The following is a 54,614-nucleotide window of genomic DNA, read 5'->3' as shown; positions in this document are numbered from 1 at the left end:
ACCGTGATCATTTGTGATTTTCAGACGTTTCATGCCATTTCCGCTCCTTTTATACGTGGGTATTTAGGAGCAGTATAACCATAGAAAAAGGTGTTCATACAGAAGTCATTATCTTAAAGTGCATGTATATAAGAATGGATATATTAGTTAAATAATCCAAATGTAAAAAAATAAGCCTTGAAGACTAGTATCCTCAAAGCTTTATTTTGATCGTTCTTCTTCAACGATTTTCTCCATAAATTTTAATAGCTCATCTCTAATCTCTTCATTTTGCAAGCCGAACTCAATCGTTGTTTGAATAAACCCTAGCTTCTCTCCAACGTCATACCGCTTACCTTCGAACTCATATGCGAAAACACGCTGAATTTCGTTTAACTGTTGAATCGCATCAGTCAGCTGAATTTCTCCGCCTGCGCCTGCTTCTTGCTTGTCGAGAAACATAAAAATTTCTGGTGTTAAAATATACCGTCCCATAATTGCCAAGTTCGATGGAGCAGTTCCCGGTGCTGGTTTTTCAACGAATTGTTTCACTTGATAGCGACGGCCTTTTTTGTCGAGTGGGTCGATGATGCCGTAACGATGCGTTTCGTCATCTCTGACTTGTTTCACTCCGATGATGGAGCTATGTGTTCGTTCGAATTCGTCCATCAGCTGTTTTAAACAAGGTGTTTCTGCTTGGACGATGTCGTCACCTAATAGGACAGCGAATGGTTCGTCTCCGATGAATTTGCGTGCGCACCAAACCGCATGGCCAAGTCCTTTCGGCTCTTTTTGACGAATGTAGTGAATGTCGACTTTGGACGGTTCTTTTACTTTTTCTAGCAAGTCATGCTTATTGCTTTTTAATAATGCTTGTTCTAGCTCGAACGCATGATCGAAATGATCCTCGATGGCGCGTTTTCCTTTTCCAGTGACAATAATAATATCTTCAATGCCGGATTCGATCGCTTCTTCGACGATGTATTGAATTGTCGGTTTGTCGACGATTGGAAGCATTTCCTTTGGCATTGCTTTTGTCGCAGGTAAAAATCTTGTTCCAAGCCCGGCAGCTGGGATGATTGCCTTTCGCACCTTTTTCACATAGTTCCCTCGCTTTCTAAACTATACACCCACGTACATGTTATATATGCACAACATATACGTCGATGTACAAAAAAATAGCTCCCATTGAGAATTAGCTAGGTAGATGTTAAGTTTAACATTTCTTTTTCATGTCCTATGATCCAATCGAGCAACACATCATGTTTTTACCTTTAAATGCAACATGATTAAATGGGTGGATTCTCTCATAAGCTGCAAATCGTTTCGTAGCCATTTATCCTTATAACACGCTCAAAAAGAGACAGAAATAAAAACAAGGTTGGCATTCCCCGTCCTCACACCGCACCATTGAAGACAAGCGTCTGAGGTGCTCGGCACATCGTTGTCCCCACCACAGCACGATCGAGTGACTCCATTGATAACAGTAAGATGCTATCATACACATATTTCCGACAAAACCATTCACTAGATTCATTATAACAACAAAAAATTCTTTTATATAGTATATTTATTAATTTTTAACAAAAAGAAAACCGACAGTTCCATATTCTGCCGGTTAATGAATTACTTCCTCATTATGTTCTTCTTCTCCAATGATTTTTTTCGCTTGTGCAATGATTTCGTTCATTTCAGCCACGGTATATTCTCGATCTGGGAGCGGACGGTCATATGCTTGATAATATAAAATTTCTGCTAGTTTTCGTTGCTTTTCGCTCGCTTGTTTCGTTAGCTTTTCTTTTTTTTTAATTCTTGTTGTAGACGTTCGATGTGGTACTTTGCTTCTAACTTACAGCCGTATGGAAAATCATCGATGCCAAGGCGTTCGGTGAGACGGTTAATTTCTGCGATTTGTTCGTCAGTCGGAGGCTCGTTAACGAGTTGATCAATAATTTCGTTAATCCGAACAGCTAATTGTTCATGAAATTGTGGATTCATTTTTGTTTGATCATCCAACTCCGCAAACCATGTCGCTTCATTGTATAAATAATGACGCCATTGCTCCATGAATTTCACTACGTCATATTGCTTTTCATCCCAGCCGATGCTAGCCATATATTGTTCAAATACCTTTTTTATTGACAGCGTCATGTTCATCTTGATGCGATGAGAAAGCTGTTTTAACATGCATCAAACCCTCCAAATTATTATTTGTCAACCGTTAATGTATCACAAAAGCAAGGTATTTGACAAAGTTTTTTTATAACTTTACTACTTGTTATAGGAAGGAAGGGAATAAAAAAACGCAAGAGGAAATCTCTTGCGCTTATTCGTCCGTATTATCTGCATCGTTCATATCTTCAGCGTCTTCAACAGCGTCTTCTTCATCTGGGACCGCATCGTTTTCATCGTCGCCGACACCTTCATTTGTGTCTTCGCCTGGCTGCATTTCTTCTTGATTGTTCATGTCGTTATCTGTATCGTCATTGTTACAACCGGTCACGACCATGATGGCGATGAGCGCGCTAAGTAGTTTGAATAGCCATTTTGCTTTCATCGTTGTTCTCCTTTCTGTCATGTATGTAATCACTTATAACATGTCCAGAAAGGAGATGATTATACATTATTTTTCTCCAAGTGCAAACATGATTTCTGTTTCGCAAACGAGTTCCCCATCGACTGTGGCGATGCCCTTTCCTTTGCCGATGGCGCCTTTAAAGCGAATCATTTCGACTTCTAAACGAAGTTGATCGCCCGGTTTCACTTGTTTTTTAAATCGGCAGTTGTCGATGCCTGTGAAAAAGGCGAGACGGCCGCGGTTTTCTTCCTTCATTAACATCGCGACAGCCCCAACTTGTGCGAGCGCTTCAACAATTAATACGCCCGGCATCACAGCATATTCAGGAAAATGACCGACAAAAAAATGCTCGTTTGCACTGACGTTTTTGATGCCGACGGCTCGTTTTCCTTCTTCCACTTCAACGATGCGATCGACGAGTAAAAATGGATAGCGATGTGGGATAATTTGTTGAATTTGTTGCATATCAAGCATATGTGATTCCTCCTTTATAAAAAAACGGAAGGATCTCCCTTCCGTCGTTTGTTTTCAATGTATCATGTTTTTCAGTGGTCTGTCCACTACTGTTTTTCGATTAAGTCGATAATATGTTGCCAAGTTGTTGGTTTTAGTGCATCAAATGGCTTGCCGCCGCCGAGCACACCGTAACCGATCATCGCTCCGATCGCCCCGCTTAGCACCACGAGAGCAACCACAATGATGAGGCGAAGCCAAATTGGAATGAGGCGACGGCGCGGACGGCGAAGTGAACGTTTTTGTTTTTCCTCCATCTTCTTCCCTCTCTATGAACGAATACCGTTAATGAGCCCCATCATTTGATCCGATAATGTAATCGCCCGAGCATTGAGCTGGTATGACCGTTGCGTAATCATCAGTTCGCTCATTTCTGTCGCTAGTTCCACATTCGATTGTTCAAGGGCGTATTGTTGCATCGAAATCGCGTTGCGGTTGTTAGCGAAATTGACGACCGCATTTGGCGCATTTACATCAGGCGGGAAAGCAAAGCGGTTGTCGCCGAGCGCTTGCATGAGCTGCGGGCGCGTCACGTATGACACACCGATGTTTACCGTCTGCATGATGTTTCCGTTTGGCGCAATAAATTGCATCGTGCCGTTTTGAGTAACTTGAATATCTTTAAACCCTTCGCGTACGGTAATCGGTTCATCGTTTTCATCAAGCACCGCATAACCATCCGCTGTGACAAGCATCAGTTCATCTGGATTGTTCGCGGACGGACTAAGGTAAAATGCACCATCGCGCGTATATTGAATCTCACCATCGACAAAAATGCGAAAAAACTGCCCTTCTTTTGTGAAGGCGAGATCGAGCGGACGATCGGTTTTCACAACGGGTCCTTGTTTCATTTGCATATGTGTCGATGCCACTTTCGCTCCGACACCAAGGCGAAGACCGTCAGGCGTGAAGCGTGGGGCTTCGTCTGTTTTTGGCAAGTTTTGAAATTGTTGAGCGAGCAGTTCACCAAATACAGCATCGCGCTTTTTAAATCCGGTCGTATTGACGTTTGCGATATTATGGCTAATGACGTCAAGCTGTTGTTGTAGTTGGTTCATTGTATTGGCGGCAGTAATCATTGAGCGCAACATACGTATCCTCCTACTTTAAGCGACCAATTTCGTTGGCTGCTTTGTCCATGCTTTTATCGTACGCTTGTAAAATTTTTTGGTTCGCCTCAAACGCTCGGTAAGCTGAAAGCATATCTGTCATCGCGCGAGATAAATCGACGTTCGAGCGCTCAATATATTGTTGGCGAATCGTATACGTCTCAGCAAGCGGAAGCTCGCCTTCTGCGCGAAATAAACCGTTTCCTTCTTTTGCAAGCGATTGAACGTTTGCCGCATAAGCGATGCCAAGGCGCGCGATCGTTTCTTCACCTTTTGTAATCGTGCCGTCTTCACGCACTGTAAACTGCTCATCGCCTACTTGAATGCGGTTACCGCGTTCATCAAGCACGTAAAAACCGTCCGTCGTCGTTAAAAACCCGTCTGCATCTATGGTGAAATGACCGTTTCGCGTATAACGAACATCGCCTGCTTCATTTTGTACGATAAAAAACGATGTGCCTGTCCCATCAACAATTGCGATATCGGTGTTATTGCCTGTTTCGCGTATATCCCCTTGAGCAAAGTTTGGCACAAGCTCTTGCACGTACACACCTGTCGATAGCGGACCGATATATGTACGATCACGCCACGTCGGTTTTTTTTCAGTCGGAATCGTCGTTTGTTGAATGCGATGCATCAGCATATCCGGAAAAGCCCGTAATGACGCTTGATCGGCTTTGTAGCCTGGCGTATTGGCGTTTGCGATATTGTTCGTCATCATTTCAATGCGCCGCTGTTGAGAAAGCATGCCTGAAGCAGCTGTATATAGTCCGCGAAACATAAAACGTCCTCCCCAATCGTTTTTACACTACTTCCATTATAAAAGAAAAGGGGGAAAAAAGCGAATAGGTACCATTTCCCAATGGCACCTACACGGGTTGACGATATGGAGCTTTGTCAATGTTATCAAGCATTAAACCTGTGCCGATCGCCACGCAATCCATCGGATTTTCCGCGATAAAGACAGGCACTTTCAGCTCTTGCGCAAGCAGTTGATCGATGCCGTGAAGCAACGCCCCGCCGCCTGTCAAGAAAATGCCGCGGTCGATAATGTCGGCTGATAATTCTGGCGGTGTGCGCTCAAGGACGCTTTTTGCCGTTTGGACGATCGTATATACCGTTTCGCGTAGCGCTTTTTCAATCTCGCCGGAACGAATCGTAATGGTTCGTGGCAACCCTGTCACTAAATCGCGACCGCGAATGTCCATCGCTTCATCGCGAGCGTTCGGGAATACCGTAGCGATGTTTATTTTAATTTCTTCCGCTGTTCGCTCACCGATTAATAGTTTATATTCTCGTTTAATATAACTTAAAATTTCTTGATCAAATTTATCGCCCGCTACTTTAATCGATGCAGATGTGACGATATCACCCATCGATAAAACGGCCACGTCCGTCGTGCCGCCACCGATGTCGATGACCATATTTCCAGAAGGTTGAAAAATATCCATCCCTGCACCGATCGCGGCCACTTTCGGCTCTTCTTCTAAGTACACTTTTTTACCGCCGCTTTTCTCTGCTGCTTCTTTAATCGCTTTCCGTTCTACTGATGTAATGTTTGTTGGGCAACAAATTAAAATGCGCGGTTTCGCAAACCATCCTTTTAAGTTGAGTTTGCTTAAAAAATGTTTTAGCATCGCTTCCGTAATTTCGAAATCTGCAATGACACCATCTTTTAACGGACGGATGGCAACAATATGCCCTGGCGTACGTCCGACCATGCGCCGCGCTTCTTCCCCTACCGCTAACACCCGCTTCGTATGTTGGTCAATCGCTACCACAGAAGGTTCGTTTAATACAATGCCTTTTCCTTTCACATAAATCAACACGTTCGCCGTGCCGAGATCGATGCCGATATCTCTTGCTAAAAACATGTATGTTCCTCCTTGCCATTTTTCCTAATAAAATATTCTACCACAACGATGACGAAAAAAAGAGAATATTTTTGACAAGGGGAACAACAAATTTACGTCGCTTGCTCCGTTTCTTTTTTATACTTTTTCTTCGTCGCTTCTCCTCCACGTAAATGGCGAATGGATTTATGGTAATCTAAAATTTCTTTTACTTCATTCGCTAATTCGGGGTTAATTTCCGGGAGCCGTTCCGTTAAGTCTTTATGCACGGTGCTTTTGGACACACCGAACTCTTTCGCGATGACGCGAACGGTTTTTCTCGTCTCCACGATATACTTGCCAATCTTGATTGTACGCTCTTTGATGTAATCGTGCACACTGCTCGCCCTCCCTAAGTTGGATGTGAGAAGTGTGAAATGAGACGTATAAGGCGTTTAGCGCAGTGGCGTTTACTCGTTCATAACGAAATCGTCAATCTCATCTATTAATCGTTCATCTCACCTCAAACACCCTCGTTGTTCAAGTTTGTAATAGTGTATTAGGGAAAGAGAAAATATATTCCATAAAAAAGCGAACAGATGAGCATTTTGCCCATCTGTTCATGTTCTTGCCATTCCGATCGAAGCATCTGGAACAGTGCTTGACGGATCGCTTTCTTGTTCATCTGTTTTGTTTTGATTTGTTTCTTGTTGTTCCGTTTGTTGTTCTTTCGCTTCTAATGCGCTAAGCGGTTGATCGAAGTAAGCGACCGGATTGACAGCTTGCCCATCTTTCCGAATTTCAAAATGGACGTGGACGCCTGCTTCTTTATTAAACTCGTTTGTTCCTGCCTTTGCGATGACTTGTCCTTGTTTTACTGTATCGCCTGCTTTCACTTGTACGTCTTTTAATGATTGATATACCGTTACAACGCCGCGATCGTGTTGAATATGAACGACGTAACCAAAGAGTGGGTCTTTTTCTGCTTTAACGACCGTTCCGCTTAACGATGCAGTCACATCAAAGCTTTCGCCGTTTTTCATCGCGATGTCGACACCTTTGTTCGGATAATATTCATCATTATAAGAGACGAGAGCAGCTTCTTGTTCTTCGGCTGATGCATTAAAGTCGTAAAACGGTTTTGCGATTTCGACAGCGTTTGGATCAAGGACAGGCATCGCGATTTGTTCAACGGCTTGTTGGACAGGAACAGATTCTTGTTCGTTGACAGCTGTGCCCGATTTTGTTTCATCAACAGGCGGTTGCACGATATCGTTTGTTTTGCTTTGGAACCAAAGCACACCTGTTAAAATGAGCGCTGCGCTTAACAAATAAATCGAAGGAACAACCCAACGTTTACGGAACAACTTTGAAACTTTTTTGTTTTCTTCTTTCATGTTCATCACCTCAGCAACCATTGTGAACAGAAAGAAGAACATTTATACACAAGAAAATAAAAAAATTTGCCGCTTCAAAATTTGGAAGCGACAAGTGACACATCGTGAATTTGTACCCCGCGATAATAATATTGAACGATCTCTTTATACGTTTTTCCTTGCTTCGCTAAAAAGTTTGCCCCGTATTGACTCATCCCAACGCCGTGGCCGTATCCTTTCGTCGTGACGATAATGTCGTTTCCTTGCCTTGTCCATGTAAAATCCGTTGATTTTAATTGCAGCTTTTCGCGAACTTCCCGTCCGGTTAGCTGTTTTCCATTAATATCGACAAGAGCGACCCGTTTTCCCGGCGTGCGTGCGAGCACTTTGCCGACTGATCCGTCTTTTGGCAATTTTACACCGAGCCGCTGTTCAAATTCGCGAACAGATAACGTCACTTGTTCGTAAAATTTTGGCGACTGTGCATCCCAAGGGCTCTCCACGCTCGTTAAATAAGGGAAGGCGTTTTGCCAATACGCTTCTGAATTTTCCGTATAGCCGTTGCTTGTGGAGAAAAACGCGGCTTCAATCGGCTCATTATTGTACGTTAAAATTTGTCCGCGCGTCGCCTCGACCGCTTCTTTAATTTTCTTTATTTTCCATTCGTAACTGATTCCCCACATTTCTTTTAATTGCTCGTCGTTATAATACACTTGATGCATAACCGTATCGGTCACGTTCGCTCCTTCAGGAAGTTGAATGGGTTGATTATGCATGAGCTGTTTCACGATATACGTTCTTGCGGTAAGCGCTTGAGCTTTTAACGCTTCCATTTCAAATTCCGCTGGCATTTCCGCCGCTACAACGCCAACGACATATTGCTCAAGCGGAAGCCGTTCGACCTTTCTCTCTTTACTTCTGTACACTGCCACTTCCACGATCGGTTCGTCGCGCGCTTGAACGAGCTGCGGTTCGGCAGGAAGGGGTGTGTTTTCCTTTTCCCCAAATGCTAAAACGACTAATGCAGGAATAAGTAAAATAAGTGTAAATAACGCAACGGTTGCGATCATCCATTGTCGCAAATGCCATCCCCCCTTTATCATTACTAAACTGTATGCAGGAGGACAAGCATATATGCAAAAACGACCATTAGCTTTTCGCAAACGGTCGTTTTCCTACAGTTATCCAATATCTGTCGCTTGTTTTTCTACCGTGTCGACATGTTCGCGTACACGTTCAATATCCGCCCCTAAAGTAGCTAACTTCTCATGGAAGCGAACGTAACCGCGATCTAAATGTTTCAGCTCAGTTACACGCGTATATCCTTCTGCCACTAATCCAGCTAAAATAAGCGCTGCGGCAGCACGCAAGTCCGTTGCCGCCACTTCTGCCCCTTGCAAGTTGCACGGACCGTTAATAATAACCGAACGGCCTTCAATTTTGACATCCGCGTTCATGCGACGAAATTCCTCGACGTGCATAAAGCGGTTTTCAAATACCGTTTCTGTCACCATGCTTGTGCCTTCCGCTTTCATCAGCAGCGCCATCATTTGCGACTGCATATCCGTTGGAAAACCGGGATGTGGCATCGTTTTTACATCGACCGCTTTTAGCTTGTCAGGAGCAATGACGCGCAAACCGCTGTCTTCTTCAATAATGGTGACACCCATTTCCTCAAGTTTGGCGATCAACGACGTTAAATGTTCTGGCACCGCGCCTTGTACGAGGACGTTTCCTCCTGTAATCGCAGCGGCAATCATAAATGTTCCTGCTTCAATGCGATCAGGAATAACGGTGTGCTCTGCACCATATAATGTAGTAACACCTTCAATGCGAATCGTGCCTGTTCCTGCACCGCGCACTTTTGCGCCCATCGCATTTAAAAAGTTCGCTAAGTCAACAATTTCTGGTTCTTTTGCGCAGTTTTCAATAATTGTTGTTCCTTCTGCCAAAACGGCAGCCATCATAATGTTTTCTGTCGCACCGACACTTGGGAAATCTAAATAAATTTTTGCCCCGCGCAATTTTCCGTTCACTTCAGCGTCGATGAAACCGTTCCCGATTTTCACCGTCGCACCCATCGCTTCAAATCCTTTTAAATGTTGGTCAATTGGTCTTGACCCGATCGCACAACCACCCGGTAGTGCAACGCGTGCCCGGCCTTTGCGAGCAAGCAATGGACCCATCACTAATACAGACGCTCTCATTTTTCGTACATATTCAAATGGAGCTTCAATACTTAGCTCTCCAGATGCATCAACGACGATGTTGTTTTTGCCAACCGTCACGTCTGCTTGTAAGTGACGTAACACTTCACTAATCGTATATACATCGGAGAGTTCAGGTACATCGTAAATGACGCTTTTTCCTTCACTCGCTAATAATGTTGCGGCGATGACAGGCAACACAGCGTTTTTCGCACCTTCCACTTTCACTGTGCCGCTCAACCGCTTCCCGCCGCGGACGATGATTTTTTCCAAGGCATTCCCCTCCGCGTCCAAAGTCTCTATATTAATATTCAGCTGTTATGATTGGGGTGCCAATGACAACGGTCGTTCGCGCGCCCAATCCGTTTTGTCGTAATGCCAGTTGAAGATTCATTTGTTGTTGTCCGACAGAAAGTGATGTCTTCCACTGCTCAGTATATGCTGAGACGGAGACAAATGTCTCTTCACGTAATGATTCAATCGGTTGCGCTTGAAAGGAAGCAAGCAAGCGAACCGCCTTGTCAAACAAAACACCTTTCATCTTACCATCGAATTCCCCTGTAATACAAGTGAAAAATGTAGGTTTTACGAATAATTTTGTCGTTTGTCGGACGAGCGTGCGTTCGAGTTGTTTATTCCACGTTGAACCGGTTGCTTCGTATAAAATAATGACTGCTGGATGATGAGCGACCGTGATGAGTTGAATCGTTTCAACGTAAGCGGAGGTTTCACGTTTGCCAATCATCTTGTGCGGTTCAACTGTCCAATGGAAAGAGGACCATGTTCTCACGTATTGTTGGATCCAGTTGTGAGGGTCTTTTGTAAGCACTTGCTCTTTGGCGTAGACGTTCCATCGTTTGGGGTGAATATGATGGGCTTCAAATACGCCGAGCATGTCGTTTATTTTCGTTATTTCTCTTTCGACACGTTCATCATCATACATTCGATAACCACTTAATAACAAACAAAAAATAACGAGTGCCAACCATCTTTTTCTCATCTCTTTTCCCTTCCTCTCCTTAGCTTTTATTGTTGCCAGATCGGAAGGGAACATACGTGAAAAAAATCGACAACGCTCGCGCTTAAAGTAAAAATGGCAATTGGCGTGACCAACGTAAATAATCTAAAAAGAAATTGCTCACTAACGAGCCAATCGCAATCGTAATCAAAATGTAAAAGACGCGCGCTTGAACGATGCGATTCGGTTTAAAAATCACTTCCAGTCGAACAGCTTGCAACGTCCACCACGTCACCGTAATAAAAAATACATGCGATAATAAACTAATTAACGCTTCTTGTCCGAATGTTTCCATCTTTATCTCTCCTCACATAAAAAAATGGAAGGGTACACCCCTTCCATTATACGTCTTACTGAAGAAAATCGCTAAAATGTTCAAATGGCGCAATCCAATCGTAAGCGATGTTTGGAAACACCCCTAACAACACCGTGCCGATGATACAAATGACAACCACAGCAATGACGCCAGGCGGCCATTGTAATCGATGCGCATGTTCGACAGGTCGGAAAAACATTTGGACGAAAATGCCAAAGTAATATACGTACGAGATGACGGTTGTCACTACCATGATTGACGCAAGCACGTAATGAGCGGGTTCAACGACAAATGCGCCGAGGAAAATGTTCATTTTTCCGATAAATCCCGCTGTCCCTGGAATACCTGCAAGCGATAATAAAAAGATCGTCATCGCCACGGCCATAAATGGCGAGCGTCGATATAAGCCAGCAAATATGCTAATGTCTTCGTCATCATGATGTTGAGAAACGACTTGCAAAATGGCAAACGCCCCGATCGTCATGAATACGTACGCGAACAAGTAAAACCAAATCGCTTCAAACATAAACATCGATAAGCTTGTGAAAGCAACTAACACGTATCCGGCATGTGCGATGCTCGAATATGCTAGCATGCGCTTAACGTTTCGTTGCCGAAGCGCAATCGTATTGCCGATGATCATCGTTGCTCCTGCTAAAAAGGCGATATATGGCGCAAGCGTCATGAGCATCGAAGCCGAGCTTCCTGTTGGCGTTTGCGCAAAGACGGAAACGATGACACGCAAGACGATGACAAATCCAGCTGTTTTAGAGACGACGCTTAAAAAAGAAACAACAGGCGTCGCCGCACCTTGATATACGTCAGGTGCCCACATATGAAACGGAGCCGATGCCAATTTAAACGATAACCCGACGAACGTAAGCAAAAAGGCGAGCGATAAAATGTATTGATGGTTTTCATCGTACGTGCTCGCAAGCTGCCCGGCAATTTCTTTTATATTTGTCGATCCGGTGAAGCCGAATATGTAGCTCATCCCGAACAACGTAATCGCCGTTGCAATGCCTCCGGTAATGACGTATTTTAACGCCGCTTCGTTTGCGAGTGTATGTTTTTTCCGAATCGCGACGAGAATATAAGAAGAAATCGACAATAGCTCAAGCCCGACAAACAATGTAATGAGATCGCCGCTTGATGCCATCATCATTGCGCCGAGAAGCGCTGTTAAAAATAAGTAATAAAATTCGCCACGATATGCGATGCGCTCTTTTGGTTCATAATGAATCGAAAGCAACAATACGAGCGCACTACCAATCAGCAATAACGCTTTAAACGATTTGGCAAACGAATCGAGGCGGAACGTATCGCCTAAAATGGATGTGACATCACTCGTCCATAAACCGAGCAATGAAACGAATGAAACGGCGACGCCAACAAAAGCGAATAAACCAAGCAGTTGCCGATTTCGGTTTTCCGGCATAAATAGGTCGATGAGCGAGAGCGCAACGGCTACGCCGAGAATAATAAATTCCGGCATCATGACGCCCCATTCATAGCTAAGTAATGTTTCGAAATCCATCTCATCAACCCCCTAACCCGTTCATCATCGTTTCAATCGTCGTTTGTAGTGGCATCGCCAAGACGTTCGGATATACCCCGATGATGACAATAAGCAACAGTAAACTAATCGCTGGTACCCATTCTATGCCACGCAAATCGGAAACGTTTGTCACCTTTGTTTGCCCGAATGTCATGCCGAGAACAGCACGTAATAAATACACAGCTGTCATAATAATGCCGAGCGTACCGATCGCAGCGAGCAAAGGTTCTGCTTGAAATGCGCCAACGAACGCCATAAATTCGCTAATAAACCCAGACGTTCCTGGCAAACCGAGCGAAGCCATCGCCCCAGCAAGAATAAATCCTGATACGTAAGGCATTGTTTTCGCCAACCCACCTAAACGAGCGAGCGTCGTCGTGCGCGTTCTTTCATACATGACACCGACGAAGAAGAATAAAAACGCAGCGATAAATCCGTGTGATACCGCTTGGAAAATCGCTCCTTGTATTCCTGCCTCAGTGAGCGAACCGAGCCCGATTAATACAATGCCCATATGCGACACGCTCGAATAAGCAAGCACCATTTTAAAATCGGTTTGTCTCAGTGCTAAAAACGCACCGTACAACAAGTTGACGACACCTAAAACGATGAGCCATGTCGAAAATTGTTGGAATTGCCCGGGAAATAATCCGAACGCAAAGCGAACAAGACCAAAAGCACCAATTTTTAACAAAACCCCTGCATGCAGCATAACGACAGATGGTGGCGCTTGTACGTGCACGTGCAACATCCAGCGATGAAGCGGCACGATCGGTAGCTTCACCCCAAAGGCGATGAGCAGCGCAAGAAACAACCCGTAGCGAAGCGCGTCGGAAATTGGCGAAATCGTTTGTGCCATTGGATCCGTTAATATGTGGTGCAGCTCAGCGATATTCGATGTGCCCGTGCGCGCAAACAAGACAGCAATGACGATCAATAAAACGGCTGAACCGAGCCCGTTATAAATTAAATAGCTATATGCTGCTTTTTCTTTTTCGAAATATCCCCATTTTCCGATGAGGAAAAACATCGGAATGAGCGTCAGCTCGAAAAAGATGAAAAAGAGCACAAGGTTGCTTGCGGCAAACACGCCGAGCATACCAATTTCAAGCAATAAAAATAATTGAAAATATCCTTTCCATTCTTTTTGAATGGACATCGAAGCAATCGCAGCGAGCGTCGCTAAAACGGTCGTTAAAACGATCATAACAAGTGCAAAACCGTCAACATGAAGTTCATATGCGACAGTAAAATCTGTTTCCTTTAAAAATGGAAACTCGCCAAATTGAATCCATGACCGCTTTTCCGCTAATTTGCTTATATCATAACCGTTTTGATATTGCCAAAACGCAAATAACGATAAACATAACGATGGCAACGTCGCTAAAACGCCAAGCCATTTAATCGCTTTTTCTTGTTCTTTCGAAAGGAGCGAAAGAACGAGTATGCCTAAAAGCGGGGAGAAAATTAAGAGCGATAAAAAGTATGGCTGCATTATAAATACCCCCCTGTCACCGCAAAAATGACGACGAGAATCGCTAAAGCAACAATCGTCACCGTACCGTACATTTGTACTTGACCGTTTTGTAAACGTGAGCCGATGCGTCCAATGCCGCGTGCCGTTGCGGCAAATAGTTGAGCCACTCCTTCGATGAGGAAACGGTCGATATACTCAAACAATAAACTAATGAATGACGTTGCACGGATGACTGTCAATCCGTAAAACTCATCGATGTAATATTTGTTCATGAGCACATTGTACGTCATTGGAAAACGTGACGATAGCCAGTCGCGAGCAATAGCACGTTTGCCATATATGAGCCACGCAAGAGCAATTCCGCATAAAGAAACAACGGTCGCTACAATCATAATCCAACTCGGACCTTCCATATGTGCATGCCAGTTCGTTCCTTCTGTCAACCACTCGCCTAAAAACGCTCCCCACGGTGTTTGAACGTAACCCGAAACGACGGCCAACGCACCGAGGACGATCATCGGAAACACCATGACCATCGGTGATTCGTGTACACCATCATTTGCCGTCCGCGCTTCTCCCGCAAACACGAGGAAAAATAAACGAAACATATAAAACGCTGTGAAAAAGGCAGCGATAACAGCGACAACAAATAAACCGACATGCCCGTGCGTCCACGCCGCAATTAAAATTTCATCTTTGCTGAAAAAGCCTGAGAAAAATGGAAATCCGCTAATAGCTAACGTTCCGATTAAAAAGAGCGGAGCGGTCCATTTCATTTTTTTCCATAACCCGCCCATTTGTTCAATGTTTTGCGTATGCACCGCATGAATGACACTACCTGCCGCTAAGAAAAGGAGCGCTTTAAAAAAGGCGTGTGTCATTAAGTGAAAGACGCCTGCCACGTACCCAGCAGAGCCGAGCGCTAACATCATGTAACCGAGCTGGCTAACAGTCGAATAGGCAAGCACGCGTTTAATATCCGTTTGCACTAAGCCGATGGACGCTGCAAAAATGGCGGTAAATCCTCCGACGTAAGCAACGGTCGTCATCGCAACTTCACTTGCTTCGTAAAGCGGAAACAACGTCGCAACTAAATATACCCCGGCAGCGACCATCGTTGCCGCATGAATTAATGCTGAGACAGGCGTCGGACCTTCCATCGCATCTGGAAGCCACGTATGAAGCGGAAATTGACCGGATTTCCCGATCGCACCGATAAAAATGAGAATGGCGCTTAACGTCATGATTGTCGTTGAAACATCCCCTTGTTGTAACGCAGCAAAAATAGCTTCATATTCAAAACTTTTTACTTCAAGGAACAATAAAATCATGCCGATCAATAAGCCAACATCCCCGATGCGCGTCATAATAAACGCTTTTTTCGCCGCAGCTTTCGCTTCTTCTTTGTAAAAATAAAATCCGATGAGTAAGAACGAGCCGAGACCGACAAGTTCCCAAAAAATATACGTTTGCAGTAAATTTGGTGATACGACGAGCCCGAGCATCGCGAATGTAAACAAACCTAAGTAGGCGTAAAATACCGGGAAGCGCTCATCACCGTGCATATATCCTTTCGCATACGTATGTACGAGAAAGCTAACAAGCGATACAACAACGAGCATGAGCGCATTGAGTGCGTTCACTTCAAAGCCGACAGTCAAATGCACATCCCCAATTGTCAACCATGTGTATGCTTGTTTATATGTTGGCTCCGTCCAGCGCTCGTACAACGTCCCGAGGGCGAAGACGAGCGAAAGAAGCGTCAACAACATTCCGACATACGCGCTTCGTTCTTTTAACTGCTTGCCAACAACAAGCAGCACAACAAACGAGACGAACGGAAAAAGCGGTATGAGCCATGCGTTTTCCATCATCGTTCAATCATCCCCTTTTTCAGGTGCATTTATATGTAACCCCTTTGTTTCCCATCCTTTATCGTTTCATCGAATCGACTTCATCAATATGAATCGTTTTGCGATTGCGGTATAACGCAATTAAAATAGCTAAACCGACTGCTGCTTCCGCTGCGGCAACAGTAATGGTAAAGAGCGAAAATACTTGACCTGTAATGCCTGGATTTACCCCGTATTTGCTAAATGCAACTAAGTTGACGTTTACGGCATTTAACATGAGCTCGATACAAATAAGCACAATGACTGTATTGCGTTTCGTTAACGCTCCGTACAATCCGATGCAAAACAATAAAAGCGCAAATACGAGATAGGCGGATAACGGTACATTCATTCTCCCGCCTCCTTATCATCTTTTTTCGCTAAAATGACCGCGCCAATGAGTGCGACGAGCAATAAAACGGACGCAAGTTCAAACGGAATGACGTACTTCGAATAGAGCGCGATTCCGATTTGTTCCGTATTTTTATCATGAAGCCCAACCGCTTCGCTGCCAAAGTCAAGCGTGCGAATGCCGATGTACATCACCGCACCAAAAGCAACCGTACCAAGTAGGGCGAACGCTTTTCGAAGCGGGCTGCCTGTCGATTGGCCGTCATCTTGATGACGCGTAAGCATAATCCCGAACAACATAATAATTGTAATCGCACCAGAGTAAATCAGTACTTGGACGGCCGCTACAAATTCAGCCGATAAAAGAACGTAAATGCCGGCGATGCTGACGAACGTAAAAACGAGCGCGACGACCATATGAACAACTTTGTTTAAATTTAACATAAACACGCCGCCGCCAAGCGCAATGAGCGCAAGAACGAAAAATGCGAGATATTGTCCACTCATGGCTTATTCACCTTCCGCACGTTCGTATCGTTTTCATCAAGCCACGTTAAATCTTTAAATAATTCATCGCGGCTATATTCCGCCAATTCAAAGTTGTTCGTCATCACAATCGCCTCAGTCGGACATACTTCCGTACATAAATCGCATAAAATACAAATTTCAAAGTTAATGTCATACGTATCAATAATTTTTCCTTTTTTCGTCGGATCCGGATGTTTTTTGCCCGTCAGCTGAATACAGTCGGTCGGGCAAATGTTTGCGCACTGATTGCAAACGATACATTTTTCCGGATAAAACTTTTGAATGCCGCGAAAGCGATCCGGAAGCGGAAGCGGTTCATTCGGATAATCGTACGTCACTTTTTCTTTTGTTAAGTTTTTCAGCGTATACGCTAATCCTTTCATTAAACCGAGCATTTCTGCCCACCCACCTTTTTATTTAAAAAAATAGTTGTTTCACAAGAGCTGTGACAAAAATATTGACGAGCGCAACAGGCAATAACACTTTCCAACCAAACTCCATCAATTGATCGGCACGCACACGCGGAAACGTAATGCGAAACCAAATAAATAAGAAGACGACAAGACTAAACTTTAACGCAAACCAAACGGCCCCTGGAATAAAGTCGAGAAACGGAAGCGGATGCCATCCTCCTAAAAAGAGCACCGTCGTTAATGCTGCCATCGCAAAAAAATACACGTACTCTGCGAGCATAAAAAACGCCCAGCGGAATCCAGAATATTCAACATGGAATCCTGCAACAAGTTCTGATTCTGCTTCCGGCAAGTCAAACGGCGTCCGGTTTAACTCCGCCACAGCGGCAATAAGAAAAACGAGAAAGCCGATCGGCTGGACAACGATAAACCATACATCTTTTTGCGCTTCGACAATGTCGTTTAAGTTTAAGCTTCCCGACAACAAAATGACACCAATGACAGACATGACAAGCGGCACTTCGTATGAAATCATTTGCGCAGCTGCGCGCATGCCGCCAAGCAGGGCATATTTGTTGTTCGATGCCCATGCGCCTGTCACCACTCCGATTGTCGTTAATCCGGAAACGGCGATGTAATACAATAGCCCGACGCCAATATCAGCAAATTGCAACGCATCGGTAAACGGCAGTGCGGCAAGCACCATAAACGCAGGGGCAAACGCGATGACCGGTGCTAAAATAAACAACGGGCGATCGGCTGCTTTTGGAATCGTATCTTCTTTTAACAATAGCTTTAACACGTCAGCCACCGTTTGCAGCAACCCCCAGCGTCCTCCAACTTGGTTCGGACCGATGCGGCCTTGCATAAATCCCATCACTTTTCGTTCCGCTAAAATGCCATACGTGACAAATCCTAATACAACGAGCAATAGTCCAACGCCAATCGCAAAGAAAATGGCGACATTCGTCCAGCTTGGCGTCGACTGCAAAAGTTGTTCCATCATCATCCATCGACCTCCCCAAGCACGATATCAATCGCGCCAAGTATCGCAATTAAATTCGCGATATTTTCCCCTTTTAATAGTTTCGGAAGGATTTGTAAATTATAAAATGACGGTCGACGGAATTTTAAGCGATACGGCTCTTTTTTCCCGTCGCTCGCAATATAACAACCGATTTCCCCACGCGGTGACTCGATGCGCACATACGCTTCTCCCGGTGGCGCTTTAATAATTTTCGGCACTTTCGCCATAATCTCACCGTCATCTGGAAACTGCTCGCACGCCTGCTCGATAATACGAAGCGATTGCTCAATTTCAGCAAGTCGGCACTCATAACGTGCAAAACAATCTCCTTCTGTACGTACAGGAACATCGAAATCAAATCGATCATAAATAGAATATGGTTCGTCTTTTCGTAAATCCCATTTCACACCGGTACAACGCAAATTGACGCCGCTTAGCGAATATGCTAACGCCTCTTCTTTCGTGTACTTGCCAACTCCGATGACACGGTTGCGGAAAATTTCATTTCCCGTGACAAGTTCATGGTAGCCTTCTAGCTGTTTGCGCATATATGGAACGAACTGTTTTACTTTATCAATCCATCCGTCTGGCGCATCCCATTTCACGCCGCCCACACGCATGTAGTTAAACGTTAAGCGCGCACCTGATAGTTCATTTAATAGATTAATAATCATTTCCCGCTCACGAAACGCATATAAAAACGGACTGACTGCACCAATATCAAGCAAATACGTTCCCCACCAAACGAGGTGGCTCGCAATGCGACCGAGCTCCATCGCAAGCACGCGTAAATACTCGGCACGCTCCGGCACTTCAATGCCCATCATCGTCTCTACTGCGTGACAAATGACGTAGTTGTTCGTCATCGCTGATAAATAGTCCATACGATCAGTGTATGGGATGATTTGTGTATACTGCAAATTTTCTGCGATTTTTTCTGTCCCGCGATGAAGATAACCGATGACAGGAGTCGCTTCCTTAATGATTTCCCCATCGATTTTTAACACGAGACGAAACACGCCGTGTGTGCTCGGATGTTGCGGTCCGACGTTTAAAAGCATCTCCTCTGTTCTCAGCACGCCTTAACCCTCCATATCGTACGGCTCGTAATCTTTCCGAAGCGGATAGCCGACCCAGTTTTCCCCTAAGAAAATGCGAATGAGTTGCGGATGACCTTCAAAACGAATGCCAAGCAAATCATACGCCTCACACTCCGGCCAATTTGCCCCTGGCCAAAGCGGAACGAGCGAGTCAATGACCGGTTGATCGCGATCAATTTTTACTTTCAACGCAACTGATTGGCGATTTTTATACGAATATAAGTGCACATACACTTCCATATGCGTTTGAAAGTCTGTTCCGTGCAATTCTGATAAATAATCAAAACTTAGCTGCTCATTATATTTTAAAAATTCAGCCACTTTAAAATATGTATCTTTTTTTACAACGAGCGTCGGCACGTCTTTCGACAAACGATTGATGTAAGCGTTTTCTAATACGTCTTTTCCGAGATGCTCTTCAATGACTTTGACGTATTTGTCGAGATATGGCTGATTTGGTGACGGTTTTTCCTCTTTTTCTTCAGCGACATCTGCACTTTTTGCTTTTGCAGCCGCTGCCGCTTTCGCTTTCGCTGCTGCCACTGCTTTTTTCTTCGCTAATTCTTCTTCGCTTAATTCTCCAGACTCTGCCGCTTTTTGTTTTGCTAACGCTGCGGCTTTTGCTTTCGCTGCTGCCGCTGCTTTTTTCTTCGCCAATTCTTCTTCGCTTAATTCCCCTGACTCTGCCGCTTTTTGTTTCGCTAACGCTGCGGCTTTTGCTTTCGCCGCTGCCGCTGCTTTTTTCTTCGCTAGCGCAAGGTCTTCTTCACCTTCGAGCGGAGGCTCAGTTTGTTCCGCTGCTTGCTTCGCCGCAAGACGCTCTTTCGCTAATTGTTTCGCCCGTTCCGCCGCCTCTTTTTTTAGTTGCTGTAAATCTTTTTCATCCATAACTTACAGCACCTTCTTTCCTGTTTTCGCTTCGTAGCGAATTTTTTCTTTCAGTTTGTTAATGCCATAAATTAATGCAGCTGGATTTGGCGGACAGCCTGGAATATATACGTCAACCGGTACAATTTGATCGACACCTTTTACGACGCAATACGATTTTACATACGGACCACCTGCTGTCGCACAAGAGCCCATCGCAATCACCCATTTCGGTTCAGGCATTTGATCATATAAACGGCGAACGATTGGCGCCATTTTTTTCGTCACCGTTCCTGAGACGATCATGACGTCGGATTGGCGAGGCGACGTACGGAAAAAAGAACCAAAACGATCTAAATCGTAATGCGAAGAGCCAACCCCCATCATTTCAATCGCACAACAGGCAAGACCGAACGTGAGCGGCCATAATGAGTTGCTGCGCGCCCATGCTTTGAGCTGTTCTAACGTCGTTAAAAAAACGTTGCGACGCATTTCTTCCATTTCTTGATCTGATACGTTCAACAATTTTACATCCATTTTAACACCTTCTTCTTCCAAGCATACACAAGTCCAATCAACAACATGACGACGAAAATGAGCATTTCAATGAGCGCAAATGCACCGAGCTTTTCAAACGCCACCGCCCACGGATATAAAAATACAGTCTCTACGTCAAAAATGACGAACAATAACGCAAAAATGTAATACCGTATGTTAAACTGCACGCGTGAATCGTGGAACGGATCTAATCCGCTTTCGTACGTTGTTTGTTTCGCTACATTTGGCGCATGTGGACGAAGAAAACGCCCCGCCGTGAGCGCAACGATTGGAAGTAAAATGCCTAAACAAAGAAACACAAAGACGACTACATAACTGTTTACATAAACGTTCAACGATGTCCCACCCCTTTGTGACTTTATACACATTTTTCGAAAACGTCATACTATTACGACTGTAACCGATAACATTATATCACTTCTTCACATATGTGTCGATAAAACTTGTTCCAAAAATAAACAAAAAAACCCTAAGAGACGATGCTCCTAGGGTTAAAAATTGCGATTCGCCACATTTAAACGGTTAATCGCACGGCGTAAAGCTAATTCCGCTCGTTTATGATCAATATCATCTTGTTTCGCTTGCAAGCGGCGTTCAGCCCGCTCTTTCGCCGCTTTTGCGCGCGCAACGTCAATATTTTCTGCGCGTTCTGCTGCTTGCGCTAAAATCGTCACACGATCAGGGCGAACTTCTAAAAAGCCACCGCTCACCGCCACAAGCTCAGTCGCGTTTCCTTTTTTTAAACGAACCGCGCCAATTTCTAGCGGTGCGACCATCGGAATGTGCCCTGGCAACACGCCGAGTTCGCCGCTTTGTGCTTTAGCGCTTACCATTTCCACATCCGCTTCATACACTGGGCCGTCCGGAGTTACGACACTGACTTTAATCGTCTTCATGAAAAAATCCTCCTCGGTCCCTTATTAAACTTCTACGCCCATTTTTCTCGCTTTTTCAATTACTTCTTCAATGCGACCAACTAAGCGGAACGCATCTTCTGGAAGATGGTCATATTTTCCTTCCAAAATTTCTTTAAAGCCACGAACTGTCTCTTTTACAGGTACGTATGAACCTGGCTGCCCTGTAAACTGTTCAGCGACGTGGAAGTTTTGTGATAAGAAGAACTGAATGCGACGAGCGCGATGAACGACAAGTTTATCTTCTTCTGAAAGCTCATCCATACCAAGAATGGCGATAATGTCTTGTAATTCTTTATAGCGTTGCAACGTTTGTTGCACTTTGCGCGCCACTTGGTAATGCTCTTCTCCAACAATTTCTGGTGAAAGCGCACGAGATGTCGATGCAAGCGGGTCTACCGCTGGGTAAATACCCATCTCTGATAATTTACGCTCTAAGTTTGTTGTCGCATCTAAGTGCGCGAACGTTGTCGCTGGCGCTGGGTCAGTGTAGTCGTCCGCTGGAACGTAAATCGCTTGGATCGACGTAACCGAACCGACAGCTGTCGATGTAATACGCTCTTGTAATTGACCCATTTCTGTCGCAAGCGTTGGTTGATAACCTACCGCTGAAGGCATGCGTCCTAATAGGGCAGAAACTTCTGAACCTGCTTGCGTGAAACGGAAAATGTTATCGATGAAGAACAATACGTCTTGTCCTTGCTCATCACGGAAATATTCCGCCATTGTTAATCCTGTTAACGCAACGCGCATACGTGCTCCAGGCGGCTCGTTCATCTGACCGAATACCATCGCTGTTTTGTTAATAACGCCAGAGTCTTTCATTTCATGGTACAAGTCGTTTCCTTCGCGCGTACGCTCACCAACGCCGGCGAATACGGAAATACCACCGTGCTCTTGCGCGATGTTGTTAATTAACTCTTGGATTAAAACCGTTTTTCCTACTCCTGCACCACCGAACAAACCGATTTTTCCACCTTTAATATAAGGGGCAAGAAGGTCTACAACTTTAATTCCTGTTTCAAGAATTTCAACTTGTGTTGAAAGTTGTTCGAATTTCGGTGCTGGACGGTGAATTGCATCGCGACGAGCGTCTGCTGGAATATCCTCTCCTAAGTCAATCGGCTCTCCTAATACGTTAAATACGCGTCCGAGCGTGACTTCACCGACAGGAACAGAAATCGGTGCTCCCGTATCGATGACTTCCATTCCACGCACTAATCCGTCAGTCGTTGACATCGCAATTGTGCGCACTGTGTCGTCCCCAAGGTGAAGGGCTACTTCTAACGTTAAGTCGATATCGACTTCTTTTTCGTTACGCGCTTTATGTTTAATTTTTAGGGCGTTGTAAATCGCAGGTAAGTGTCCGTCTTCGAACTTTACGTCTACAACAGGACCCATAACTTGAATAACGCGTCCTTTTGCCATCGTTTTCCCTCCTAACTAACTGCTTAAGCTATTGCAAGGCGTTCGCTCCGGCCACAATCTCTGTAATTTCTTGCGTAATCGCTGCTTGACGAGCGCGGTTGTAAGAAAGCGTAAGTGTCCGAATCAATTCTTTTGCGTTGTCTGTTGCGTTTTTCATCGCTGTCATCCGCGCAGCATGCTCGCTCGCTTTCGCATCGAGCAACGCGCCATAAATTAAGCTTTCAGCGTATTGCGGCAACAACACTTCTAAAATTTCTTCTTGTGACGGTTCAAATTCGTAAGTGGTCAACTTTTTCTCCGACGCTAAATCGGTTAATGGTAATAACTTTTTCTCCGTCACATCTTGTTGGATGGCGCTTACGAAATGATTGTAAAACATATACAATTCATCAAACGTACCATCTGCAAACATGTTCACCGTTTTGTTCGCAATTTCTTTAATGTCCGCAAACGTTGGTTGATCTGGCAAACCGGTAATATGTAAAGCTACCGGAATATTGCGGCGTTTAAAGAAGTTTAAGCCGACGCGACCGATCGCAATAATCGCATATTCTTCTGTCGAACGGTGACGCTCTTGAATCGTTTGAAAAACGGTACGAAGCACGTTGCTGTTGTAGGCGCCAGCTAAGCCACGGTCAGATGTAATGACTAAATATCCCGTCTTTTTTACTGGGCGCTTCACAAGCATCGGATGAGAAGCGTCGTTGCTTCCGAGCGCGACGCTCGCGACGACCTCTTGAATTTTTTCCATATACGGCGTAAACGATCTTGCATTATGTTCCGCACGGTTTAATTTTGATGCCGAGACCATTTCCATCGCTTTTGTAATTTGGCTCGTCTTTTTTGTCGTGTTAATGCGCGCTTTTATATCGCGTAACGATGCTCCCAAAGGTTTCACCACCTTTTTCGCTCAATTGTTGAAAGGGGACGGAACAGCTAAGCTGTTCCGCTCACTTTTCTTACTCCGATACAACAAACGTCTTTTTGAACGCTTCAATCGCTTTGTTGAAGTCTTCTTCGTTTGGAAGATCGCCTGTTGTGCGAATATGTTCCATCAGTTTTTGACCGTTTTCGTCTTTGTCTAACCATGCATGGAACTCTTTTTCAAAGCGGCGAATGTCTTCTACTGGAATGTCATCTAAAAAGCCGCGTGTTAATGCGTAAATAATCGCTACTTGCTTTTCAACTGGTAGCGGCTCATGTAAACCTTGTTTTAACACTTCAACTGTGCGCGCACCGCGAGCAAGTTTCGCTTGTGTTGCTTTATCAAGGTCAGAACCGAACTGCGCAAACGCCTCTAACTCGCGATATGCCGCTAAGTCAAGACGCAACGTACCAGATACTTTTTTCATCGCTTTAATTTGTGCTGCCCCACCGACGCGCGATACAGAAAGCCCGGCGTTAATCGCTGGACGCACGCCTGAGAAGAACAAGTCAGACTGCAAGAAAATTTGCCCGTCTGTGATGGAAATGACGTTCGTTGGAATGTATGCTGAAATGTCGCCCGCTTGTGTTTCAACGAACGGCAACGCTGTTAATGAACCTGCACCTTTCGCATCGCTTAATTTTGCTGCGCGCTCAAGCAAGCGAGAATGCAAGTAGAATACGTCACCCGGATACGCTTCACGACCTGGCGGACGGCGTAATAATAACGAAAGCTCACGGTAAGCTGCCGCTTGTTTTGATAAGTCATCGTATACAACAAGAACGTGTTGTCCTTTGTACATGAAGTATTCGCCCATCGTTACGCCCGCATATGGTGCTAAGAATAAAAGCGGAGCTGGCTGTGACGCAGACGCTGTAACGACGATTGTGTAATCTAATGCACCGTATTTACGCAACGTTTCAACGACGTTACGAACGGTTGATTCTTTTTGTCCGATCGCCACATAAATACAAATCATGTTTTTCCCTTTTTGGTTAATGATTGTATCTACTGCAACGGACGTTTTTCCTGTTTGACGGTCTCCGATAATTAACTCACGTTGACCGCGACCGATTGGCACAAGCGCGTCAATCGCCTTAATTCCCGTTTGAAGTGGCTCATGGACAGATTTACGATCCATAACGCCAGGCGCTGGGCTTTCAATCGGGCGAGTTTCTGTCGTTTCGATTGGACCAAGTCCGTCAACTGGTTGACCTAATGGATTGACGACACGACCGATTAACGCTTCACCTACTGGCACTTCCATAATGCGACCTGTACGACGTACTTCATCGCCTTCTTTAATGCCTGTGTACGGTCCTAAAATAACGATACCGACGTTGTTTTCTTCTAAGTTTAGCGCCAATCCCATGACGCCGTTGGCAAACTCAACAAGCTCTCCTGACATAACGTTGTCGAGGCCATGAGCACGAGCGATTCCGTCACCAACTTGAATGACTGTACCGACATCGCTCACTTCGATTTCAGACTGATAGTTTTCAATTTGCTTTTTTATCAGCGCGCTAATTTCTTCCGCTTTGATGCTCATGCATTTCACCCCTATCTATAAATGTTAGCGAGTTAACTGTCGCTGTAATCTTGCTAATTTTCCGCTGACGCTTCCGTCGAAAATGCGGTTTCCGATGCGCACTTTGACGCCGCCGATCACATCTTTATCAATGACGTTTGTGATGCGAAGCGCGTCGACGCCAACTTTTTTCGCAAACACGTCTGCAAGCGCATTCGTTTCGTCTTCCGTTAACGGACGAGCCGAATAAACGATCGCCTCAGCTACACCGCGTGCTTCATTTGCTAGCGCAATAAACGCATCTGCTAAATCGTTCACGATGTCGATGCGATGGCGATCTAAAAGCAACATGAGCGTATGTTGCAATACCGTCGAAATGTTCGCAAACGCTTCTTGGACGAGCGCTTTCTTTTTCGTTAGCGCAATTTTTGGATGGTTTAGCACAGAAAGAAGCGCTTCATTTTGTGCAAACACTTGTTTGACGACGCGAAGTTCTTGTTCGAGCTGATCAAGAAGCTGCTGTTCTTTCGCAATTTCAAAAAGTGCCGACGCATATCGTTTCGCTACGACTTGTTTGTTCATCGGCTTTCTCCTACCTCTTGAATGTACTCGCTAATCAGCTTCGCTTGATCTTGTTCGCTCAACTCTTTTTCAATGACTTTTGATGCAATAAGTACAGATAAAGAAGCAACTTGTTGACGCAACGCTGCCATCGCCTGTTCTTTTTCTTGTGCGATTTCTTTTTTCGCTGCCTCTTTTAAGCGCTCTGCTTCTTGACGAGCGGCTTGAATGATTTGCTCTTTTTGCTCTTCGCCAAGCTTGCGAGCTTCTTCGATCAGCGCTTGCGCTTCTTGGCGTGACTTTTTCATTAATTCACGTTGCTCTTCTGCAAGCTTTTTCGCTTCTTGATGATGCTTTTCTGCTTGCTCAATTTCGTTCGCAATATGCTCTTCGCGCTGTTTCATGACGCCCATTAATGGACCGAACGCATATTTGCGAAGCAAAAACATGAGCAATAAGAACATGACTAATTGGAATGCGATATCGCCGCCGTTGAACCCATGTCCACCAGCGCCTAATACAAACATGTTTACCACCGCGCGTTTCACTCCCTTCAAAAATCGCCCGAATACTAGTCGGAACGTGTGCGTACGAACATAAAGGAATGGCGAAGGTTCTCATGGAATGATCTTCGCCATTGTTGAACGAGTTTCGTTTCCGTATGCAGTTACCGCTCGTTTCGAACGAGCGCTCAGTTTTAACGACCTTGAACCATGAACGCGATAACGACCGCGATGATCGGAATCGCTTCGACTAACGCTACCCCGATAAACATTGTTGTTTGTAACATACCGCGCGCCTCTGGTTGACGTGCAATTCCCTCTACTGTACGAGATACGATTAAACCGTTACCAATACCAGCACCAAGTGCCGCTAAACCAATTGCAATTGCAGCTGCTAATACACCCATTTGAAAAGTCCTCCTTCAATTTTTTATGTTGAAATGAATGTGTATTGAAAATTAATGGTCATGACTCACTTTGTGCGCCATATAAACCATTGTTAACATCGTGAAAATAAACGCTTGGATCGCGCCGACGAAAATACTAAATCCTTGCCATGCGATCGTTGGAATGATCGCCGCAATCGTTCCGCCGACTCCTGTCGCTAAACTTCCCGCTAAGAGCGCTAACAAAATTTCACCCGCAAAAATGTTCCCGTATAGACGGAGACCGAGCGTTAATGTATTCGCAAATTCTTCAATAATTTTTAATGGGAACAAAATTGGCATTGGGCTAACGAATCCTTTTGCATATTCTTTAAACCCGTTAAGCTTAATGCCATAGTAATGCGATAACGCGACAACCATCGTCGCCAACGTCAACGTCACGACTGGATCAGCTGTCGGTGATTTCCACCATAGCTTATTGTCGATGACGACTGAAAACGGCAGACCGAGCATGTTCGCTACAAAAATGTACATGATGAGCGTCATGCCGAGCATATGAAAGCGTCCACCTGTTTTCCAATCCATGTTGCTTTTAATAATTCCTTTGACAAAATCCATAACCCATTCAAGAAAGTTTTGCATTCCCGTTGGCTTCATCGCTAAGTTGCGCGTGGCTAATACGGCAATGACAAAGACGATGACGGATGTAACCGTAATCATTAATACGTTGGCTAAGTTAAATGTTAAGCCAAACAGCGTGTATAAAGGAGCTTCGTGATGCATCTGTACTCACCTCTCTTCCCCTTTTGTTTTTTGGAAAAAGAAATCTATTATAATGACAATATAAGATGTCATTAATCCCAATACGATCCAGCCGACAGAAAACTGTTCAGGCCAACGAAAAGCAATAAATACAGCGAACGCAGCAGCAGCCATGCGCGACATCATGCCAAGCGAGCGCGCTTTTTGTCCAGACGCAACCGCTTGTCCAAACCGCTCCACTTTCCGCACCATCGTCCAACCGTTATATAGGCTGATAACCGTCCCGAGAAGCAAACTTGAAAACGCTTGCTGATAAGGCGTAAATGCCCAACCTAACACGTAAATCGACAGCAAGTATAGTATGTATGATTTGTGACGGCGCCAATGTTGCTGTAACTCGTTCATTTTTCCTCTCCTGAAAAAAATGAGCGAATGAGGCGAATCATCGCATAAACACCAGCCGCTAATCCGAGAAGCAAACCGACAATTAAAAAAAGCGGTTCGGTACCAAAACGCTCGTCGACAAAACGCCCTCCAAAAACCCCAACTAAAACGGAACCGACAAGTTGAGAGGAGATGGCCGTCATCAAACCGATCGCTCGAAACGGATGGCGCTCATGTTGTCGCATACGGAAGCCTCACTTTTCATTTTCAGAATTTACTGTATTTTTAAAAAGGTTATCCTTATCCCTTTGTAAGCATACAATAGTGAAAACACGATGTCAATGTGTTCGGTCACAAAAATAGGGAAAATTTTTGGTAAGAAAAAGGGATGCGTCGTCACATCCCTTTTTCTTATTGAAATGGCGTTGGCGGAACATCGCTTTGTTTAAAATAGTAACGAATCGCTTCGACAATCCGCTTCGATGCCCAACCGTCACCGTACGGATTGGACGCTTTCGCCATTTGCTCGTACGCTTTTTCATCTGTTAATAGCTCGCTTGCTAGCGCGTAAATCGTTTGTTCATCTGTTCCCGCAAGCTTGAGCGTTCCGGCTTCGATGCCCTCCGGTCGTTCAGTTGTGTCGCGCAAGACGAGTACAGGCACGCCAAGTGAAGGGGCTTCTTCTTGAACACCGCCTGAATCTGTTAAAATGATGTGCGCTCTCGCCGCAAAGTTATGAAAGTCGATGACGTCTAACGGGTCAATTAAATGAATGCGTTCATCGTTTCCTAATATGTCGTTCGCTAACTCGCGCACGACCGGATTTAAATGAACAGGATAAACGACTTGCACGTCATTGTAATTTTCAACGAGCCTTTTCACCGCTCGGAACATGTTTCGCATCGGCTCGCCAAGGTTTTCACGACGATGCGCTGTCAATAAAATCATGCGGCTTCCCGCTACCTTTTCTAAAATCGGATGCGTATACGTCTTCCGCACCGTTGTTTTTAACGCATCGATCGCTGTGTTGCCTGTAATGAAAATGGCGTGCTCTGGCTTGTTTTCTGCACGTAAATTTTCCGCTGCTTTCGCGGTTGGGGCAAAATGCAAGTCAGCTAATACCCCCGTCAATTGTCGATTCATTTCTTCCGGAAATGGCGAGTACTTATTCCACGTTCTAAGTCCTGCTTCCACATGTCCGACTGCAATTTGGTTGTAAAACGCCGCCAGACTAGCGACAAATGTCGTTGTCGTGTCGCCATGAACGAGCACGATGTCAGGCTGTACTTTTTTCATAACATCGTCCAAGCCAGCAAGCGCCCTTGTCGTAATATCGACAAGCGTTTGGCGCTCTTTCATAATGTTTAAATCATAATCTGGTTGAATGCCAAAAATATCGAGCACTTGATCAAGCATTTGGCGATGTTGTGCTGTCACAGTCACAATCGATTCAATGTCTTCGTACTTTTGCAACTCTAAAACGAGCGGAGCCATTTTGATCGCTTCCGGTCTCGTCCCGAAAATGGTCATCACTTTTCGTTTATTCATCATACCCACCTTACTTCGTTCCAAATAGACGGTCTCCAGCATCGCCAAGACCTGGCACAATATAGCCGTGATCGTTTAACTTTTCATCTAACGCAGCGATATAAATATCGACGTCCGGATGCGCTTGTTGCACCGCTTCGACTCCTTCTGGCGCAGCAATTAAACACATAAATTTAATGTTTTTTGCGCCACGTTTTTTCAACGCATGAATGGCTTCCACAGCGGATCCACCTGTCGCAAGCATCGGATCGACGACAATGAAGTCGCGTTCTTCAACATCCGTTGGAAGTTTCACGTAATATTCGACCGGTTTTAACGTTTCCGGATCGCGATATAGACCGATATGTCCAACTTTTGCGGCTGGAATAAGCTTTAAAATCCCGTCAACCATTCCGATTCCTGCACGTAAAATCGGGATGATGCCTAATTTTTTTCCTGCGATCACTTTCGCTTTTGCTTTGCTGACAGGCGTTTCGATTTCAACTTCTTGAAGCGGCAAATCGCGTGTAATTTCAAATGCCATGAGCGTCGCTACTTCTTCGACAAGCTCACGGAACTCTTTTGTTCCTGTATGTTTGTCGCGAATGTATGTAAGCTTATGTTGAATTAACGGATGATCAAATACGTACACTTTACTCATGTCAATCGCTCCTTTTTCATATGCATTCTTGTAAATTTTACATAAAAACAGACGATGATTCAACCGAAGAAAAGGTGCCCCAGTCGGGACACCTGTCGTTATACGTACAATGGGAATTTTTCTGTCAATGCTGCAACGCGGCGGCGCGCTTCGTCTAATTTTTGTTCATCGTCTTTATGTTTGAGCGCAATGGAAATGATGCGCGCAATTTCATCCATTTCCTCAAGACCAAAGCCGCGGCTTGTTACGGCTGCTGTACCGATGCGAATACCGCTTGTGACAAACGGGCTTTCTGGATCGTATGGAATCGTATTTTTATTCACGGTAATGCCGATCTCGTCGAGCACTTTTTCAGCAACTTTTCCTGTTAATCCGATTGAACGTAAGTCGATTAACAATAAATGGTTGTCCGTTCCACCAGAGACGAGCGTAAACCCTTCTGCCGTTAACGCTTCTGCTAACCGTTTGGCGTTGTTCACGATGTTTTGCGCATATGTTTTGAAATCATCTTGCAACGCCTCTCCGAGCGCGACAGCTTTTGCAGCGATGACATGCATGAGCGGACCGCCTTGAATGCCTGGGAAAATCGCTTTATCAATTTGTTTTGCAAATTGCTCTTGGCATAAAATCATTCCCCCGCGCGGACCGCGCAACGTTTTATGGGTTGTGGTCGTCACAAAATGAGCATACGGAACAGGATTTGGATGCAACCCTGCAGCAACAAGCCCAGCGATATGTGCCATATCGACCATGAAATAAGCGCCTACTTCATCGGCAATTTCACGAAACTTCGCAAAGTCAATCGTGCGAGGATATGCGCTTGCTCCAGCAACGATTAATTTCGGTTTATGTTTTAATGCTTTTTCACGAACGTCATCGTAGTTAATACGGTGCGTTTCTGGATCGACGCCATACTCAATAAAATTGTATTGTATGCCGCTAAAGTTAACCGGGCTACCGTGCGTCAAATGCCCTCCGTGTGATAAGTTCATGCCAAGTACCGTATCACCGTGCTGTAAAATGGTAAAATATACAGCCATGTTCGCTTGCGCTCCTGAGTGCGGCTGAACATTTGCATGCTCGGCCCCGAACAATTGTTTTGCACGCTCACGCGCAAGCTCTTCAACGACGTCAACATGTTCACAACCACCGTAATAGCGACGTCCCGGATATCCTTCTGCATACTTGTTCGTTAATACCGACCCTTGCGCTTCCATGACCGCTTCGCTAACGAAGTTTTCTGATGCAATTAATTCAATTTTCGTTTGTTGTCGTTTTAATTCATCTTGAATAGCTTGAAATACTTGCGGATCTTGCTGTGACAAGCGACTCATTGACAATCCTCCCCTAAAGTGTGAATATTCTTTTTTATCTTAACACATTTTCAAATGAAAAAGTGAACAAATTTAACCGATTGAACACGATTTGTTCGCCTTTTCTTGTGAATACACGGCGCGCTCCCCCCCGATCAGTTTCGGTCGTGTTTTCGCAAATGTGAGCGTCGCATGTCCAATTTGTTTGATCGATGTTCGCACAGGAACAGCGACATGCTTTAAATGCATGCCAATTAATGTAGCGCCGATGTCGATGCCCGCATCTGCCCGGATATGTTCAACAACGACAGGATCGCGAAATTGCGTATATGCATATGCCGCCATCGCTCCACCAGCGTGGCGAACCGGAATGACCGTCACGATTTCAAGCTGCTTTGTCACAGCTGTTTGTCGTTCCACAACTAATGCGCGGTTTAAATGTTCACAACATTGAAACGCAAGCTGTACCCCTGTTTCGTCGTGCCACCGTTTTATTTCTTGAAATAGCATCGCCGCCACGTCCATCGTTCCTGCCGTCCCAATTTTTTCCCCAATGACTTCACTTGTGCTACATCCAATGACGACAACATCTTTGTCCGTTAGCGGCACTTGTGCACGAAACTCAGCTAGCGCCGTTTGCCATTCATTGCGCCATCGTTCCATGTCCGTCACGCTACTCCCACCTTTATTGCTCGTTTTCATAAGCAGAAATTTTTTGAATGCGTTTTTCGTGACGGCCTCCTTCAAACGGAGTCGTCAACCATACTTTCGCAATTTCTCGTGCCAATCCCGGTCCGATGACGCGCTCTCCCATCGCTAATATGTTGCTGTCGTTATGCTCGCGCGTCGCTTTTGCACTAAATACGTCGTGAACGAGGGCGCAACGAATTCCTTTCACTTTGTTTGCTGCGATGCTCATGCCGATTCCTGTTCCGCAAATTAAAATCCCGCGGTCAAATTCGCCGCTCGCCACTTTTTGCGCAACTGGCAGAGCATAATCTGGATAATCGACCGATGTTTCACACTCACACCCAAAGTCTGTATATTCGATCCCCATTTCATCCATCAATTGTTTGATTTCCTCACGAATTCGAATGCCACCATGGTCTGATGCAATCGCTACTTTCACGTTTGAACCCCTCCTTATCGTTATAAAGAAAAAGCCGTCTCTTTTCATTTTAACGGGTCGAGACGGTCTTTTCATCATTTATTATGCTTACAAACGAAAACGGGCAATCGTTTGTTTTAATTTTTCTGCTTGTTCTCCTAGTTCTGTCGCTAGCTCGCGCATGCTTTCAATGACCGCTGTTTGTTCTTGTGTCGCTGCTGTCACTTCTTCAGCACCAGCCGACGTTTGTTCAGCAATCGCCGCAACTTCTTGCGATTGAACAGATGTTTGTTGAATGTATTTCATTTGTTCATCGACAAGTTGGGCAATTTGTTTCACCGCATCTGCCACTTCATGAATCGATGCGCTCATATGCGAAATCGCTTCGTTTGTTTCATTTCCTTTTTTCGCTTCGTCATTCGCTTTTTTCACTTGCTCTGTAATTTGATTGACGACGTTTCCTACTTCGTGTTGGATGTTTTGCACAAGCTCAGAAATACCTTGTACTGCTTTGGCGCTTTCATCTGCCAACTTTCTTACTTCTTCCGCAACGACAGCAAAACCTTTCCCATGCTCACCAGCACGCGCCGCCTCAATCGAAGCATTGAGCGCGAGTAAATTCGTCTGCCCTGCAATATCTCCAACGAGCGAAATAATTTGTCCGACTTCTTTCGCATGATCTTCTAAACGCCGCACAACATGTAATGACGCCTCGTTGTTTTTCGCTAATTGTTGAATGCCTGCAATGAGTGAGCCGATGACGCGACGGCTTTGTTCAAGCGTTTCGACCATATCGGTCGATAGCTTTTCAGACTGCATCGCTTTTTGTTGTACATTTCCTGCGATCGCTAACACATCTTCCACCGCTTCTGCCGTCGTCTGCATCGCAACGGCTGAATTGTCCGCCCCTTTTGAAATTTCATCAATCGTGCGCGCGATGTTTTCCGCTTGTTCCGCAGCGACGCGAGACACGTTTGTCATCTCTACTACTTTTTCATTCGTATGCGCAAAATTTTGTTGAATGTTGCGCACCATGTCACGCAAGCTCCGCAACATATCGTTAAACGCGAGCGCAAGCGCACGAATTTCATCATCGGATTTTGGCACAGGCACATCTTGTCCGATTTCACCTTCCGCCGCTTTTAACGCCGCTTGCTCCAGTTGAGAAAGCGGTTTCGTAATGACACGCGCCGCAAAATATGCTAAGACACCAGACCAAAAAATACCGAGCAGCAACGTCAAAATTGTAAACGTATTTTTACTAAACGGAAGCCATTGTTTTACATAGTCGTAAAGCACATAAATGTAAAAAGCGCTCGTTGAATACGTAATGATTGCTAATACGGTTGTAAAAATGGCTAGCTTTTTTTGTAAGCTAAATGTGTATTTTCCCCCCATCATAATCCCCCTTGCTTTATAGCTTTTCATGTAGCTTTTCGATTGCTTGTTCGAGCTCATCGCGCGTTTGACGATACACGTCAATGGAGCCACCAAACGGATCGACGACATCTTTATCGACCCCAAGAAATTCGTGTAACGTAAACGTTTTTCCTTCTGCCTCTGGGAAACGCGCTAACACATGTTGTTTATGACTTTCGGTCATCGTCAACACGTACGTCGCCCAATCAATATGTTCTTTCGATAATAACGTCGCACGATGGGCGATATCGATTCCTTTTTCAGCGAGCGCAGCTTTCGCATGTTGTGAAGCGTCACTTCCATCAAACGCAAATATGCCGGCTGATCTCACTTGCACATGCGGCAATTGTTTATGCTTTAGCAACGCTTCTGCCATCGGACTGCGGCACGTATTTCCTGTGCATACAAACAAAACGTTCGTTTGATTCACTTATTTACACCTCGCATCATTTCCCACATGTTTACTATTATTATAAAGCAAACAGTTGGACAAAATATAGAGCAAAAAAAAGAAAAAAGAACTGGAAACGCTCCAGCTCATAGGGGAAATAAAAGTTTGCATGCAAATAAAAGCAAAATGGCGCCACCGAGCGCCTCGCTATATGTACCTAAACAACGTTGAAAGCGCCGCCCAAGAAGCAGCCCCATCCATGTTAACACCATGCTTGTGACCCCAAACGCCATGACCGCTAATACGATCTCTACTCCGTAAATCCCTAAACTGAGTCCGACAGAAAAACTGTCGAGGCTGACGCTAAATGCAAATAAAAACAAACCGATGCCAACAGGCCTCAGCCAACGTTCTTGTTCATGACGAAACGAAGCGATGACCATTTGCACACCGAGAATAAACAACAATCCCCCACCGATATACGTCGCCATATGACCGAGCTGGACAGATAATAGCTGCCCAATCATCATGCCTGCTAAAGGCATGACGATATGAAAGAAACCGACCGTTAATCCAATATAGGCGATTTGTTTCAAACGAAGCCGAAGCAACCCCATGCCGAGGCTGACTGAAAATGCATCCATCCCTAACGCAAATGCCATCATCGCCAATGTGATCATTTCCCCAATCATACGAATGCCCCCTTAGGACGTGCCTTCACGTTAACATATGCACCCCCTAGGGAGTTTAGACATCATTTTTCCATGATTTGTTCATGACCTGCTGCTTTTAATAAACGGTTCATAATGGCTACACCCATCCCCTCATTCGGGAAAGACTCACTATAAATGATATCCACATTCGTTTCATCAAACGCTCGCAGTACATCATATAAATGTTGAGCAACCGTCCGTAAATCGCTCCGTCGCCCACAAGGAATGACAACGTCAGCTTCATATATGTGACGATGTTCTTCCGTCGTCAACACTCCTACTCTTAAGCCGTTGGCGCGCTTTTCATTCACAAGTTGTTGCAAAAAAGTCGAAGAACCGTTGACGACAATTAACGGTGCTTTCGGAGCATAATGTGTATATTTCATTCCCGGAGATTTCGGCACCGCTCCTTTTTCCACAAGCGCACGATCGATATCCACAACACCGATCACTTGTTCAATGTCCTCTTTTGTTACGCCACCCGGTCGTAAAATCGTCGGAATGGCTGTCGTGCAGTCAATAACCGTCGATTCCACCCCGACGCCAGTTGCCCCTCCATCCACAATGGCCGCAATGCGTCCATCTAAATCATCCAACACATGTTTAGCCGTCGTCGGACTTGGTCTTCCGGAACGATTCGCACTTGGCGCAGCAATAGGCAGACCGCTTGCCTGAATGAGCGCAAGGGCAATCGGATGATTCGGCATGCGAACGGCTACCGTGTTCAACCCTGCCGTCACACGTGGAGACACGGCTTCTTTTTTTGGAAGAATAAGCGTCAACGGTCCAGGCCAAAAATGGTCCATCAATGTGTGTGCGACAGGGGGAATGTCGCAGGCAATATCGTGCAATTGCTCCTTTGTCGCAATGTGGACAATCAGTGGATTATCGCTTGGCCTTCCTTTGGCGACAAAAATGTTTTCCACAGCAGCCGTGGACATCGCGTTCGCACCAAGACCATACACCGTTTCTGTCGGAAAAGCGACAAGCTCCCCTCGCTGTAAATACGAAGCGGCTTGCAAAATGTGTGGATAAGTATTTAAGTCATCCACATTTTTATCCACAAAAAACACATGTGTCTTCAACGCTTTCACCTCATAAATATTCAAATCGCTTGCTTTTTATCGACATTTCATACGCATTTGCAACTTTTCGCTTCAATGAGTATAAAAGATTTGCACAAAATACACAATAATTGTCCACAAATTGTGAATAAGTCCTTTGTTTTTGTTGATAAATTTGTGGATATGTTAATGAATGAGCTTCTTCCATACTTCCGCCACGAAAAATTTCACTTCTACTTGCTGTTCGTCTTCCACGACAAGCGGTTGTTCATCCATTCGTTCTTGTTGCTCTATTTGTTTTTCCACAGGACGAACGGCTTCACCTGTGGAAAAGTCGAGAAAACAGAGCGGAGGAAACAAGACACACCACCAGTTTGCTCCTTCCCCTTTACCGAGCGTAATTAATACGGCATCATACTCACCTGCTGGATATATATATGATCCGTATATTTTCGTCGGAAATGACACGCGTCCAAACGTCACGTTGTACGATTGATTACTCTTCTTCTCATGAAGAACGCGAGCGACCGTTTGTTCAATGTCTGGCACATGTTGGGAAATGACTTGTTTCGCCTCTTCAAATGACGTTAAGTCGCTAACCCACGTTGTTATTTGTTCATTTACTGCGTCGCGAACCGCGCGTTTTAATGCTTGATCCTCTCGTGAGTCACTATTTGCTAAAATGCGCAACCGTACCGCTTCGTTTGGAATGACAACATCGCTTTGCGCCTCTGTTTGTTGCCCATATATCGTGACAATGCCCCCAATCATCACGATTGTCATATATAAAATGATAACGTATTTGTTCATCGTTTACCTCCCCTTTCTTGTTATGCAGTGTAACCAGAAAGAGAAGTTGATAAACTATGAAAATGAAAAAATATAAAAAAGCTTCCGATGTTACTCGGAAGCGAGATCGGCGATGACGATGCGCTCTTTGCCGTTTATATCAAACAGGACGTCAATGCGCGCCGAAGGAAATGCTTGTTGCAACATCGTTTGCACCGCTTGCCCTTGTCCGTGACCGATTTCAAACGCAATAAGCGCCTGCGGGGTAACGACATGTGGAAGTTCGTTCGCTAAACGACGATAAAATAACAACCCATCTTCGCCACCGACGAGCGCTCGAAGCGGCTCTTTTTGCACGATAGGCGATAACGTCGGAATGTCGTGTGCGGGGATGTATGGCGGATTAGAAACGACAACATCTACTTGTATGCCACGGTCGATGATCGGTTGCAGTAAATCCCCTTCTAACCAATGAACGCAAGCGCCAAGCTGATCGGCATTTCGCTTCGCCACTTCAAGCGATGAAGCCGCAATATCCACGCCGTACACATGCCACGTTGGTCGCTCTAACGACAACGTCACTGCAATCGCTCCGCTTCCTGTTCCGACATCAACGACGGAAAGCGGCTTTTCAGTTGTTCGGGCAAGCACATGAGAAATAAGCTCTTCTGTTTCTGGGCGCGGAATTAATACGTGTTCATTGACGATAAACATCCGTCCGTAAAACTGTTCATATCCGATTAAATATTGAATCGGGATATGCTCTAGCGCATGTTTTTTTACATCCGCCATAAATGTTTGTTTGCATGTTTCATCGATCGGCTCGCGCAAATTAGCGAATAGTTGCGCACGCGTCATGTGTAAATGATGACGCAATAACCATTCCGCAGCCGTTTCTTCCTTCCCATGCTCTCGGAAAAAAGAAGAAGCCCATTGGAGGACTTCATATATTTTACTGCTCATTGTTCGCTTGCTCCAATTTTTTCGATTGATCGTCTAAAATGAGCGCATCGATAATTTCATCTAATTTTCCTTCTAACACTTGATCAAGTTTTTGAATCGTCAATCCGATACGATGATCGGTGACGCGATTTTGAGGAAAGTTGTACGTGCGAATCCGCTCGGAACGATCGCCTGTTCCGACCGCTTGTTTGCGCGTTTGATCGTATTCTGCACGCGCTTCTTGTTGATATTTATCGTAAATGCGCGCACGCAATACTTTCATCGCTTTTTCTTTATTTTTAATTTGCGATTTTTCATCTTGGCAAGACACGACAATGCCTGTTGGGATGTGAGTTAAACGAACAGCTGACATCGTCGTATTGACGCTTTGCCCGCCCGGACCGCTCGATGCAAACGTATCAACACGAATATCTTTTTCGTTAATTTCAATTTCGATTTCTTCCATCTCCGGCAAGCAAGCGACTGTCGCCGTTGACGTATGAATGCGTCCGCCTGATTCTGTCTCTGGTACACGCTGCACACGATGGGCACCGTTTTCAAATTTTAATTTCGAATATGCCCCTTTTCCTTGAATCATGAAAATAATTTCTTTATAGCCACCAAGTCCTGTCGGATGTGCTTCAATCACTTCTGTTTTCCATCCTTGCGACTCGGCATAGCGCGTATACATGCGATACAAATCGCCTGCAAAAAGCGCCGCTTCCTCTCCACCTGCTGCTCCGCGAATTTCCATAATGACGTTTTTATCGTCATTCGGATCTTTTGGAAGCAACAATACTTTTAACTTTTCAACAAGCTGTTCTTCGCGCTCTTCTAGTTCGCTAATTTCTTCTTTCACCATGTCGCGCATATCCGGATCAAGCTTTTCTTCAAGCATCGCTTTCGCATCCGCCAACTGTTCGCGCACCGATTTATATTCCCGATACGTTTGTACCGTCTCCGCTAAATCGGACTGTTCTTTTGAATAATCACGTAATTTTTTCGGGTCATTTAATACTTCTGGATCCATTAATAGTTCATTTAATTTTTCATAACGGGCTTCTACCGCCTGTAAACGATCGAACATTTTTCTCACCTCGACTTTTCATTATATCATAAACGACCATATGAAAAAACTCGCCCTTATGGACGAGTGGCCGTTTCTTTACATGTTTTATTTTTCTTTGGATGATCAGGCACTTCATGATGATGGCGGCATCGTGGTTCGTACGATTCACTGGCTCCGATTAAAATGACGGGATCGTGGTAAGATGCTGGACGCCCATTAATGAGCCGCTGTGTGCGCGATGCAGGGGAACCGCAAACGGTACAAACAGCTTGTAGCTTTGTCACCGATTCAGCGATAGACATTAACGTCGGGACAGGGCCGAACGGTTCGCCGCGAAAATCTTGATCTAACCCAGCGACGATGACACGGTATCCTTCATCGGCGAGCTGTTGAACAACATCAACGACATGTTCGTCAAAAAATTGCACTTCATCGATTGCCACAACATCCGTATGTGTGGAGATGTGCTTTCGAATGTCTAGCGCACAAGAAACAGGGATGGCGATAACAGATGTTCCATTATGAGAAACGACTGCTTCTTCGCTATATCGATTATCGATCGCTGGCTTAAACACTTTCACTTCTTGTTTCGCAAACTGCGCGCGTCGTACGCGACGAATGAGCTCCTCCGATTTTCCGGAAAACATGCTCCCGCAAATGACTTCTAGCCAGCCGGATTGCTTCATGACATACATCAGGGCGACCCCTTTCTTTCAAACTTTCACGAAAAAAACAGGCAAGTGAAAAGAAGTTCGCTTGCCTGTTTTCATAACATACGGATTACTTAAGGCCGTATTTTTTGTTAAATTTATCAACACGTCCTGCAGCAGAAGCGAATTTTTGACGTCCTGTATAGAATGGGTGGCACGCTGAGCAAATTTCTACGCGCACTTCGTCTTTTACAGAACCGCTCTCAAACTCGTTTCCACACGCGCATTTAACCATCACTTTTTTATAGTTTGGATGGATTCCTGCTTTCATCTCATTTCATCTCCTTCCGCCCTGAATCTTTTCGAAACAGAGTTTATATGCAATGAAAAACACACATGATAAAATTATAACAACCGTATCGCTGTTTTGCAACTATCCATTTATAACCGTTTTAAATTTCCGGCTGCTTTCCACTCTTCATCTAACATCGCAAAAAACTCTTCGTTCGTTTTCGTTTGCTTTAATCGATGAATAAATCGCTCAATAAAGTCTGGCGTATCTGACATCGTTTTACGAATGGCCCACAATTTTTCTAAATGTTCTTTTGGAATTAATAATTCTTCTTTTCGCGTGCCCGAACGACGAATGTCGATGGCAGGGAAAATTCGTTTTTCCGCTAATGAGCGATCGAGATGAAGCTCCATATTTCCTGTTCCTTTAAATTCTTCGTAAATGACATCGTCCATGCGCGAACCTGTATCGACAAGAGCAGTCGCTAAAATCGTTAAGCTGCCCCCTTCTTCGATGTTTCGCGCCGCTCCAAAAAACCGTTTCGGACGGTGGAATGCGGCCGGGTCAATTCCTCCCGATAACGTGCGTCCGCTTGGAGGAATGACTAAGTTGTATGCGCGCGCTAAACGCGTAATACTATCCATTAAGATAACGACATCACGCTTATGTTCAACGAGGCGCATCGCACGTTCAAGCACAAGCTCCGCCACTTTAATATGGTTTTCTGGCACTTCATCAAACGTCGAGCTGACGACATCCGCCGATACAGAACGTTCAATATCCGTCACTTCTTCTGGACGCTCATCAATAAGCAAAACGATGAGTTCAACATCTGGGTGATTTGTTGTAATGCTGTTGGCAATTTCTTTTAACAACATCGTTTTTCCCGCTTTCGGAGGCGCGACAATTAAACCGCGCTGGCCAAATCCGATCGGAGCAATCAAATCAATGAGGCGAGTAGATAGCTTGTCTGGTGTCGTCTCTAGCTTCATTTGTCGGTTCGGATAAAGCGGTGTTAGCGCCGGGAAGTGAACGCGTTCTTTCGCAATTTCTGGGTCTTCACCGTTTACTGCCTCGACGTGCAGCAAGCCGAAATACCGTTCATTTTCTTTTGGCGGGCGCACTTTTCCTGATACTTTATCACCGTTGCGCAAATCAAAGCGACGAATTTGCGATGCGGAAATATAAATATCTTCCGAACTAGGGGAATAGTTAATTGGACGCAAAAAGCCAAATCCTTCTGATTGAATAATTTCAAGCACGCCTTCCATGAAAAAGAGGCCGTCTTGTTCAGCGCGCGCTTTTAAAATGGCAAAAATCAATTCTTTCTTTGTCAGTTTACTGTAATATGAAATTTTGTATTGACGAGCTAATTCATATAGCTCTTTAATGGTCATATTTTCTAGCGTTGCAATCGTTAAATCTCCTAACTCCATACTTACACCACTCTTTTATTTAATTTTCATGAATTGCTCTTTTGGATGGAAACAGCGAAGATGAAAAGATGATTACGAGAAGAAACGTAACATGACTATTTTACCCTTTTTTTATATTGTCAATCAATAGAAAAAGAGCGAGAGCGCGAAAAGTTCGCGCATCTCGCGATTATTTGATGACGAGGTTCGGCTTTTTCCTTAAGCTATGGCGCCCTTCAATGAAACGAACGGTGCCTGATTTCGCACGCATGACAACAGAGTGCGTCTCGCCGTATGTTCCTTTAAATTGCACACCGCGCAACAATTCTCCGTCCGTTACACCTGTTGCGGCAAAAATGGCATCGTCCCCTTTTACGAGATCTTCCATGCGCAATACACGGTTTACATCTAACCCCATTTTTTTGCATCGCTCTAGTTCGGCATCGTTTTGTGGCAATAGCTTCCCTTGTATTTCCCCGCCGAGACATTTGAGCGCCACAGCCGCTAACACCCCTTCTGGAGCGCCTCCTGACCCAAATAAAATGTCTACACCTGTATGATCAAATGCTGTATTAATTGCGGCAGCGACGTCACCGTCATTAATGAGCTTAATGCGCGCGCCTGCTTCACGCAACTCCGCAATGATGCGCTCGTGGCGCGGGCGATTTAAAATGATCGCCACAACGTCTTCAATATCTTTATTTTTCGCTTTGGCAACCGCTTTTAAATTATCGATAATTGGAGCGTTAATGTCGATCATGCCGACCGCTTCTGGCCCAACCGCAATTTTGTCCATGTACATATCTGGCGCATGAAGCAAATTGCCGTGATCCGCCACAGCGACGACCGCTAACGCGTTCCACCCGCCAGAAGCGACAATGTTCGTTCCTTCAAGCGGATCAACCGCCACATCAACGCGCGGACCGTACCCGTTGCCAAGCTTTTCCCCAATATATAGCATCGGTGCTTCGTCCATTTCCCCTTCACCGATGACGACCGTTCCTTTCATCGGAATCGTATCAAATACGTCGCGCATCGCAGACGTGGCAGCTTCATCTGCTTCGTCTTTTTTCCCACGCCCCATCCAGCGGGCTGCAGCTAATGCAGCAGCTTCTGTGACACGGACAAGCTCCATCGATAAACTTCTTTCCATCGTTTCTCCCTCTCCCCTTTGGTGCATTATGTGTTCTTCAGTTGCTCGATTTCTTGTTCTGTCATTTGTTCGCGCCAAACGGTAGCGCCAAGGTTGACAAGTTTGTCAACTAAGTTGCTGTAGCCGCGATCAATATGTTCTAATCCTGTAATTTCTGTAACCCCTTCGGCCATTAATCCGGCGACGACAAGCGCAGCACCCGCACGCAAATCGGTTGCGCGCACTTTTGCTCCTTGTAGTCGTGATGGACCTGTAATAATGGCTGACCGTCCTTCGACTTTCACATTGGCGTTCATGCGCCGCAATTCATCAATATGTTTAAATCGGGCACTATAAATCGTATCTGTCACAATGCTCGTCCCAGACGCTTTCGTTAATAGTGAAGTGAATGGCTGTTGTAAATCGGTCGGAAAGCCAGGGTAAACGAGCGTTTTAATATCGACGGCACGAAGATGATCTTTCGTCGCAATAAAAATTTGGTCATCGCTCGTTTCAACAACAACACCCATTTCTCGCATTTTTGCAATGACTGCTTCTAAATGTTGCGGAATGACGTTGTCAATAATCATTTCTTTCCCCATGGCCGCACCGATAATCATATACGTTCCTGCTTCAATGCGATCCGGAATAATGGAATGGCGGCAACCGTGCAACTGTTCTACACCGTCAATGCGAATGACGTCTGTTCCCGCTCCTTTAATGCGTGCCCCCATGTTCGTCAACAGCGTCGCAACGTCAATAATTTCCGGCTCTTTTGCCGCGTTTTCAATAATTGTTCTTCCTTTTGCTAAGACGGCGGCTAACATAATGTTAATCGTCGCTCCAACGCTGACAACGTCCAAATAAATGCGCGCTCCACGAAGCTCTTCCGCCCGTAAATAAATCGCTCCTTGCTCGTTAGTCACTTTCGCGCCAAGCGCCTCAAATCCTTTAATGTGCTGATCAATGGGGCGCGGCCCTAAATGGCAACCGCCCGGAAGTCCGATGACCGCTTTTTTAAAACGTCCAAGCATCGCGCCCATCAAGTAATATGACGCGCGCAATTTTTTTACTTTTCCGTTCGGCAAAGGCATGGAAACGATATGCGACGGGTCAATGACGACTTCGTTTTCGTCAAAATGAAATGTACCGCCAATTTCTTCAATTAATTGTCCTAACACATGAACGTCTGAAATGTTCGGCAACCCTTCAATGACTACAGGTGAGTTGGCTAAAATAGCGGCTGGAATGAGCGCGACGGCGCTATTTTTCGCTCCACTAATGCGCACGGAGCCTTGAAGGAGGTCACCGCCGACAATTTTTAACTTTTCCATATGTGTCTCCCTTCTCGCAAAGCAAGTCCTAGAACGCGACGGAAAACTGCTCAATCATTATTTTTGGTTTGCTTTATTCCAGTCTGCTAAAAACTTTTCGATGCCTTGATCTGTAAGCGGATGTTTAAATAGTTGCATAAGTACGTTGTAAGGTACTGTCGCAATATGTGCACCTTTTAATGCTGCCTCTGTCACATGTTGTGGATGACGGATCGATGCCGCGATAATTTCTGTATCAATGTCGTGAATGGCAAAAATGTTCGCAATCGTTTCAATTAACTCTAAGCCGTTATGACCGATATCATCTAAACGACCTAAAAACGGCGATACGTATGTCGCACCAGCACGCGCCGCTAGCAACGCTTGATTCGCGCTAAAAATGAGCGTGACATTTGTTTTAATTCCTTTTTCGCTAAATACTTTTACCGCCTTTAACCCTTCTGGCGTCATCGGCACTTTAATCGTAATGTTCGGTGCGATTTTCGCTAATTCTTCCCCTTCTGCAATCATTCCTTCTGCATCCGTTGCGATTACTTCCGCACTAACGGAACCGGAAACGAGAGAAGTAATTTCACGAAGACGATCGTGGAACGACACGTTTTCTTTTGCGACGAGGCTTGGGTTTGTTGTTACTCCCGCTAAAATGCCTAGTTCATGAGCGTGGCGAATTTCATCAATATTTGCCGTGTCAATAAAAAATTTCATAATTTTCAACCTCCTAAACGCTTTCAAAAATGGAATGAAACAAAACCGCCCGCTTCAGCAAGGCTGAAACGGTGCGGCTTGTATTACAACGCTTTGCCGGAAGAACCGAATTCGCGCATTTTGCCGATGACTGTTTCTTTAATCGCATCGCGGCCAGGGCCGAGGAATTTGCGTGGATCGTACACTTTTTCATCTTTCGCTAACACTTCGCGCACAACTTTTGTAAACGCCATTTGGTTTTCTGTATTTACGTTAATTTTAGATGTACCAAGTGAAATGGCACGTTGAATTTGTTCTGTTGGGATACCTGTTCCACCGTGTAAAACGAGCGGTACACCTGTACGATCGCGAATTTCTTCCATCTCTTTAAATCCTAATTTTGGCTCTCCTTTGTATGGACCGTGTACAGAACCGAGCGCTGGCGCTAAACAGTCAATGCCTGTGCGCTTCACAAGTTCTTCGCACTCATCTGGATTTGCATAAATAATTCCTTCTGCAACAACGTCATCTTCTTGTCCGCCGACTGTTCCTAACTCAGCTTCAACAGATACACCACGCGCATGAGCGTACTCAACAACTTTTGATGTAATTTCAACGTTTTCTTCAAACGGATGATGTGATGCATCGATCATAACGGATGTAAATCCAGCGTCAATCGCTGCTTTACATTTTTCAAAGCTTGAACCATGGTCAAGGTGAATAGCGACAGGAACAGTAATGTTCATGTCTTCCATTAATCCTTTCACCATGTTCACAACCGTTTTAAAGCCGCCCATGTAGCGAGCTGCTCCTTCAGACACGCCAAGGATCACAGGGGATTTTTCTTCTTCCGCTGCTGCTAAAATCGCTTGTGTCCATTCTAAGTTGTTAATATTGAATTGACCGACCGCATACTTGCCCGCCAATGCTTGTTTAAGCATTTCCGTCATTGAAACTAAAGGCATCGCTAAATCCTCCTTAAATGTAGCCATTATTCACTATCCGAAAGCGCCTCTCACATGTACAATGACCAAAATACGACAAATTTATACAAGACGACATCGAATAGTATGTACATTATAAGAATAACAAACTTTGTTTCCACACATCAACCTTATTCACCGAAACGAACAAAACTTTGTGAAAAAAGTTCAAAAAGCTGTCAACGGTTAACCGATATATTTTTTCACTGCATCACGCATATCGTCTATGTCAAAAGGTTTCGCAAAATGGGTCAGCGCACCGAGCTTTTTCGTTTCATGAATCATATCGAGTTCGCCGTAAGCCGTCATCACGATGACTTTTACATGCTCATTCATTTCTTTCATCTTCTTTAAAATTTCTACCCCGTCCATGCCTGGAATTTTCATATCTAACAACACTAAATCCGGGGAGTGCTTCGCAAACAAATCGAGCGCTTGAACACCGTTTGCCGCCTGATACGTTTCATATCCTTCTTTTTGAAACACTTCGTTTAATAAAATGCGAATGCCAAACTGGTCGTCCACAATCAAAATCTTCCCCGCCATATAAACACCTCTTATTTTCTCTTTTTCATATGTAAAACTGCTATTTTTATTATCGTATCATTATTTCAAAATTTTTACCATTTATCCTGCTTTATGTTCTAATTTTGATCATTTTTTTATTTTTTAATATAATGAGCAAAAAGCGAAAGTCGCATAAAAAGGAGATGGATTATGTTAAAAATATTATCGACGCAGCTTGCAGGTGTGTTTCAGCGAATAAGTGCGCAAGAAGAAGAGCAGTTTGAAGATGCTGCCCGTTTATTTGCCCAAGCGATCATTAGCGACGGCACCATTTTTGTTTACGGCATGGACGAAATGGAAGCTGTCGTCGCTGAAGCGCTGCACGGAGCTGAAAAATTGCCGAACGTTAAACCTCTAAACATGAACGAAGTAACGACCGCTGACCGCGTGCTCATCGTTTCGCGCTTTTGCACAGATGAAGAAGCGATTCGCATCGCAAAACAGCTTCACGAACAAAACATATGGACGATCGGTATGTCATCTATCGCAGAGAGTTCGAAACCGTCGCTCGTTGATTACGTCGATGTACATATTGATTTATGTTTGAAACAGCCGCTCGTCCCAACAGAAGATGGCTCACGGATCGGCTTCCCTTCCGCTGTCGTTGCTTTGTTCGCTTATCATAGTTTAGTGCTGATGACAAAAGAAATTGTTGCCGAATATGAATAAGAGGATGCCCATAGCGGACATCCTCTATTATTTTTCTAGCGATGCGCGAATAAATTCGCGGAACAGTGGCTGTGGACGCGTCGGACGAGATGTAAACTCCGGATGAAACTGCGCCGCAACAAACCACGGATGATCTTTCAATTCGATAATTTCTACAAGACGGCCATCTGGGCTTGTCCCTGAAAAAACAAAACCGTTTTCTTCCATCACCGTACGATATTCATTGTTAAATTCATAACGATGGCGATGGCGCTCATAAATGACTTCATCTTGATATGCTTCGTATGCTTTCGTTCCTTCAACGAGCTTGCACGGATATAAACCGAGACGAAGCGTTCCGCCTAAATCTTCGATATCTTTTTGCTCTGGCAATAAGTCGATAATCGGATGTGGCGTGTTTGGATCGATTTCTGCCGAATGGGCATCTTTTAACCCGACGACATGACGAGCAAACTCCACAGATGCTAATTGCATACCTAGACAAATGCCGAGGAATGGGATGCGTTGCTCACGCGCATAGCGAATAGCCTCAATTTTTCCTTCGATTCCACGATCGCCAAATCCGCCCGGAACGAGAATACCGTTTACTCCTTGAAGCAGCTGCGCCACATTGTCGCGATCGACATGCTCAGAGTTAATCCAACGAATGTCTATATCTGCATCAAACGCATATCCTGCATGACGTAATGCTTCCACGACAGAAATGTACGCATCTTGAAGCTCAACGTATTTTCCGACGAGCGCAATCGTTGTTTTATTTGATAAATTGCGCACTTTTTCAACGAGTGCGATCCATTCTGTCATATCCGCTTCGTTGCAGTTTAGTTTTAAATGCTCACAAACAATTTGGTCTAACTTTTGTTCTTGAAGCATGAGCGGTACAGCGTATAACGTATCGGCATCGCGCGCTTCAATGACCGCTTTCGGATCAATGTCACAGAACAAAGCAATTTTATCTTTCATATCTTGAGACATTGGCATTTCTGTGCGCACGACGATGACGTTTGGCTGAATGCCTAAGCTGCGCAATTCTTTGACGCTATGTTGCGTCGGTTTCGTCTTCATTTCACCTGCTGCTTTAATGTACGGCACGAGCGTACAATGAATATACATCACGTTGTCGCGACCGACGTCGCTTTTGATTTGACGAATAGCTTCCAAAAACGGAAGAGATTCAATGTCGCCAACTGTTCCACCGATTTCAGTAATGACGACATCGGCATTCGTTTCACGTCCTGCTCTGAATACGCGTTCTTTAATTTCGTTTGTAATGTGCGGAATAACTTGTACCGTTCCGCCTAAATAGTCGCCACGGCGTTCCTTTTTCAATACGGTCGAATAAATTTTTCCTGTTGTCACGTTGCTATATTTGTTTAAGTTAATATCAATAAAGCGCTCATAATGACCTAAATCTAAGTCTGTTTCCGCTCCGTCATCTGTGACAAACACTTCTCCGTGTTGATACGGACTCATCGTGCCTGGGTCAACGTTAATGTACGGATCAAATTTTTGAATCGTTACTTTCAAGCCACGATTTTTTAATAATCGACCGAGTGAAGCAGCCGTAATTCCTTTCCCAAGCGATGAAACGACGCCACCTGTTACAAAAATATATTTCGTCATTAAACCTTCCCCCTCAACTCATTTGGAATAGTTACAGTGTGTGCGAATTCGGGGAAAAATAAAAACGCTCCGCTTACAAATATGTAAGGGAGCGAACGTATCTCTATGAAAAGAGCCCAAACAGAATTCTACATATATCGATGTAAAAAGTCAAGGTTATAATTCCTCATCTTCTTCTAACTCTAATTCTTCATCGACGACGTCTAGCTCTTCATCAAGCGGGGCGTCATCTAAACTTAGTTCTTCATCTAATAAATCATCGATTACTTCTTCATCTTCATCTAATACAAAGTCATCGTCTAACAGCTCTTCATCGTCTAATAATTCTTCATCTAAATCGTCATATACTAATTCGTCTTCATCGATCATGTCATCAAAGTCATCAAAGTCATCCGCGACTTTTTTCTTCTTCTTCACGCGCTCCACAGGTACCGCTTCATCTTCTGTTTGGTCGTATGGGTACCATGCGCGCAAGCCCCAAGCTGTTTCCCCGATACAAATAAACCGTCCATCGACGTTTAAATCTGTATAAAACTGCGCCAATCGCGCGCTCACTTCGCTTTCAGATAATCCTTTAATCGCGACTAGCTGTTCGACCATCTCTTGAAAAGACACCGTTTGCTTTTTCTCACACAATAGCAAATACGCAAGTTCGACGAAAGACATCTCTCGCAATTGTTCTTGAGAGTATTGCTCCAAACTCACTTTCCGCACTCCCTTTCTCCAACGTATGAAAACAACAAAAATCCATACCATTCATTATAAACAAATTCATTTACTTTATGCTAGAGCGTTGCCCAAAAAAAATGTCGGGACATCCCCCGACATTACATATTGCGGCGATATTGTCCACCGACTTCATACAACGCCTTCGTAATTTGTCCTAAGCTAGCGACTTTTACTGTCTCCATCAGCTCAGCGAAAATGTTTCCTCCGCTTACCGCGACATGTTTTAACCGCGCAAGCGCTTCTTCCACTTCGTCTTTATGTTCTTCATGGAATTTGCGTAAGTTTTCAAGTTGAAGCTGCTTTTCTTCATACGATGCGCGCGCGAGCTGTAAGCTTTCGATTTCTTCTTCGACTGCTGCATTCGGGTTTAAATATGTGTTTACGCCAATGATCGGCAGTTCCCCGCTATGTTTTTTCATTTCGTAATACATTGATTCATCTTGAATTTTGCCGCGCTGATATTGCATTTCCATCGCGCCAAGCACACCGCCACGCTCATCGAGACGCTCAAACTCTCTCAACACCGCTTCTTCAACTAAATCTGTTAATTCTTCGATAATGAATGAGCCTTGTAGCGGGTTTTCGTTTTTCGTTAGCCCATGTTCTTTTGTAATGATAAGCTGAATCGCCATCGCACGACGAACAGACTCCTCAGTCGGCGTGGTGATCGCCTCGTCGTAAGCGTTCGTATGAAGTGAGTTGCAGTTATCATGAAGCGCCATGAGCGCCTGTAATGTTGTACGAATGTCATTAAAATCAATTTCTTGGGCGTGAAGGGAACGTCCTGATGTTTGTACGTGATATTTCAACTTTTGACTTCGTTCGTTCGCCCCGTATTTCTCCCGCATCGCAACCGCCCAAATGCGCCGTGCTACCCGACCGATCACTGTATATTCTGGATCGAGACCGTTGCTGAAGAAAAACGATAAGTTTGGTGCAAAGTCATCAATATGCATGCCTCGACTTAAATAATATTCGACGTACGTAAAGCCGTTCGCCAGCGTAAATGCCAATTGTGTAATCGGGTTCGCTCCAGCTTCCGCAATATGATAGCCTGAGATGGAAACAGAATAATAGTTACGCACACGGTTGTCGATAAAATATTGTTGAATATCCCCCATCATACGTAAAGCAAACTCCGTTGAGAAAATGCACGTATTTTGTCCTTGGTCTTCTTTTAAAATATCCGCTTGGACCGTTCCACGCACCGTCTGCAACGTCTGCGCTTTCACTTGTTCGTATTCTTCTTGCGTCAGTTTTCGACCAAGCTCTGCTTCTTTCTTTTCCACTTGTTGATCGATCGCTGTATTCATAAACATCGCTAAAATGATCGGCGCAGGGCCGTTAATCGTCATCGACACGGATGTGAGCGGATCGCACAAATCAAAACCTTTGTATAGCTTTTTCATATCATCTAATGTACAAACGCTTACACCGCTCTCGCCTATTTTTCCGAAAATGTCTGGACGTTCATTCGGATCTTCTCCATATAACGTCACGGAGTCGAATGCCGTACTTAACCGTTTCGCTGAGTCGTCTTTGCATAAGTAATGGAAACGGCGATTCGTCCGCTCCGGCGTACCTTCTCCGGCAAATTGTCGCTTCGGATCTTCCTCTTGCCGTTTAAACGGGAAAACACCAGCTGTAAATGGAAATGCCCCCGGAACGTTTTCTTTATAAAGCCAGCGTAAAATTTCCCCGTAATCTTTAAACTTCGGCAACGCTACTTTCGGAATGCTTAAACCTGCTAAGCTTTTCGTCTTTAACGGTGTGACAATTTCTTTATCGCGCACTTTTGTGACAAACTGTTCTGCGCTATATTTCTTTTTCACATCTTCCCATGAAGCTAATAACTTTCTTGACTCTGGTGTTAATTTTTCTTCATATGTTCGCTTAGCCTCTTGCAAAGCTGCCAACGCTTTTTCATCATGGCGTTCGTTCATCGTTTCAATGGCGCCTTCAAGCTGAAATATGCGGCGAGCGATGTCACATTGCTCATTGACGCGTTGATGATATTGGCGAATCGTATCAGCAATTTCGCGCAAATAATGGCGCCGTTCGTTCGGAATGATGACATTTTGTTTTTCGACATGATCGACTTTTTGCAACGTCGTCGTCCAATTTGTTCCCATTCGCTCATTAATTAAGTCGATTAATGCGACAAAGAGCGTATTTGTTCCCGGGTCGTTAAATTGACTTGCGATCGTGCCGAATACAGGCATTTCGCTCACATCGCGATCAAACAATTGATGGCTTCGTTGATATTGTTTTTGCACTTGACGTTTCGCATCTTCTGAACCTTTGCGTTCAAATTTATTAATGACGATCAGATCGGCGTAATCGATCATATCGATTTTTTCAAGCTGCGATGGAGCACCGAACTCGCTCGTCATCACATACATCGCAATATCACAAATATCTTTAATCGCTGCATCGCCTTGACCGATGCCGCTCGTTTCTACGATCACTAAATCAAAACCTGCCGCTTTGACGACTTCAATGGCATCTTGAATCGCAAGCGACAATTCCGAACGCGAACTGCGTGTCGCTAAGCTGCGCATATAGACGCGCGGCGAAGAAATCGCATTCATGCGAATACGGTCACCAAGCAATGCACCGCCCGTTTTTTGTTTTGTCGGATCAACCGATAAAATCGCCACTTTTTTCTCGGGAATTTCATTTAAAAAGCGACGGACGAGCTCATCTGTGAGCGAGCTTTTGCCGGCTCCACCTGTTCCAGTAATCCCGATGACGGGAACGCGCTTGGCCATCGCTTTGACCCGTTGTAAAACTGCTTCTGCTGTCGCAGCTACTTCGCTATGGGCATTCACGCGGTTTTCACACACAGTAATTAAGCGCGCCACCGCTTGAACGTCCCCATTTGCTAATCGTTCCACTTCATCTGTTATTTCTCTGACCGTTGGGAAATCACATTCTTCCATCATGATGTTAATCATTCCTTGCAACCCGTAACGCCGCCCGTCTTCTGGTGAAAAAATACGAGCGATACCATACGCGTGCAATTCTTTTATTTCCCTTGGAATAATTACGCCGCCACCGCCACCGTAAATGCGAATATGCGAAGCGCCTCGCTGCTGCAATAAATCATACATATATTTAAAAAATTCCATATGTCCGCCTTGATACGAAGATACAGCAATCCCTTGTACGTCTTCTTGAATCGCAGCGTTCACAATTTCTTCTACTGAGCGATTATGGCCTAGATGAATGACCTCCGCTCCACTCGCTTGTAAAATGCGGCGCATAATGTTAATGGCCGCATCGTGCCCATCAAACAAACTCGATGCCGTCACAAAGCGAACGTGATGTTTTGGACGATAAATGTGCGCCATCTTTCTCCCATCCCCTTTCGCTACCGCTTCATAATGCCTTCAAGCAATAGCTTTGTTTGCCATTCAATATATTCATCGAGCGTATACATTTTTTTCAACGCCCAACGACGGAACCCCCACATTTGACCGAGAACGAAAATGTTATGTGCAAATAATTGAATTTCTTGTTCTGTAAGGGAAAATACCCCGTTGTCGACACAGCGCCGTAAAATATGTTCAAACATCGCCACCATTTGCAATTCTTTATTTAACACGTACGGGAGCGATTCTTTGCCGAGCGACTTCGCTTCTTGATACATGACGAGCACTTCGTCTTGCAGCTCGTCAACGACACGAAAATAGTAATCAATGGCTAATTTTAACCCGTCTAAATCCCCTTTTGTCGTATCGATTGCTTGCTCCATGCGATCGCGTACTTCATCGTAAATACGGTCGCATACTAAATAAAGAACGTCTTCCTTTTTGCGAATGTATTCGTATAACGTTCCGATGCTAAAACCAGAAGCGCGGGCAATTTCGCGCGTCGTCGTTTGATGAAACCCTTTTTGTTTAAATAGCGAAATCGCCCCTTTAATCATTTGATTGCGCCTTTTTTTCACAAGCCGTTCGTCTTTCACAGACGCGGGCACTTCACGCTTCTTCATTACATCACTCCTATTTCGTTAACATTCTTGAAATAACGATGCGCTGAATTTCTTGCGTGCCTTCATAAATTTGCGTAATTTTTGCATCGCGCATAAAGCGTTCTACTGGATAATCTTTCGTATAGCCGTAACCGCCGAAAATTTGTACCGCTTCAACGGTGACTTTCATCGCTGTATCCCCTGCAAACAATTTTGCCATCGCTGATTCTTTTCCGTACGGTAAGCCGTTTGATTCGAGCCATGCTGCTTGATATGTTAATAAACGTGCCGCTTCGATGGCCGTTGCCATATCCGCTAGTTTAAAAGCGATGCCTTGTTGTTCTGCAATTGGCTTGCCGAATTGAACGCGCCCTTTTGCATATTCAACCGCCGCATCTAACGCCCCTTGCGCGATGCCAACTGCCTGCGCCGCAATGCCATTTCGTCCACCGTCGAGCGTCATCATCGCAATTTTAAATCCTTCCCCTTCTTCCCCGAGTAAATTTTCTTTTGGAATGCGACAATCTTCAAAAATAAGCTCCGTTGTTGGCGATGAACGAATGCCAAGCTTTTTCTCCTTTTTCCCGATCGAAAACCCAGGCGTTCCTTTTTCAACAATAAATGCGCTAATGCCGCGATGCTTTTTCTCTGGGTCAGTAACCGCAAACACGACATAAATGTCCGCTTCTCCACCGTTTGTAATCCATACTTTCGAACCGTTTAGTACGTAATGGTCGCCATCGCGAACAGCACGCGTTTTCATCGCTGAAACGTCAGAACCTGCCCCTGGTTCAGACAAACCGTATGCGCCAAGCTTTTCACCTGTCGCTAATGCCCGTAAATACGTTTGTTTTTGTTGTTCTGTCCCAAATTTATAAATCGGCCAGCTCGCTAACGAAATATGAGCGGATAGCGTCACTCCTGTCGAGGCACACACTTTGGAAAGCTCCTCAACAGCGATCACATATGCTAAATAGTCGCTGCCGATGCCACCGTATTGTTCTGGCCATGGAATGCCCGTTAAACCGAGCTCCGCCATTTTGTTGAAAATGCTGCGATCAAATCGTTCTTCTTCATCGCGTTCCGCCGCTGTCGGTGCCACTTCATTTTTCGCGAAGTCGCGCACCATTTTTCGTATCATTTCCTGTTCTTCACTTAGTTGAAAATTCATTTTCCCATCCCCTTTAACAAATGGGTATTGTCAAAAGTTTTAAAGACATACCCTAAGTTTTTATTGATTTTATGCGGTTTTCGACAAAAAAAGCTTGCCACCCCTGCTGTTTTTGGTACGATTGAGGTAACCACACACCCAATCCAAACAAAGGAGTGACAAGCTTGTTACCTCAATTATTAATCAAATGTCTTCAAATAATCAAGACCCAATATCAAATCATTATTTATTTACTAGGTGTACTTTTTGGAAAGTCCCTCACAGACTGGGATGACGAAGAACCGGTGAATCAATCGTATCAGA

61 protein-coding genes are annotated in these 54,614 nt (G+C 44.8%); 1 reads left to right on the top strand and 60 read right to left on the bottom strand.

Annotation, left to right across the window (positions count from 1 at the left end):
• Window positions 1-201: 201 nt before the first annotated feature.
• The 55 genes from galU to EKC99_RS07770 all read right to left on the bottom strand — a co-directional run bounded on the left by galU (window position 202) and on the right by EKC99_RS07770 (window position 46,122).
• A complete protein-coding gene (gene galU / locus EKC99_RS08040) occupies window positions 202-1,080 on the bottom strand; it encodes a UTP--glucose-1-phosphate uridylyltransferase GalU (RefSeq protein WP_163151350.1) in 879 nt (292 codons plus the stop codon).
• 687 nt (window positions 1,081-1,767) lie between these two features.
• The gene (locus EKC99_RS08035) at window positions 1,768-2,166 is read right to left on the bottom strand and encodes a hypothetical protein (protein ID WP_163151348.1); all 399 of its coding nucleotides are present in this window, start codon (window positions 2,164-2,166) and stop codon (window positions 1,768-1,770) included.
• A 139-nt stretch (window positions 2,167-2,305) separates the two neighbouring features.
• Entirely contained in the window at window positions 2,306-2,536 is a 231-nt protein-coding gene (locus tag EKC99_RS08030; RefSeq protein WP_163151346.1) for a hypothetical protein, read from the bottom strand.
• Window positions 2,537-2,602: 66 nt separating this feature from the next.
• Complete coding sequence (gene fabZ, locus EKC99_RS08025) at window positions 2,603-3,031, bottom strand: 3-hydroxyacyl-ACP dehydratase FabZ (RefSeq protein WP_019418614.1); 429 nt, start codon at window positions 3,029-3,031, stop codon at window positions 2,603-2,605.
• An 86-nt stretch (window positions 3,032-3,117) separates the two neighbouring features.
• The gene (locus EKC99_RS08020; RefSeq protein ID WP_163151344.1) at window positions 3,118-3,327 is read right to left on the bottom strand and encodes a DNA-directed RNA polymerase subunit beta; all 210 of its coding nucleotides are present in this window, start codon (window positions 3,325-3,327) and stop codon (window positions 3,118-3,120) included.
• Between the two features lie 12 nt (window positions 3,328-3,339).
• Window positions 3,340-4,161, bottom strand: coding sequence for a flagellar hook-basal body protein (locus EKC99_RS08015; RefSeq protein WP_163151342.1), 822 nt, complete (start codon window positions 4,159-4,161; stop codon window positions 3,340-3,342).
• 10 nt (window positions 4,162-4,171) lie between these two features.
• Window positions 4,172-4,960 carry a flagellar basal-body rod protein FlgF gene (gene flgF, locus EKC99_RS08010; RefSeq protein ID WP_163151340.1) on the bottom strand — a complete coding sequence of 263 codons (789 nt, stop codon included), beginning with the start codon at window positions 4,958-4,960 and terminating at the stop codon, window positions 4,172-4,174.
• An 88-nt stretch (window positions 4,961-5,048) separates the two neighbouring features.
• A complete protein-coding gene (gene mreB / locus EKC99_RS08005) occupies window positions 5,049-6,053 on the bottom strand; it encodes a rod shape-determining protein (RefSeq protein ID WP_163151338.1) in 1,005 nt (334 codons plus the stop codon).
• Between the two features lie 92 nt (window positions 6,054-6,145).
• Window positions 6,146-6,409 carry a sporulation transcriptional regulator SpoIIID gene (spoIIID, locus tag EKC99_RS08000; RefSeq protein WP_003396966.1) on the bottom strand — a complete coding sequence of 88 codons (264 nt, stop codon included), beginning with the start codon at window positions 6,407-6,409 and terminating at the stop codon, window positions 6,146-6,148.
• A 222-nt stretch (window positions 6,410-6,631) separates the two neighbouring features.
• The gene (gene spoIIQ, locus EKC99_RS07995) at window positions 6,632-7,408 is read right to left on the bottom strand and encodes a stage II sporulation protein SpoIIQ (RefSeq protein WP_240468828.1); all 777 of its coding nucleotides are present in this window, start codon (window positions 7,406-7,408) and stop codon (window positions 6,632-6,634) included.
• 74 nt (window positions 7,409-7,482) lie between these two features.
• Window positions 7,483-8,490, bottom strand: coding sequence for a stage II sporulation protein D (spoIID, locus tag EKC99_RS07990; RefSeq protein ID WP_163151354.1), 1,008 nt, complete (start codon window positions 8,488-8,490; stop codon window positions 7,483-7,485).
• 78 nt (window positions 8,491-8,568) lie between these two features.
• The gene (gene murA, locus EKC99_RS07985; protein WP_163151334.1) at window positions 8,569-9,867 is read right to left on the bottom strand and encodes a UDP-N-acetylglucosamine 1-carboxyvinyltransferase; all 1,299 of its coding nucleotides are present in this window, start codon (window positions 9,865-9,867) and stop codon (window positions 8,569-8,571) included.
• Window positions 9,868-9,898: 31 nt separating this feature from the next.
• Window positions 9,899-10,594: a YwmB family TATA-box binding protein gene (locus EKC99_RS07980; RefSeq protein WP_009361906.1), complete on the bottom strand. Its 696-nt coding sequence runs from the start codon at window positions 10,592-10,594 to the stop codon at window positions 9,899-9,901.
• Between the two features lie 82 nt (window positions 10,595-10,676).
• Window positions 10,677-10,907, bottom strand: coding sequence for a DUF1146 family protein (locus EKC99_RS07975; RefSeq protein ID WP_009361907.1), 231 nt, complete (start codon window positions 10,905-10,907; stop codon window positions 10,677-10,679).
• A 55-nt stretch (window positions 10,908-10,962) separates the two neighbouring features.
• Window positions 10,963-12,465, bottom strand: a complete 1,503-nt coding sequence (nuoN, locus tag EKC99_RS07970) for an NADH-quinone oxidoreductase subunit NuoN (RefSeq protein ID WP_163151332.1) — start codon at window positions 12,463-12,465, stop codon at window positions 10,963-10,965.
• Window positions 12,466-12,469: 4 nt separating this feature from the next.
• Window positions 12,470-13,981: an NADH-quinone oxidoreductase subunit M gene (locus tag EKC99_RS07965; protein ID WP_019418622.1), complete on the bottom strand. Its 1,512-nt coding sequence runs from the start codon at window positions 13,979-13,981 to the stop codon at window positions 12,470-12,472.
• A complete protein-coding gene (nuoL, locus tag EKC99_RS07960; protein WP_163151330.1) occupies window positions 13,981-15,837 on the bottom strand; it encodes an NADH-quinone oxidoreductase subunit L in 1,857 nt (618 codons plus the stop codon). Before nuoL ends, EKC99_RS07965 begins: the two co-directional genes overlap by 1 nt.
• 58 nt (window positions 15,838-15,895) lie before the next feature.
• A complete protein-coding gene (gene nuoK, locus EKC99_RS07955; RefSeq protein ID WP_009361911.1) occupies window positions 15,896-16,207 on the bottom strand; it encodes an NADH-quinone oxidoreductase subunit NuoK in 312 nt (103 codons plus the stop codon).
• Window positions 16,204-16,713 carry an NADH-quinone oxidoreductase subunit J gene (locus EKC99_RS07950; RefSeq protein ID WP_009361912.1) on the bottom strand — a complete coding sequence of 170 codons (510 nt, stop codon included), beginning with the start codon at window positions 16,711-16,713 and terminating at the stop codon, window positions 16,204-16,206. The genes nuoK and EKC99_RS07950 overlap by 4 nt, the downstream gene beginning before the upstream one ends.
• Entirely contained in the window at window positions 16,710-17,129 is a 420-nt protein-coding gene (nuoI, locus tag EKC99_RS07945) for an NADH-quinone oxidoreductase subunit NuoI (RefSeq protein WP_003396988.1), read from the bottom strand. Before nuoI ends, EKC99_RS07950 begins: the two co-directional genes overlap by 4 nt.
• A gap of 22 nt (window positions 17,130-17,151) precedes the next feature.
• Window positions 17,152-18,153, bottom strand: a complete 1,002-nt coding sequence (gene nuoH, locus EKC99_RS07940; protein WP_026011867.1) for an NADH-quinone oxidoreductase subunit NuoH — start codon at window positions 18,151-18,153, stop codon at window positions 17,152-17,154.
• Window positions 18,153-19,253, bottom strand: a complete 1,101-nt coding sequence (locus tag EKC99_RS07935; protein WP_009361914.1) for an NADH-quinone oxidoreductase subunit D — start codon at window positions 19,251-19,253, stop codon at window positions 18,153-18,155. The genes nuoH and EKC99_RS07935 overlap by 1 nt, the downstream gene beginning before the upstream one ends.
• A gap of 3 nt (window positions 19,254-19,256) precedes the next feature.
• Window positions 19,257-20,162: an NADH-quinone oxidoreductase subunit C gene (locus tag EKC99_RS07930; protein ID WP_163151328.1), complete on the bottom strand. Its 906-nt coding sequence runs from the start codon at window positions 20,160-20,162 to the stop codon at window positions 19,257-19,259.
• Between the two features lie 3 nt (window positions 20,163-20,165).
• A complete protein-coding gene (locus EKC99_RS07925) occupies window positions 20,166-20,678 on the bottom strand; it encodes a NuoB/complex I 20 kDa subunit family protein (RefSeq protein WP_006319894.1) in 513 nt (170 codons plus the stop codon).
• Complete coding sequence (locus EKC99_RS07920) at window positions 20,669-21,067, bottom strand: NADH-quinone oxidoreductase subunit A (RefSeq protein ID WP_163151326.1); 399 nt, start codon at window positions 21,065-21,067, stop codon at window positions 20,669-20,671. Before EKC99_RS07920 ends, EKC99_RS07925 begins: the two co-directional genes overlap by 10 nt.
• Before the next feature lie 123 nt (window positions 21,068-21,190).
• Window positions 21,191-21,595: a F0F1 ATP synthase subunit epsilon gene (locus EKC99_RS07915; protein ID WP_009360958.1), complete on the bottom strand. Its 405-nt coding sequence runs from the start codon at window positions 21,593-21,595 to the stop codon at window positions 21,191-21,193.
• A 24-nt stretch (window positions 21,596-21,619) separates the two neighbouring features.
• Window positions 21,620-23,041, bottom strand: a complete 1,422-nt coding sequence (gene atpD, locus EKC99_RS07910) for a F0F1 ATP synthase subunit beta (protein WP_009360959.1) — start codon at window positions 23,039-23,041, stop codon at window positions 21,620-21,622.
• Window positions 23,042-23,069: 28 nt separating this feature from the next.
• Complete coding sequence (locus EKC99_RS07905) at window positions 23,070-23,930, bottom strand: F0F1 ATP synthase subunit gamma (RefSeq protein WP_009360960.1); 861 nt, start codon at window positions 23,928-23,930, stop codon at window positions 23,070-23,072.
• A gap of 70 nt (window positions 23,931-24,000) precedes the next feature.
• A complete protein-coding gene (gene atpA, locus EKC99_RS07900) occupies window positions 24,001-25,515 on the bottom strand; it encodes a F0F1 ATP synthase subunit alpha (protein WP_009360961.1) in 1,515 nt (504 codons plus the stop codon).
• A gap of 24 nt (window positions 25,516-25,539) precedes the next feature.
• Complete coding sequence (locus EKC99_RS07895; protein ID WP_019418630.1) at window positions 25,540-26,076, bottom strand: F0F1 ATP synthase subunit delta; 537 nt, start codon at window positions 26,074-26,076, stop codon at window positions 25,540-25,542.
• On the bottom strand, window positions 26,073-26,582 hold the full coding sequence (atpF, locus tag EKC99_RS07890; RefSeq protein WP_009360963.1) for a F0F1 ATP synthase subunit B: 510 nt from the start codon (window positions 26,580-26,582) through the stop codon (window positions 26,073-26,075). The genes EKC99_RS07895 and atpF overlap by 4 nt, the downstream gene beginning before the upstream one ends.
• 170 nt (window positions 26,583-26,752) lie before the next feature.
• On the bottom strand, window positions 26,753-26,965 hold the full coding sequence (gene atpE / locus EKC99_RS07885) for a F0F1 ATP synthase subunit C (RefSeq protein ID WP_003253662.1): 213 nt from the start codon (window positions 26,963-26,965) through the stop codon (window positions 26,753-26,755).
• A gap of 51 nt (window positions 26,966-27,016) precedes the next feature.
• Complete coding sequence (atpB, locus tag EKC99_RS07880) at window positions 27,017-27,727, bottom strand: F0F1 ATP synthase subunit A (RefSeq protein ID WP_006319877.1); 711 nt, start codon at window positions 27,725-27,727, stop codon at window positions 27,017-27,019.
• Window positions 27,728-27,733: 6 nt separating this feature from the next.
• On the bottom strand, window positions 27,734-28,111 hold the full coding sequence (locus EKC99_RS07875; RefSeq protein WP_009360964.1) for an ATP synthase subunit I: 378 nt from the start codon (window positions 28,109-28,111) through the stop codon (window positions 27,734-27,736).
• A complete protein-coding gene (locus tag EKC99_RS07870) occupies window positions 28,108-28,335 on the bottom strand; it encodes an AtpZ/AtpI family protein (protein ID WP_009360965.1) in 228 nt (75 codons plus the stop codon). The genes EKC99_RS07875 and EKC99_RS07870 overlap by 4 nt, the downstream gene beginning before the upstream one ends.
• A 166-nt stretch (window positions 28,336-28,501) precedes the next feature.
• Window positions 28,502-29,641, bottom strand: a complete 1,140-nt coding sequence (gene wecB / locus EKC99_RS07865) for a non-hydrolyzing UDP-N-acetylglucosamine 2-epimerase (RefSeq protein WP_163151324.1) — start codon at window positions 29,639-29,641, stop codon at window positions 28,502-28,504.
• Between the two features lie 7 nt (window positions 29,642-29,648).
• On the bottom strand, window positions 29,649-30,278 hold the full coding sequence (gene upp / locus EKC99_RS07860; protein ID WP_009360966.1) for a uracil phosphoribosyltransferase: 630 nt from the start codon (window positions 30,276-30,278) through the stop codon (window positions 29,649-29,651).
• A gap of 98 nt (window positions 30,279-30,376) precedes the next feature.
• Window positions 30,377-31,612 (bottom strand): serine hydroxymethyltransferase, encoded by a 1,236-nt coding sequence (gene glyA, locus EKC99_RS07855; RefSeq protein WP_163151322.1) that lies wholly within the window; start codon window positions 31,610-31,612, stop codon window positions 30,377-30,379.
• Between the two features lie 72 nt (window positions 31,613-31,684).
• Window positions 31,685-32,254, bottom strand: coding sequence for a TIGR01440 family protein (locus EKC99_RS07850; protein WP_240468830.1), 570 nt, complete (start codon window positions 32,252-32,254; stop codon window positions 31,685-31,687).
• A 22-nt stretch (window positions 32,255-32,276) separates the two neighbouring features.
• Window positions 32,277-32,720 carry a ribose 5-phosphate isomerase B gene (rpiB, locus tag EKC99_RS07845; protein WP_009360969.1) on the bottom strand — a complete coding sequence of 148 codons (444 nt, stop codon included), beginning with the start codon at window positions 32,718-32,720 and terminating at the stop codon, window positions 32,277-32,279.
• 87 nt (window positions 32,721-32,807) lie between these two features.
• Window positions 32,808-34,100, bottom strand: a complete 1,293-nt coding sequence (locus EKC99_RS07840; protein WP_035064457.1) for a methyl-accepting chemotaxis protein — start codon at window positions 34,098-34,100, stop codon at window positions 32,808-32,810.
• Window positions 34,101-34,113: 13 nt separating this feature from the next.
• The gene (locus EKC99_RS07835) at window positions 34,114-34,548 is read right to left on the bottom strand and encodes a low molecular weight protein arginine phosphatase (protein WP_163151318.1); all 435 of its coding nucleotides are present in this window, start codon (window positions 34,546-34,548) and stop codon (window positions 34,114-34,116) included.
• 107 nt (window positions 34,549-34,655) lie between these two features.
• Window positions 34,656-35,201, bottom strand: coding sequence for a manganese efflux pump MntP (locus EKC99_RS07830; protein WP_163151316.1), 546 nt, complete (start codon window positions 35,199-35,201; stop codon window positions 34,656-34,658).
• A gap of 62 nt (window positions 35,202-35,263) precedes the next feature.
• A complete protein-coding gene (locus tag EKC99_RS07825; RefSeq protein WP_163151314.1) occupies window positions 35,264-36,307 on the bottom strand; it encodes an L-threonylcarbamoyladenylate synthase in 1,044 nt (347 codons plus the stop codon).
• A gap of 165 nt (window positions 36,308-36,472) precedes the next feature.
• The gene (gene spoIIR, locus EKC99_RS07820) at window positions 36,473-37,096 is read right to left on the bottom strand and encodes a stage II sporulation protein R (RefSeq protein WP_163151312.1); all 624 of its coding nucleotides are present in this window, start codon (window positions 37,094-37,096) and stop codon (window positions 36,473-36,475) included.
• A gap of 90 nt (window positions 37,097-37,186) precedes the next feature.
• On the bottom strand, window positions 37,187-38,038 hold the full coding sequence (prmC, locus tag EKC99_RS07815) for a peptide chain release factor N(5)-glutamine methyltransferase (RefSeq protein ID WP_163151310.1): 852 nt from the start codon (window positions 38,036-38,038) through the stop codon (window positions 37,187-37,189).
• A complete protein-coding gene (gene prfA / locus EKC99_RS07810; protein ID WP_006320978.1) occupies window positions 38,028-39,104 on the bottom strand; it encodes a peptide chain release factor 1 in 1,077 nt (358 codons plus the stop codon). Before prfA ends, prmC begins: the two co-directional genes overlap by 11 nt.
• Window positions 39,105-39,160: 56 nt before the next feature.
• Window positions 39,161-39,781 carry a thymidine kinase gene (locus EKC99_RS07805; protein WP_019418640.1) on the bottom strand — a complete coding sequence of 207 codons (621 nt, stop codon included), beginning with the start codon at window positions 39,779-39,781 and terminating at the stop codon, window positions 39,161-39,163.
• Window positions 39,782-39,866: 85 nt separating this feature from the next.
• Window positions 39,867-40,067, bottom strand: a complete 201-nt coding sequence (gene rpmE / locus EKC99_RS07800) for a 50S ribosomal protein L31 (RefSeq protein WP_003397039.1) — start codon at window positions 40,065-40,067, stop codon at window positions 39,867-39,869.
• A 110-nt stretch (window positions 40,068-40,177) separates the two neighbouring features.
• Window positions 40,178-41,464, bottom strand: a complete 1,287-nt coding sequence (gene rho / locus EKC99_RS07795) for a transcription termination factor Rho (protein WP_019418641.1) — start codon at window positions 41,462-41,464, stop codon at window positions 40,178-40,180.
• 169 nt (window positions 41,465-41,633) lie between these two features.
• On the bottom strand, window positions 41,634-42,596 hold the full coding sequence (glpX, locus tag EKC99_RS07790) for a class II fructose-bisphosphatase (RefSeq protein ID WP_009360978.1): 963 nt from the start codon (window positions 42,594-42,596) through the stop codon (window positions 41,634-41,636).
• A 26-nt stretch (window positions 42,597-42,622) separates the two neighbouring features.
• Window positions 42,623-43,909, bottom strand: coding sequence for a UDP-N-acetylglucosamine 1-carboxyvinyltransferase (locus EKC99_RS07785; protein WP_009360979.1), 1,287 nt, complete (start codon window positions 43,907-43,909; stop codon window positions 42,623-42,625).
• A gap of 57 nt (window positions 43,910-43,966) precedes the next feature.
• Window positions 43,967-44,614, bottom strand: a complete 648-nt coding sequence (fsa, locus tag EKC99_RS07780; protein ID WP_009360980.1) for a fructose-6-phosphate aldolase — start codon at window positions 44,612-44,614, stop codon at window positions 43,967-43,969.
• An 83-nt stretch (window positions 44,615-44,697) separates the two neighbouring features.
• Window positions 44,698-45,558, bottom strand: coding sequence for a class II fructose-bisphosphate aldolase (locus tag EKC99_RS07775; protein ID WP_009360981.1), 861 nt, complete (start codon window positions 45,556-45,558; stop codon window positions 44,698-44,700).
• A 204-nt stretch (window positions 45,559-45,762) separates the two neighbouring features.
• Window positions 45,763-46,122, bottom strand: a complete 360-nt coding sequence (locus EKC99_RS07770; protein WP_009360982.1) for a response regulator — start codon at window positions 46,120-46,122, stop codon at window positions 45,763-45,765.
• 171 nt (window positions 46,123-46,293) lie between these two features.
• Between EKC99_RS07770 and EKC99_RS07765 the strand changes: the two genes are divergently transcribed.
• Complete coding sequence (locus EKC99_RS07765) at window positions 46,294-46,812, top strand: DUF2529 domain-containing protein (protein WP_009360983.1); 519 nt, start codon at window positions 46,294-46,296, stop codon at window positions 46,810-46,812.
• 27 nt (window positions 46,813-46,839) lie between these two features.
• On the opposite strand, the gene EKC99_RS07760 is transcribed toward EKC99_RS07765, so the two are convergent.
• The 5 genes from EKC99_RS07760 to EKC99_RS07740 form a co-directional block, all read right to left on the bottom strand.
• Window positions 46,840-48,435: a CTP synthase gene (locus EKC99_RS07760; protein ID WP_019418644.1), complete on the bottom strand. Its 1,596-nt coding sequence runs from the start codon at window positions 48,433-48,435 to the stop codon at window positions 46,840-46,842.
• 156 nt (window positions 48,436-48,591) lie between these two features.
• The gene (gene rpoE, locus EKC99_RS07755; protein ID WP_033383649.1) at window positions 48,592-49,140 is read right to left on the bottom strand and encodes a DNA-directed RNA polymerase subunit delta; all 549 of its coding nucleotides are present in this window, start codon (window positions 49,138-49,140) and stop codon (window positions 48,592-48,594) included.
• 122 nt (window positions 49,141-49,262) lie between these two features.
• Window positions 49,263-52,517 (bottom strand): fused isobutyryl-CoA mutase/GTPase IcmF, encoded by a 3,255-nt coding sequence (gene icmF / locus EKC99_RS07750; protein ID WP_163151308.1) that lies wholly within the window; start codon window positions 52,515-52,517, stop codon window positions 49,263-49,265.
• A gap of 20 nt (window positions 52,518-52,537) precedes the next feature.
• Window positions 52,538-53,161 carry a TetR/AcrR family transcriptional regulator gene (locus EKC99_RS07745; RefSeq protein ID WP_009360987.1) on the bottom strand — a complete coding sequence of 208 codons (624 nt, stop codon included), beginning with the start codon at window positions 53,159-53,161 and terminating at the stop codon, window positions 52,538-52,540.
• A gap of 10 nt (window positions 53,162-53,171) precedes the next feature.
• On the bottom strand, window positions 53,172-54,311 hold the full coding sequence (locus EKC99_RS07740; RefSeq protein WP_163151306.1) for an acyl-CoA dehydrogenase: 1,140 nt from the start codon (window positions 54,309-54,311) through the stop codon (window positions 53,172-53,174).
• Window positions 54,312-54,614 lie beyond the last annotated feature (303 nt).

This window comes from Anoxybacillus sp. MB8 (assembly GCF_011006755.1).
Taxonomy (GTDB): domain Bacteria; phylum Bacillota; class Bacilli; order Bacillales; family Anoxybacillaceae; genus Anoxybacillus; species Anoxybacillus gonensis.
This window is presented reverse-complemented; position numbering and strand designations above follow the sequence as displayed.

Coding starts and splice junctions, on each gene's coding strand:
- EKC99_RS08035 (WP_163151348.1), bottom strand. CDS start 2,166: ATGTTAAAACAGCTTTCTCATCGCATCAAGATGAACATGACGCTGTCA.
- EKC99_RS08030 (WP_163151346.1), bottom strand. CDS start 2,536: ATGAAAGCAAAATGGCTATTCAAACTACTTAGCGCGCTCATCGCCATC.
- fabZ (WP_019418614.1), bottom strand. CDS start 3,031: ATGCTTGATATGCAACAAATTCAACAAATTATCCCACATCGCTATCCA.
- EKC99_RS08020 (WP_163151344.1), bottom strand. CDS start 3,327: ATGGAGGAAAAACAAAAACGTTCACTTCGCCGTCCGCGCCGTCGCCTC.
- EKC99_RS08015 (WP_163151342.1), bottom strand. CDS start 4,161: ATGTTGCGCTCAATGATTACTGCCGCCAATACAATGAACCAACTACAA.
- flgF (WP_163151340.1), bottom strand. CDS start 4,960: ATGTTTCGCGGACTATATACAGCTGCTTCAGGCATGCTTTCTCAACAG.
- mreB (WP_163151338.1), bottom strand. CDS start 6,053: ATGTTTTTAGCAAGAGATATCGGCATCGATCTCGGCACGGCGAACGTG.
- spoIIQ (WP_240468828.1), bottom strand. CDS start 7,408: ATGAAAGAAGAAAACAAAAAAGTTTCAAAGTTGTTCCGTAAACGTTGG.
- spoIID (WP_163151354.1), bottom strand. CDS start 8,490: ATGATAAAGGGGGGATGGCATTTGCGACAATGGATGATCGCAACCGTT.
- EKC99_RS07980 (WP_009361906.1), bottom strand. CDS start 10,594: ATGAGAAAAAGATGGTTGGCACTCGTTATTTTTTGTTTGTTATTAAGT.
- EKC99_RS07975 (WP_009361907.1), bottom strand. CDS start 10,907: ATGGAAACATTCGGACAAGAAGCGTTAATTAGTTTATTATCGCATGTA.
- nuoN (WP_163151332.1), bottom strand. CDS start 12,465: ATGGATTTCGAAACATTACTTAGCTATGAATGGGGCGTCATGATGCCG.
- EKC99_RS07965 (WP_019418622.1), bottom strand. CDS start 13,981: ATGCAGCCATACTTTTTATCGCTCTTAATTTTCTCCCCGCTTTTAGGC.
- nuoL (WP_163151330.1), bottom strand. CDS start 15,837: ATGATGGAAAACGCATGGCTCATACCGCTTTTTCCGTTCGTCTCGTTT.
- nuoK (WP_009361911.1), bottom strand. CDS start 16,207: ATGAATGTACCGTTATCCGCCTATCTCGTATTTGCGCTTTTATTGTTT.
- EKC99_RS07950 (WP_009361912.1), bottom strand. CDS start 16,713: ATGAGTGGACAATATCTCGCATTTTTCGTTCTTGCGCTCATTGCGCTT.
- nuoI (WP_003396988.1), bottom strand. CDS start 17,129: ATGCTCGGTTTAATGAAAGGATTAGCGTATACGCTGAAAAACTTAACA.
- nuoH (WP_026011867.1), bottom strand. CDS start 18,153: ATGATGGAACAACTTTTGCAGTCGACGCCAAGCTGGACGAATGTCGCC.
- EKC99_RS07930 (WP_163151328.1), bottom strand. CDS start 20,162: ATGGATGAAAAAGATTTACAGCAACTAAAAAAAGAGGCGGCGGAACGG.
- EKC99_RS07925 (WP_006319894.1), bottom strand. CDS start 20,678: ATGGATGTAAAATTGTTGAACGTATCAGATCAAGAAATGGAAGAAATG.
- EKC99_RS07920 (WP_163151326.1), bottom strand. CDS start 21,067: ATGTGTATAAAGTCACAAAGGGGTGGGACATCGTTGAACGTTTATGTA.
- EKC99_RS07915 (WP_009360958.1), bottom strand. CDS start 21,595: ATGAAGACGATTAAAGTCAGTGTCGTAACTCCGGACGGCCCAGTGTAT.
- atpD (WP_009360959.1), bottom strand. CDS start 23,041: ATGGCAAAAGGACGCGTTATTCAAGTTATGGGTCCTGTTGTAGACGTA.
- atpA (WP_009360961.1), bottom strand. CDS start 25,515: ATGAGCATCAAAGCGGAAGAAATTAGCGCGCTGATAAAAAAGCAAATT.
- EKC99_RS07895 (WP_019418630.1), bottom strand. CDS start 26,076: ATGAACAAACAAGTCGTAGCGAAACGATATGCGTCGGCACTTTTTGAA.
- atpF (WP_009360963.1), bottom strand. CDS start 26,582: ATGTTTGTATTAGGCGCTGGTGGACATGGGTTCAACGGCGGCGATATC.
- atpE (WP_003253662.1), bottom strand. CDS start 26,965: ATGGGTGTATTAGCAGCTGCAATTGCAATTGGTTTAGCGGCACTTGGT.
- atpB (WP_006319877.1), bottom strand. CDS start 27,727: ATGCATCACGAAGCTCCTTTATACACGCTGTTTGGCTTAACATTTAAC.
- EKC99_RS07875 (WP_009360964.1), bottom strand. CDS start 28,111: ATGAACGAGTTACAGCAACATTGGCGCCGTCACAAATCATACATACTA.
- EKC99_RS07870 (WP_009360965.1), bottom strand. CDS start 28,335: ATGCGACAACATGAGCGCCATCCGTTTCGAGCGATCGGTTTGATGACG.
- wecB (WP_163151324.1), bottom strand. CDS start 29,641: ATGATGAATAAACGAAAAGTGATGACCATTTTCGGGACGAGACCGGAA.
- upp (WP_009360966.1), bottom strand. CDS start 30,278: ATGAGTAAAGTGTACGTATTTGATCATCCGTTAATTCAACATAAGCTT.
- glyA (WP_163151322.1), bottom strand. CDS start 31,612: ATGAGTCGCTTGTCACAGCAAGATCCGCAAGTATTTCAAGCTATTCAA.
- EKC99_RS07850 (WP_240468830.1), bottom strand. CDS start 32,254: ATGGAACGATGGCGCAATGAATGGCAAACGGCGCTAGCTGAGTTTCGT.
- EKC99_RS07840 (WP_035064457.1), bottom strand. CDS start 34,100: ATGATGGGGGGAAAATACACATTTAGCTTACAAAAAAAGCTAGCCATT.
- EKC99_RS07830 (WP_163151316.1), bottom strand. CDS start 35,201: ATGATTGGGGAAATGATCACATTGGCGATGATGGCATTTGCGTTAGGG.
- spoIIR (WP_163151312.1), bottom strand. CDS start 37,096: ATGAACAAATACGTTATCATTTTATATATGACAATCGTGATGATTGGG.
- prmC (WP_163151310.1), bottom strand. CDS start 38,038: ATGAGCAGTAAAATATATGAAGTCCTCCAATGGGCTTCTTCTTTTTTC.
- prfA (WP_006320978.1), bottom strand. CDS start 39,104: ATGTTCGATCGTTTACAGGCGGTAGAAGCCCGTTATGAAAAATTAAAT.
- EKC99_RS07805 (WP_019418640.1), bottom strand. CDS start 39,781: ATGTATGTCATGAAGCAATCCGGCTGGCTAGAAGTCATTTGCGGGAGC.
- rpmE (WP_003397039.1), bottom strand. CDS start 40,067: ATGAAAGCAGGAATCCATCCAAACTATAAAAAAGTGATGGTTAAATGC.
- rho (WP_019418641.1), bottom strand. CDS start 41,464: ATGGAGTTAGGAGATTTAACGATTGCAACGCTAGAAAATATGACCATT.
- glpX (WP_009360978.1), bottom strand. CDS start 42,596: ATGGAAAGAAGTTTATCGATGGAGCTTGTCCGTGTCACAGAAGCTGCT.
- EKC99_RS07785 (WP_009360979.1), bottom strand. CDS start 43,909: ATGGAAAAGTTAAAAATTGTCGGCGGTGACCTCCTTCAAGGCTCCGTG.
- fsa (WP_009360980.1), bottom strand. CDS start 44,614: ATGAAATTTTTTATTGACACGGCAAATATTGATGAAATTCGCCACGCT.
- EKC99_RS07775 (WP_009360981.1), bottom strand. CDS start 45,558: ATGCCTTTAGTTTCAATGACGGAAATGCTTAAACAAGCATTGGCGGGC.
- EKC99_RS07770 (WP_009360982.1), bottom strand. CDS start 46,122: ATGGCGGGGAAGATTTTGATTGTGGACGACCAGTTTGGCATTCGCATT.
- EKC99_RS07765 (WP_009360983.1), top strand. CDS start 46,294: ATGTTAAAAATATTATCGACGCAGCTTGCAGGTGTGTTTCAGCGAATA.
- EKC99_RS07760 (WP_019418644.1), bottom strand. CDS start 48,435: ATGACGAAATATATTTTTGTAACAGGTGGCGTCGTTTCATCGCTTGGG.
- icmF (WP_163151308.1), bottom strand. CDS start 52,517: ATGGCGCACATTTATCGTCCAAAACATCACGTTCGCTTTGTGACGGCA.
- EKC99_RS07745 (WP_009360987.1), bottom strand. CDS start 53,161: ATGAAGAAGCGTGAAGTGCCCGCGTCTGTGAAAGACGAACGGCTTGTG.
- EKC99_RS07740 (WP_163151306.1), bottom strand. CDS start 54,311: ATGAATTTTCAACTAAGTGAAGAACAGGAAATGATACGAAAAATGGTG.